49 protein-coding genes (2 of these 49 only partly in view) are annotated in these 57,671 nt (G+C 64.6%); 22 read left to right on the forward strand and 27 right to left on the reverse strand.

The features are described 5' to 3' along the window. The 7 genes from GDR53_RS01970 to GDR53_RS02000 all read right to left on the reverse strand — a co-directional run. On the reverse strand, positions 1-808 hold the 5' portion of the coding sequence (locus tag GDR53_RS01970; RefSeq protein ID WP_193336445.1) for a LysM peptidoglycan-binding domain-containing protein. The gene continues 737 nt to the left of window position 1, outside the view; only the first 808 of its 1,545 coding nucleotides appear in the window; the start codon lies at positions 806-808; its stop codon lies off the left edge, out of view. A 144-nt stretch (positions 809-952) separates the two neighbouring features. Beyond that, positions 953-2,554, reverse strand: a complete 1,602-nt coding sequence (gene cimA / locus GDR53_RS01975) for a citramalate synthase (RefSeq protein ID WP_193336446.1) — start codon at positions 2,552-2,554, stop codon at positions 953-955. Between the two features lie 27 nt (positions 2,555-2,581). Continuing rightward, positions 2,582-3,076, reverse strand: coding sequence for a GFA family protein (locus GDR53_RS01980; RefSeq protein WP_232846701.1), 495 nt, complete (start codon positions 3,074-3,076; stop codon positions 2,582-2,584). Further along, positions 3,073-3,552, reverse strand: a complete 480-nt coding sequence (locus tag GDR53_RS01985) for a GFA family protein (RefSeq protein ID WP_193336447.1) — start codon at positions 3,550-3,552, stop codon at positions 3,073-3,075. The genes GDR53_RS01980 and GDR53_RS01985 overlap by 4 nt, the downstream gene beginning before the upstream one ends. Next, entirely contained in the window at positions 3,549-5,009 is a 1,461-nt protein-coding gene (gene cysS / locus GDR53_RS01990) for a cysteine--tRNA ligase (protein ID WP_193336448.1), read from the reverse strand. Before cysS ends, GDR53_RS01985 begins: the two co-directional genes overlap by 4 nt. Positions 5,010-5,243: 234 nt before the next feature. Further along, a complete protein-coding gene (locus GDR53_RS01995; protein WP_232846702.1) occupies positions 5,244-5,696 on the reverse strand; it encodes a c-type cytochrome in 453 nt (150 codons plus the stop codon). Between the two features lie 79 nt (positions 5,697-5,775). Continuing rightward, on the reverse strand, positions 5,776-6,789 hold the full coding sequence (locus tag GDR53_RS02000; RefSeq protein WP_193336449.1) for a fumarylacetoacetate hydrolase family protein: 1,014 nt from the start codon (positions 6,787-6,789) through the stop codon (positions 5,776-5,778). Between the two features lie 131 nt (positions 6,790-6,920). On the opposite strand from GDR53_RS02000, the gene GDR53_RS02005 reads away from it, so the two are divergent. Beyond that, a complete protein-coding gene (locus tag GDR53_RS02005) occupies positions 6,921-8,093 on the forward strand; it encodes a DUF2865 domain-containing protein (protein WP_193336450.1) in 1,173 nt (390 codons plus the stop codon). Here GDR53_RS02005 and gltX read toward each other — a convergent pair. From gltX to GDR53_RS02020, 3 genes are all read right to left on the reverse strand, one after another. Beyond that, positions 8,038-9,363, reverse strand: coding sequence for a glutamate--tRNA ligase (gene gltX, locus GDR53_RS02010; protein WP_193336451.1), 1,326 nt, complete (start codon positions 9,361-9,363; stop codon positions 8,038-8,040). The two genes, GDR53_RS02005 and gltX, sit on opposite strands and share 56 nt — an antisense overlap. Beyond that, positions 9,360-11,027, reverse strand: coding sequence for an NAD+ synthase (locus tag GDR53_RS02015; protein ID WP_193336452.1), 1,668 nt, complete (start codon positions 11,025-11,027; stop codon positions 9,360-9,362). The genes gltX and GDR53_RS02015 overlap by 4 nt, the downstream gene beginning before the upstream one ends. A gap of 127 nt (positions 11,028-11,154) precedes the next feature. Next, entirely contained in the window at positions 11,155-12,111 is a 957-nt protein-coding gene (locus GDR53_RS02020; RefSeq protein WP_193336453.1) for a hypothetical protein, read from the reverse strand. Between the two features lie 207 nt (positions 12,112-12,318). Here GDR53_RS02020 and GDR53_RS02025 point away from each other — a divergent pair, with 207 nt between their 5' ends. Beyond that, positions 12,319-12,747 carry a response regulator gene (locus GDR53_RS02025; RefSeq protein ID WP_193336454.1) on the forward strand — a complete coding sequence of 143 codons (429 nt, stop codon included), beginning with the start codon at positions 12,319-12,321 and terminating at the stop codon, positions 12,745-12,747. Here GDR53_RS02025 and GDR53_RS02030 read toward each other — a convergent pair. The 5 genes from GDR53_RS02030 to rpiA form a co-directional block, all read right to left on the reverse strand. Further along, entirely contained in the window at positions 12,744-14,645 is a 1,902-nt protein-coding gene (locus tag GDR53_RS02030; protein WP_193336455.1) for a PAS domain-containing sensor histidine kinase, read from the reverse strand. The genes GDR53_RS02025 and GDR53_RS02030 overlap by 4 nt on opposite strands. 104 nt (positions 14,646-14,749) lie before the next feature. Beyond that, on the reverse strand, positions 14,750-16,126 hold the full coding sequence (locus GDR53_RS02035; RefSeq protein WP_193336456.1) for a class II 3-deoxy-7-phosphoheptulonate synthase: 1,377 nt from the start codon (positions 16,124-16,126) through the stop codon (positions 14,750-14,752). Between the two features lie 280 nt (positions 16,127-16,406). Then, positions 16,407-17,786: a glutathione-disulfide reductase gene (gorA, locus tag GDR53_RS02040; RefSeq protein ID WP_193336457.1), complete on the reverse strand. Its 1,380-nt coding sequence runs from the start codon at positions 17,784-17,786 to the stop codon at positions 16,407-16,409. A gap of 116 nt (positions 17,787-17,902) precedes the next feature. Continuing rightward, positions 17,903-18,415, reverse strand: coding sequence for a DUF2059 domain-containing protein (locus GDR53_RS02045; protein WP_193336458.1), 513 nt, complete (start codon positions 18,413-18,415; stop codon positions 17,903-17,905). Positions 18,416-18,446: 31 nt separating this feature from the next. Continuing rightward, positions 18,447-19,148, reverse strand: a complete 702-nt coding sequence (gene rpiA, locus GDR53_RS02050) for a ribose-5-phosphate isomerase RpiA (protein ID WP_193336459.1) — start codon at positions 19,146-19,148, stop codon at positions 18,447-18,449. A 278-nt stretch (positions 19,149-19,426) separates the two neighbouring features. On the opposite strand from rpiA, the gene GDR53_RS02055 reads away from it, so the two are divergent. From GDR53_RS02055 to GDR53_RS02070, 4 genes are all read left to right on the forward strand, one after another. Then, the gene (locus GDR53_RS02055) at positions 19,427-19,993 is read left to right on the forward strand and encodes a L,D-transpeptidase (protein ID WP_210321418.1); all 567 of its coding nucleotides are present in this window, start codon (positions 19,427-19,429) and stop codon (positions 19,991-19,993) included. Between the two features lie 105 nt (positions 19,994-20,098). Next, positions 20,099-21,112 carry a GTP 3',8-cyclase MoaA gene (gene moaA / locus GDR53_RS02060; protein ID WP_193336461.1) on the forward strand — a complete coding sequence of 338 codons (1,014 nt, stop codon included), beginning with the start codon at positions 20,099-20,101 and terminating at the stop codon, positions 21,110-21,112. Between the two features lie 45 nt (positions 21,113-21,157). Further along, complete coding sequence (locus GDR53_RS02065; protein ID WP_193336462.1) at positions 21,158-21,832, forward strand: dienelactone hydrolase family protein; 675 nt, start codon at positions 21,158-21,160, stop codon at positions 21,830-21,832. A gap of 2 nt (positions 21,833-21,834) precedes the next feature. Further along, positions 21,835-22,263, forward strand: a complete 429-nt coding sequence (locus tag GDR53_RS02070) for a hypothetical protein (protein ID WP_193336463.1) — start codon at positions 21,835-21,837, stop codon at positions 22,261-22,263. Here the strand turns inward: GDR53_RS02070 and GDR53_RS02075 are convergent. The 3 genes from GDR53_RS02075 to GDR53_RS02085 all read right to left on the reverse strand — a co-directional run bounded on the left by GDR53_RS02075 (position 22,260) and on the right by GDR53_RS02085 (position 23,811). Continuing rightward, positions 22,260-22,622: a VOC family protein gene (locus tag GDR53_RS02075; protein ID WP_193337923.1), complete on the reverse strand. Its 363-nt coding sequence runs from the start codon at positions 22,620-22,622 to the stop codon at positions 22,260-22,262. The genes GDR53_RS02070 and GDR53_RS02075 overlap by 4 nt on opposite strands. A gap of 29 nt (positions 22,623-22,651) precedes the next feature. After that, the gene (locus GDR53_RS02080; protein ID WP_193337924.1) at positions 22,652-23,131 is read right to left on the reverse strand and encodes an Lrp/AsnC family transcriptional regulator; all 480 of its coding nucleotides are present in this window, start codon (positions 23,129-23,131) and stop codon (positions 22,652-22,654) included. 143 nt (positions 23,132-23,274) lie between these two features. After that, positions 23,275-23,811 carry a thermonuclease family protein gene (locus GDR53_RS02085; protein WP_193336464.1) on the reverse strand — a complete coding sequence of 179 codons (537 nt, stop codon included), beginning with the start codon at positions 23,809-23,811 and terminating at the stop codon, positions 23,275-23,277. Positions 23,812-23,927: 116 nt separating this feature from the next. Between GDR53_RS02085 and GDR53_RS02090 the strand changes: the two genes are divergently transcribed. Continuing rightward, positions 23,928-25,454 (forward strand): MFS domain-containing histidine kinase, encoded by a 1,527-nt coding sequence (locus GDR53_RS02090; RefSeq protein WP_232846703.1) that lies wholly within the window; start codon positions 23,928-23,930, stop codon positions 25,452-25,454. Between the two features lie 93 nt (positions 25,455-25,547). Further along, positions 25,548-26,624 (forward strand): HD-GYP domain-containing protein, encoded by a 1,077-nt coding sequence (locus tag GDR53_RS02095; protein WP_193336465.1) that lies wholly within the window; start codon positions 25,548-25,550, stop codon positions 26,622-26,624. On the opposite strand, the gene cobT is transcribed toward GDR53_RS02095, so the two are convergent. Continuing rightward, positions 26,621-27,643, reverse strand: coding sequence for a nicotinate-nucleotide--dimethylbenzimidazole phosphoribosyltransferase (gene cobT, locus GDR53_RS02100; protein WP_193336466.1), 1,023 nt, complete (start codon positions 27,641-27,643; stop codon positions 26,621-26,623). The two genes, GDR53_RS02095 and cobT, sit on opposite strands and share 4 nt — an antisense overlap. Before the next feature lie 58 nt (positions 27,644-27,701). On the opposite strand from cobT, the gene GDR53_RS02105 reads away from it, so the two are divergent. Both GDR53_RS02105 and GDR53_RS02110 read left to right on the forward strand, forming a co-directional pair. Further along, complete coding sequence (locus tag GDR53_RS02105) at positions 27,702-28,550, forward strand: adenosylcobinamide-GDP ribazoletransferase (RefSeq protein ID WP_193336467.1); 849 nt, start codon at positions 27,702-27,704, stop codon at positions 28,548-28,550. Between the two features lie 78 nt (positions 28,551-28,628). Next, entirely contained in the window at positions 28,629-29,315 is a 687-nt protein-coding gene (locus GDR53_RS02110; protein WP_193336468.1) for a retropepsin-like aspartic protease family protein, read from the forward strand. A gap of 59 nt (positions 29,316-29,374) precedes the next feature. On the opposite strand, the gene GDR53_RS02115 is transcribed toward GDR53_RS02110, so the two are convergent. Both GDR53_RS02115 and dusA read right to left on the reverse strand, forming a co-directional pair. Then, positions 29,375-31,090 (reverse strand): alpha/beta hydrolase family protein, encoded by a 1,716-nt coding sequence (locus GDR53_RS02115; RefSeq protein ID WP_193336469.1) that lies wholly within the window; start codon positions 31,088-31,090, stop codon positions 29,375-29,377. 175 nt (positions 31,091-31,265) lie between these two features. Beyond that, positions 31,266-32,288: a tRNA dihydrouridine(20/20a) synthase DusA gene (gene dusA, locus GDR53_RS02120; RefSeq protein WP_193336470.1), complete on the reverse strand. Its 1,023-nt coding sequence runs from the start codon at positions 32,286-32,288 to the stop codon at positions 31,266-31,268. Positions 32,289-32,894: 606 nt separating this feature from the next. Between dusA and GDR53_RS02125 the strand changes: the two genes are divergently transcribed. The 6 genes from GDR53_RS02125 to mnhG are packed head-to-tail and all read left to right on the forward strand — an operon-like array spanning position 32,895 to position 38,918. After that, on the forward strand, positions 32,895-35,834 hold the full coding sequence (locus GDR53_RS02125) for a monovalent cation/H+ antiporter subunit A (RefSeq protein ID WP_232846704.1): 2,940 nt from the start codon (positions 32,895-32,897) through the stop codon (positions 35,832-35,834). Continuing rightward, positions 35,834-36,166, forward strand: coding sequence for a Na+/H+ antiporter subunit C (locus GDR53_RS02130; RefSeq protein ID WP_193336472.1), 333 nt, complete (start codon positions 35,834-35,836; stop codon positions 36,164-36,166). The genes GDR53_RS02125 and GDR53_RS02130 overlap by 1 nt, the downstream gene beginning before the upstream one ends. A 4-nt stretch (positions 36,167-36,170) precedes the next feature. Further along, entirely contained in the window at positions 36,171-37,799 is a 1,629-nt protein-coding gene (locus GDR53_RS02135; protein ID WP_193336473.1) for a monovalent cation/H+ antiporter subunit D, read from the forward strand. Beyond that, positions 37,796-38,284, forward strand: coding sequence for a Na+/H+ antiporter subunit E (locus GDR53_RS02140; RefSeq protein WP_193336474.1), 489 nt, complete (start codon positions 37,796-37,798; stop codon positions 38,282-38,284). The genes GDR53_RS02135 and GDR53_RS02140 overlap by 4 nt, the downstream gene beginning before the upstream one ends. Continuing rightward, entirely contained in the window at positions 38,281-38,562 is a 282-nt protein-coding gene (locus GDR53_RS02145) for a K+/H+ antiporter subunit F (RefSeq protein ID WP_193336475.1), read from the forward strand. Before GDR53_RS02140 ends, GDR53_RS02145 begins: the two co-directional genes overlap by 4 nt. Then, positions 38,559-38,918: a monovalent cation/H(+) antiporter subunit G gene (mnhG, locus tag GDR53_RS02150; protein ID WP_193336476.1), complete on the forward strand. Its 360-nt coding sequence runs from the start codon at positions 38,559-38,561 to the stop codon at positions 38,916-38,918. Before GDR53_RS02145 ends, mnhG begins: the two co-directional genes overlap by 4 nt. Position 38,919: 1 nt before the next feature. On the opposite strand, the gene GDR53_RS02155 is transcribed toward mnhG, so the two are convergent. Then, positions 38,920-39,378 (reverse strand): PTS sugar transporter subunit IIA, encoded by a 459-nt coding sequence (locus GDR53_RS02155; RefSeq protein WP_193336477.1) that lies wholly within the window; start codon positions 39,376-39,378, stop codon positions 38,920-38,922. Between the two features lie 203 nt (positions 39,379-39,581). Here GDR53_RS02155 and GDR53_RS02160 point away from each other — a divergent pair, with 203 nt between their 5' ends. Then, positions 39,582-40,943 carry an FGGY-family carbohydrate kinase gene (locus tag GDR53_RS02160; RefSeq protein WP_232846705.1) on the forward strand — a complete coding sequence of 454 codons (1,362 nt, stop codon included), beginning with the start codon at positions 39,582-39,584 and terminating at the stop codon, positions 40,941-40,943. Positions 40,944-41,020: 77 nt separating this feature from the next. Further along, on the forward strand, positions 41,021-42,313 hold the full coding sequence (locus GDR53_RS02165; protein ID WP_193336478.1) for an NAD(P)/FAD-dependent oxidoreductase: 1,293 nt from the start codon (positions 41,021-41,023) through the stop codon (positions 42,311-42,313). Here GDR53_RS02165 and GDR53_RS02170 read toward each other — a convergent pair. Beyond that, positions 42,310-43,227 (reverse strand): DMT family transporter, encoded by a 918-nt coding sequence (locus tag GDR53_RS02170; protein WP_193336479.1) that lies wholly within the window; start codon positions 43,225-43,227, stop codon positions 42,310-42,312. The two genes, GDR53_RS02165 and GDR53_RS02170, sit on opposite strands and share 4 nt — an antisense overlap. Then, entirely contained in the window at positions 43,227-44,141 is a 915-nt protein-coding gene (locus tag GDR53_RS02175) for a DMT family transporter (RefSeq protein WP_193336480.1), read from the reverse strand. The genes GDR53_RS02170 and GDR53_RS02175 overlap by 1 nt, the downstream gene beginning before the upstream one ends. A 407-nt stretch (positions 44,142-44,548) precedes the next feature. Between GDR53_RS02175 and GDR53_RS02180 the strand changes: the two genes are divergently transcribed. Continuing rightward, a complete protein-coding gene (locus GDR53_RS02180) occupies positions 44,549-45,490 on the forward strand; it encodes an IS110 family RNA-guided transposase (protein ID WP_193336481.1) in 942 nt (313 codons plus the stop codon). A gap of 48 nt (positions 45,491-45,538) precedes the next feature. Here GDR53_RS02180 and GDR53_RS02185 read toward each other — a convergent pair whose 3' ends face one another. Next, positions 45,539-48,058: a beta-mannosidase gene (locus GDR53_RS02185; protein WP_193336482.1), complete on the reverse strand. Its 2,520-nt coding sequence runs from the start codon at positions 48,056-48,058 to the stop codon at positions 45,539-45,541. A gap of 264 nt (positions 48,059-48,322) precedes the next feature. On the opposite strand from GDR53_RS02185, the gene GDR53_RS02190 reads away from it, so the two are divergent. After that, positions 48,323-50,302 (forward strand): putative bifunctional diguanylate cyclase/phosphodiesterase, encoded by a 1,980-nt coding sequence (locus GDR53_RS02190; RefSeq protein ID WP_193336483.1) that lies wholly within the window; start codon positions 48,323-48,325, stop codon positions 50,300-50,302. 18 nt (positions 50,303-50,320) lie between these two features. Here GDR53_RS02190 and GDR53_RS02195 read toward each other — a convergent pair whose 3' ends face one another. Next, entirely contained in the window at positions 50,321-52,174 is a 1,854-nt protein-coding gene (locus GDR53_RS02195) for an ABC transporter ATP-binding protein (protein ID WP_193336484.1), read from the reverse strand. Between the two features lie 224 nt (positions 52,175-52,398). Continuing rightward, positions 52,399-54,249 (reverse strand): ABC transporter ATP-binding protein, encoded by a 1,851-nt coding sequence (locus tag GDR53_RS02200; RefSeq protein WP_193336485.1) that lies wholly within the window; start codon positions 54,247-54,249, stop codon positions 52,399-52,401. Positions 54,250-54,569: 320 nt separating this feature from the next. Between GDR53_RS02200 and pepN the strand changes: the two genes are divergently transcribed. Both pepN and GDR53_RS02210 read left to right on the forward strand, forming a co-directional pair. After that, a complete protein-coding gene (gene pepN, locus GDR53_RS02205) occupies positions 54,570-57,212 on the forward strand; it encodes an aminopeptidase N (RefSeq protein ID WP_193336486.1) in 2,643 nt (880 codons plus the stop codon). A 180-nt stretch (positions 57,213-57,392) separates the two neighbouring features. Further along, positions 57,393-57,671, forward strand: the 5' portion of a protein-coding gene (locus GDR53_RS02210; protein ID WP_193336487.1) for a sensor histidine kinase. Its footprint extends 1,374 nt past the window's final position; the window shows 279 of its 1,653 coding nt (coding positions 1-279); the start codon lies at positions 57,393-57,395; its stop codon lies beyond the right edge, outside the window.

Genomic DNA, 57,671 nt, shown 5'->3' on the forward strand with positions numbered 1-57,671 from the left:
GGGCCGGTACAGCGGGTGCTGGTGCTGGTGCGGCTGCGGGCGCCGTCGGCGCCACTACAGCGGTGGTCACGGCAGGTTCAACAGGCTTTGCCGCCGTTGGCGCTGGCGCCACGGGGGCCGGCGCGGCTGGCGCTGGCTTGGTGACGGGGGTTGGTGTCGCTGCCGGCGCGGCCGTGGCCGCAGCCGTCTGCAGCGGTGCTGCGGGCGCGGCACTGGGCAGGCCCTGCAGCACCTGGCTGGCGGCCCCCGGCGTGCTGGCAACCACCAGCGGTTCGCTGGTCTTGTCCTCGTTGATGGCGACGACGAAGGATTCGGGGGCCAGACCCTGCTTGCCGGTTTCACCCAGGGTGATCTCGGCGCCGCCAGGGGCGATGCGGACGTCGGGGACGAAGACCCAGTCGCCGCTCGAGGCGACGGTGGTCTTGCCCAGCAGGATGCCATTGGCAAACACTTCGATCTCGCTGCCCGGCGTGCCGCTGCCGGCAATCACCACCGAGCCATCGGGCTCGGCGCGCAGCAGGCCAAAGCTGGCGGCGACCAGGCTGTCGGGCGCGGCCAGAGCAGCGGCGGCGGCAGCATCATTGGGGACGATGTCGAGCTCAGGCTCGACCAGTGCCACTTCGGCATCCGGCGCGGCAGGCGCCATGGGTTCGGCCGGCGTGGTCACCGCTTCGACCTGGGTCGGGGTGGCGCTGGCCGGCAGCAGGCCGGCATCACGCATCTTGCCCTGCAGGCACTGGCCCATGCCATCGGCGGCGCTGAAACAGCTGACCACGCTCGGCCCCGCCAGCACGCCCAGGATGACCACGATGGTGGCTGCGGCAGCGCCAAGGGCCAGCGCCAGCGGATTGCGCGTGGCTGGCTTGGGAGCGGGTAGCTTGGGAGCTGAATCGGCCAGTTTGTCCTCCCGGACCGTTGTGACGGCAACGCCGTCCGGTTTTACAAGCTGAGCTCAAGTGCCCGCAGGGCTTTGAGTCTTGAGCAACTTGTAGGTGATCGATTCATACAGAGCTTCAAAGGAAGCATCAATGATATTGGGCGAGACGCCGATGGTGTACCAGCGTTCCCCACTGCCATCGCGACTTTCCACCAGCACACGGGTGACCGCGCCCGTGCCGCCGTCCAGAATACGCACCTTGAAGTCGACCAGTTCGAGATCTTCGATTCGCGACGAATACTTGCCAAGATCCTTGCGCAGGGCCAGATCGAGGGCATTGACGGGGCCATTGCCCTCGGCGACGGACATCAGGACTTCACCCTCGACGCGGATCTTGACCACCGCCTCTGTGACGGTGATCTCGTCGCCCTGGGCATTGTGGCGGCGCTCGACGGAGGCCCGATAGGTGTCGACATCGAAGTAATTGGGCAGCGTGCCGAGCACGCGATGGGCCAGAATTGCAAAGGAAGCGTCGGCGCCGTCATAGGAATAGCCGCGCGATTCGCGGTCCTTGACGGTGGCGAGCAGCTTTTCGAGCCGGTCATCATCCTTGGCCAGGACAATGCCGTGCCGCGCCAGGGCGGTCAGCAGATTGGACTTGCCGGCCTGCTGGCTGACCATGATGGCGCGCTCATTGCCGACGCTTTCGGGCGGCACATGCTCGTAGCTGGAAAAATCCTTGAGCAGCGCCGAGGCATGGATGCCGGCCTTGGTGGCAAAGGCGGAGGCGCCGACATAGGGCGCCTGGCGCAGCGGCGCCCGGTTGAGCCGATCATCGAAGGCGCGCGAGATCTGGGTGAGCCGGCCCAGGCTCTCGGCGCTGATGGACGTCTCGAAGCGGGTGGCAAAGGCCGGCTTGAGCATCAGCGTGGGAATGATGGTGATCAGATTGGCATTGCCGCAGCGCTCGCCGATGCCATTGAGCGTGCCCTGGATCTGGCGCACGCCGGCCTCGACAGCGGCCAGGGTATTGGCGACGGCCTGGCCAGTATCATCATGGGCATGGATGCCCAGATGGGTGCCCGGCGCGACGGCCATCACGGCCGTGACGATGTCGCTGATCTCGCTGGGCATGGTGCCGCCATTGGTGTCGCACAGCACGACCCAGCGGGCACCGGCATCGAGCGCCGTGCGCACGGTGGCCAGGGCATAGTCGGGATTGGCCTTGAAGCCATCAAAGAAGTGCTCGCAATCGACCAGGGCTTCCTTGTCGGCGGCGACGGCTGCCGCGACGCTGTCACGCAGATTGTCGAGATTGTCCTCCAGTGGGATTTCCAGCGCCGTGGTGACCTGATGGTCCCAGGCCTTGGCGACAAAGCACACGGCACTGGCCGCCGAATTGAGCAGGCCCTGCACGCCCGGATCATTGGCGGCGGAGCGCCCTGCCCGCTTGGTCATGCCGAAGGCGGTGAAGATGGCGCGGCGGGTGCGGGGCGTATCAAAGAATTCGGTATCGACCGGGTTGGCGCCGGGATAGCCGCCCTCGATATAGTCGACGCCCAGTTCGTCGAGCAGGCGGCAGATGGAAATCTTGTCCTCGAGCGAGAACTCGATGCCGGCCGTCTGCGCGCCATCGCGCAGGGTGGTGTCGAAAAGATAGAGGCGCTCTTTGGTCATGAAATCTACTCGAACCTTAGTCGGAACTCACGCGGGCCAGTGATCGGTATCGTGGTCGGGATGCTGGTGGCTGGAGGCCTTGATGGCGGCGGCCCAGTCGGCGCTGTCGCCATCCTCGGTGCGGCCGTTATCGGGCGCGGCGACGAGCTCGGCGAACCAGGGCATGCGGCCCTCGATGCCCTCGTGGCCGCGCGGGCGGACCTGATCAGGGTGATCGAGCGAGCCGATGGTCAGGCTGGTATGGGCGGCGGTGACGTCGCGATAGTAGAGCGGGGTGCCGCATTTGCTGCAGAAGCCGCGTTCGACCGATTGCGAGCTCATGAAGCCGGTGGGGGCGCCGCGGGTCCAGACCAGGGTGGCATTGTCGGCGCCGACCAGAGCCTCAAAATAATTGCCCACGGCCTTCTGGCACATGCGGCAATGGCAGAGATGGGCGCTGTCGAGGCGCAATACGGCGTGATAGCGCACGGCGCCGCACTGGCAGCCGCCGCTCATGGTCAGGGTCTTTGGGGTTTCATTCATCGAGGGTTCTCCGCTGGTGGCCAGTCATCGGTGTCGTGATCGGGGTGCTGATTGGAATGGATGCCGGCCAGGAAGGCGCTCCATTCGTCGTTGGCCTCGGCCCGGACCGGCAGGCTGGTGAGACCATCGAAAAAGGGCAGCTTGTCGGCGAGGTTGACCTGGATCTGCGGCGCGACGACGGCTGGATCGTCAAAGGCGCCGATGGCCAGTTCGAGGCCGAATCGGGTTTCATAGGCCAGCGGCGTGCCGCAATCGCCGCAAAAGGCGCGGCGGGCGGCATTGGAGGACTGGAACCATTTGGGCGCGCCGCGGGTCCAGGTGGCGTTATGGGCGGTGGCCAGCGGGCCGAAGAAACCGCCAAAGGCCTTCTGGCACATGCGGCAATGGCATATCGACGGGCGGCCCAGCCGGGTCACCCGGAAGCGCACTGCGCCGCACTGGCAGCCGCCGGTATGGGCGTCGATTTTGGTGGTCATCGTTTGATCTCCCACTTGGTCTGGCGGGCGCCGGCTTCGTCCTTGTAGTCGAGCAGGGCAATGCCCTGGTCGGCCAGCTCGGTGCGGATGGCGTCAGCCTTGGCGAAGTCCTTGCCGTTGAGGGCGGCGAGGCGGGCGGCGATTGCGGCGGCCAGGTGCGGCGGCTCGTCGGCGTTCTGATCCGAGAGCAAGAGGGTGTCCTGGCCAAAGCCGAGGAAACGCAATGTTGCCGCCAGGCAATGCCGTGCCGGTGCACCATCGTCGCGATTGGCCTTTTTGGCGATCAGATCGAGGGCAACCCCGGCACGGTGAAAGCCTAGATCGTCTGCCAGTTCGCGGGTGACTGAGGGATCCGGGCCATCGCTATCGGCCAATGCGGCGCCTTGCGCGGCGCGCTGCCAGTCACGCAGTTTGGCTTCCGCCTCTTCCAGCCGCTTGATCGAAAAGTCGATGGGCTCGCGGTAATGCGTCATCAGCATGGCCAGGCGCAGGACTTCGCCGGGCCATTTGCGGCCGCCGAATTTTTCGGTTTCGAGCAGGTCGTTGATGGTGATGAAATTGCCCAGGCTCTTGGACATTTTCTGGCCTTCGACCTGCAGGAAGCCGTTGTGCATCCAGATATTGGCCATGGCGTGGGTGCCATGGGCGCAGCGGGATTGGGCGATTTCGTTTTCGTGGTGCGGAAAGATGAGATCGAGCCCGCCGCCATGGATGTCGAAGGCATGCGGGTGCTCGTGGGCGGCGGGGGAAAGCCGGTCCTGGATTTCGTCCCAGAGATAGCGCTCGCTCATGGCCGAGCATTCGATATGCCAGCCGGGGCGACCCCGGCCCCAGGGGCTGTCCCAGCCGGGTTCATGATCGGCCGACTGTTTCCACAGCACGAAATCGGCGGGGTTGCGCTTGTGCGCCTCGACGGCAATGCGGGCGCCGGCCAGGTTGTCATCGAGATTGCGGCCCGACAGGGCGCCGTAATCGGGCATGGACTTGACGTCGAACAGCACTTCGCCGTCTGCGACATAGGCATGGCCGCGCTGAACCAGGCTGGCGATCAGCGCCTGCATCTGGTCGATATTGTCGGTGGCGCGCGGCTGGACCGTGGGGTCGAGGCAGCCGAGGGCGCGGGCATCGGCGATGAACTGGGTTTCGGTCTTTTCGGTGACCTTGCGGATGGCCTCGTTGAGCGGCAGATCGGGGAAATCGCGCAGCGCGCGGGCGTTGATCTTGTCGTCGACGTCGGTGATGTTGCGGACATAGGTGACGTGCTCGGCGCCATAGAGGTGGCGCAGCAGGCGGAACAGCACGTCAAAGACGATGACCGGGCGGGCATTGCCGATATGGGCGAAGTCATAGACCGTGGGGCCGCAGACATAGACGCGCACGTTTGCCGGATCGATGGGGACAAAGTCCACCTTTTCCCGGGTCAAGGTATTATAGAGCTTGAGCTGCGGCGTGGTCATAGGGTCCGTCCTGGCCATGCGAAAATGCGCTGGCAGACGGCTCTTCAGGGATCAGGATATCAGGATGAAGAAGACCGCGCCGCCAACGAGTGGTTAGCAGGTAATAATGCAGCGGTTAATCAGAATGATCGAGGTCTTCATGCCTGCATGATTGGCTGCGGCAGCCGGGAAAATCAAGCAGAAAGAAAAAAGGCGGCCCCGCCGGGCCGCCAATCGCTTTGGAGGCGAAGGAAACTATTTCAGGCGGTACTGCTCATGGCAGGTGCCGCAGGTGGCGCCAATGGCCTTGAGTGCGGCGCCATAGGCGGTGGCATCGCCGGTTTCGGCTGCGGCCAGGCCAGCCGTTGCAGCGGCCTTGCCGGTATCGATGATAGCGGTGAAGCCAGCCCAGTCCTGCCAGATGGCGGGCGAAGCCTTGCTGTCGCCGGTGATCGAGCCTTCGGGGAAGACAGCGGCCATATTGGTGAAATTGTCGAGCAGGGTCTGCATGGCCGCGCTGGCTTCAGCGCCGGTCAGCGCCCCGGCGGCCTTGAGCGTGGCGCCGTTGCTCTTCATCAGGACCTCGCGTGCGGCGACCGCAGCCTCGGGCGTGGTGGGCGCGACGAACGCGTCCTGCGCGAAACTGGCGACAGCGCCAAGTGTCATGAACCCGGCAAGCGTCAGCGCAGTGATCTTCTTCAGCAACATAAACGGCCCCCATTGCGCCCTTGCAATTGGGGCAACAATTACATGGGGTTGTGACGGCCCCAATGCTCACACGGTAATGTTATCGGCCGGCCGGACTGGCGATGACCACGGTCTGGACGATGTCGCCAAAGACCGACTGGGCGTCGAGCATGGCGCCGATGCGCACCACGTCATCGGGCTTGAGGAAGGGCGTGCGGGCGCGGCCGAATTTGAGCTTTTCGACGGTGCGGGCCTCGGCAATGCAGGCAAAGCCGATGCCGTCGCGCTTGATGGGCAGGCTTTCGTCGTGCCGATTGGAGACGGTGCCGCCGCCGATGATAGTGCCGGCCCCCAGGCTGCGGGTGCGGGCGGCCTCGACGATGAGGTCAGCGAAATCGAAATGCATGTCGGTGCCGGCATTGGGCTGGCCGAACAGGGTGCCATTGACCTCGACGCGGACCGGCAGATGCAGGCGGTTGTCGCGCCAGGCCCCGCCCAGGCTGTCGGGGGTGCAGACCATGGGGGCAAAGGCGGTGGCGGGCTTGGCATGGAAGAAGCCGAAGCCGTTCTGCAGGTCATCAAGCACCAGGCGTCGCAGCGAGACATCGTTGCAGACGGTGACCAGGCGAATCGCCGCGGCGGCCTGCTCGCGGGTGGCGGACATGGGCACGGCGCCGATAATGACGGCCACCTCCGCCTCGAAATCGACGGCCAGATCGGGATCGGTGGCCAGGATGGGGGATATGGGGGCGGACAGCGAATCAGAGCCGCCTTGGTAAAGCAGCGGCCTTGTGGACTGCAATTGCTCGTCCTTGCTGCCCTTGAGGCTGCGAACACGCTCGAGATGGCTGAGATAGCCCGAGCCGTCGATCCACTGGTAGGCGCGCGGCAGTGGCGCCAAAGCCATTGAGGGATCAAAGACTTGGCCGGCAATGGCTCCGGCCTCGAGCTGATCGGCAAGGGCATTCAGCTGGGGCACCAGCGCGGCCCAGTCGTCGAGCGCCGCCTGCAGGCTGGGGGCGATGCGGCCGGCCGAGACGAAACGGGTCATGTCGGTCGAGACCACGACAAGTTGACCATCCGGGCGACCGTTTTTCAGCGTTGCAAGCTTCATGGAGACGCATTCCCTCGCTGGTGTGTCCGCGCAGCGCTACCACGACGCGGGGGCTGTCACTATACTGTTGCCATGGGTCCTAGCGTTGTCTTAAGGCCCAGTTGCGGCGCGCCGGGCGCCAGTGGATTTTGATGATTTTTTTCAGCAGCAACGGCGTCCGCGCCCTCGTCCTTCTGGCCTTGGCCGCCGTGTGCACCATGCTCGACGTCCAGATCGCCTATGCGCAGTCGGCGCAGTGTTCGCGGCTGGAAAGCGCCCTGCAGCAGTTCGACCGCAATGGCGACTTCCGCCAGATGGGCGGCAATTCACAGGCGGCGCGGCAGGCGCAGCGCGATGTCCAGAGCATGGAAAGCCGCTATGTGCGGGATGGTTGCAATGACGCCGCCAAGGCCGGCGTGCAGCTGACCGACCAGTGCCGGCAGATCGGCCGGGAAGTGTTGCGGCTGCGCGAGGTCGCTGCCGGCATCTCCCAGCAGGTCGACACCGCCAACGCGGTGGCCGGCCAGCGCGAGGCGATCCTGCAGGAAATGGCCCGCTTTGGCTGCGGCGACGACAACGGCTCGAGCGCCGGCTTCACCAATGACCGGCAGAACCTGTTCGACCGCATTTTCGGCACGACCTCGGAAGGCGACTTTTCCAACGGCCAGATGATCGATGGCGGCGATTACTGGGGCTATCAGGGCTACCAGACGGTGCGTACGGTCTGCGTGCGCCTGAGCGACGGCTATTTCTGGCCCATCAGCTACGCGACGCTGACCGACTACGTGGCCAATGATGCGGCGACCTGCCAGCAGAGCTGCCCGACCACGCCGGTTGAGCTCTATTTCTATGACAATCCGGGCCAGGAGCCCGAGCAGATGCGCAACCAGTATGGCGCGCCCTATACGGCGCTGCCGACGGCCTTTGCCTATCGCACCACGCTCGACACCAGCCCGAGCGCCAGCTGCAAGGTGGCGCCGCAGTCGGACGGCTCGATCAGCATGGCCGAACGCGAAGATGGCAGCACACGGGCGATGATCGAGGTGGCCGGGGTGAGCTTTCCCATGCCGCTGCGCGATCCGCGTGGCGCCGTACCGGTGCCCGCCGCCGTGGCGGTCGCCGTGGCACCGCTGCAGACCGCGACGCTGCTCGACATCCCCCTGCCCCGTCCGCGCCCTGCCGGCCCGGGCGAAACGCTCGTGACACGGCCCGCCGATCAGACGGCGGTCGAAAGCCAGTTGCGGCTGGTGCAGTTCGGCGACAAGGTGGTCAGGGTAGTCGGGCCAGACACGCCATACGCCCAACCAGTGGAAGCAGGGACTTAAGCTCTGGACCATCGTGGCGCCCGGTCAGGGCCAGGCGCAGCGGCAGAAACAGTGCCTTGCCCTTGCGGCCGGTGGCGCCTTTGAGCGCGCCGGTCCACTCGCCCCAGGTCTCCACGGTCCAGGGTTCGGCCGGCAGCAGCGCCTTGGCGAGCTTGAGGAAATCGCGGTCCTCGTCAGCAATGACCGGCTCGACCGGGCCGGTCACGAGACGGGCCAGGTCGGTCATGTCCGTGAATTTGGTGAGATTGTCGCGCAGTGACAGCCAAATGGCTTCGCCTTCAAGGCCCAGGCTGGTCAGCCGCGGCAGCGCCTGGGCATAGCTCATGGCGTGCAGCAGGCGGGCATTGAGGTTGTCGAGCTCGACCGGATCAAAACGCGCCGGGCCATGTGAAATCATGGAAAAATCGAGCCGCTCGGCAATCTCATCGAGCGAGGCATAAGCCTCGATGGGCAGGCTGGTGCCGGTGATCGCCGCCATGATGGCAATGGCCAGGGGCTCGTAGCCCTCGTCGCGGAAATCGGCGATGGACTGGCTGCCCAGGCGCTTGGAAAAGCCCTGCCCTTGGGAGTCGGTCAGCAGGTTGTGATGGGCAAAGGTGGGAATCGTGCCACCCAAAGCCTCGATGATCTCGATCTGCGTGCCGGTATTGGAGACATGGTCCTCGCCGCGGATGACGTGGCTGATGGCCAGGTCGATATCGTCAACCACCGAGGGCAAAGTGTAGAGATAGGAGCCGTCCTCGCGCACCAGCACGGGATCGGACATCGACGCCGTATTGACGGTCTGGGGGCCCTTGATCAGGTCGTCGAACTGCACCGGCCTGCCGTCGAGTTTGAAACGCCAATGCGGCTTGCGGCCCTCGGCCTCAAGCTTGGCGCGATCCTCGTCCGTCAGCTTGAGCGCAGCGCGGTCGTAGAGGGGCGGCTTGCCAAGAGCGCGGGCACGGGCGCGGCGCCGATCGAGCTCGTCGGCGGTTTCGTAGCAGGGGTAGAGGCGGCCATCTGCGATCAGCTGGTCACGCGCGGCGTCATAGAGGTCGGTGCGCTCGGACTGGCGGACCAGCAGGTCGGGGGTGACGCCCAGCCAGGCCAGATCGACTTCGATGCCGTCGGCAAAGTCGCGGGTGGACCGCGCCAGATCGGTGTCATCCATGCGCAGGATGTATTTGCCGCCGCTGCGTTTGGCGAAAAACCAGTTGAGCAGAGCCGGACGGGCATTGCCCAGGTGAATGCGGCCGGTGGGGGACGGCGCCCAGCGTACAATGGTCATCCGATGGTGTGATCCTTGTAGCCATTGGTGATGGGATATTTGCGGCCCATGCCGAAGGCTTTCGGCGTGAGCTTGGGGCCAGGCGCGGACTGGCGGCGCTTGTATTCGGCGATATTGATCAGGCGTTCGATGCGCTGCACCAAAGCGGCGTCATGACCCTGGGCGACGATCTCGGCCAGCGACAGCTCGTCCTCGACGACACCCTTGAGAATGGCGTCGAGCACCGGATAAGGCGGCAGGCTGTCCTGGTCTTTCTGATCGGGGCGCAGTTCGGCCGATGGCGCCTTGTCGATAATGGCCTGGGGAATGACCTCGCCGGAGGGACCGTGGCAATCGCCGGGGACGTGGCTGTTGCGCCAGGCGGCCAGGCGATAGACCTCCATCTTGAACATGTCCTTGAGCGGGTTGTAGCCGCCATTCATGTCGCCATAGATGGTGGCGTAGCCCACGCCCATTTCGCTCTTGTTGCCGGTGGTCAGCAGCATGGAGCCCAGCTTGTTGGAGACCGCCATGAGCATGACGCCGCGCATGCGCGACTGGATGTTTTCCTCGGCCAGGTCGGCGGGACGATTGTCGAAGATCGGGGCCAGTTCGACCAGCGCATCGTCCACAGGATTGCCGATGGAGACCACGTCGTAACGGATGCCGAGCTTTTGCGCACAGGCCTTGGCGTCGACGAGGCTGGCCTCGGACGTATAGCGATAGGGCAGCATGATGGCGTGGACATTGTCGGCGCCCAGGGCATCCACCGCCATGGCGGCCACGACGGCGCTGTCGATACCGCCCGAAAGGCCGAGCACGACCTGCTTGAAGCCGTTCTTGCGGACATAGTCGCGCAGGCCCAGCACGCAGGCCAACCACGGCGCTTCATCGGTGGTGGTCAGCTCGGTCACTGCGCCATCGGCACAGGTCCAGCCATTGTCGCCGCGCACCCAGTCCGAGACGATGAAATCCTCGGCAAAGGACTTGCCCTGGAAGACCAGGCGATTGCCCGGCTCGATGGCAAAGGAGGCGCCGTCAAAGACGATCTCGTCCTGGCCGCCGACCTGGTTGAGATAGAGCATGGGCACGTCGTCCTCGGCGACGCGGGCGCGCACCAGTTCCTTGCGGATATGCTGCTTGTTGGTCCAATAGGGCGAGCCATTGGGGCAGAGCATGATCTCGGCGCCGCGCATGGCCAGGTGCTCGCAGACCGAGGGGTGCCAGATATCCTCGCAGATGGGGATGCCGATGGGCACGCCCTTGATGGTCACCGGGGTGGCCAGCGGGCCGGCGGTGAAATAGCGCTTTTCGTAGAACACGTCGGAATTGGGCAGTTCGCGCTTGAAGCGGGTGGCGATTATGGCGCCCTGCTCGGCCACGATGACCGCATTGTGCAGCCCGACCTTATCCCACCACACGGTGGGCAGGACCAGCACCACATCGGTGCCGGCGGTGTCGGCAGCCAGGTCGCGCGCGGCCTGCATGGCGTCGCGGATGAACTGCGGCTTGAACAGCAGATCGTCGGGGAAATAGCCGGTGAGGAACAGCTCGGTGAACATCAGGATGTCCGCCTTGGCGGCCACAGCATCGGCCAGGGCGGCGCGGGCGAGCGCCAGATTGCCCGTCAGGTCGCCGACCTTGGGATTGAGCTGGGCGAGCGCAATGCGGAGGCGGTCTGTCACGATGAATCTGCCCGTTGGCTGAGAGGGTTCGGGCGCCGCGACAACCTGGTGCCGGAACGCGAGCAAGACTTATCCGCTCGCCCCATGCAGGGCAAGCGCACAAGGCCGGCCGGCGCAGCGACTTGGGCTAGAAGCGACCGGTTGCCTCGAACAGCGCGCCATAGCGGAAGATGCGCGCGAAATTGCTAGGCAGGCTGAGCGTGGACACATTGGTCCCGCCGGTGCGGGAGGAAAATTGAGCCTCAAGCTGGCCTTCGACATACCAGGCGCGACCGCCGACCCGCAGGGTCAGGTTCTTGGTGGGATGAAAGCCGACCAGGCCCTCGGCCATGACGCCATAGCCGCGACCGCTCAGCGTGGTGGGTGCGCGTTCCTGATAGGTGTTGCCACCGAAGTCGAAGCCGGTTGGCGAGCTGCCGCCCAGCGTGCCCGAGACATGGGCATAGGGAATGGCAGCGACTTCGCCCTGCAGGTCGAACATGTCGAAATCGGCCTGGCCCTTGACGCCCAGGCGTAGCGCATGGATGTCCAGATTATCCCTGGCGGCGGTGAACGAGGTAGGATTGCCGCCGTCGAAGGTGGCGCCAACCTGGCCCGAGCCAATGTCCGGAGCGTCCTTCCAGTACTGGTAGCCGATGAAGCCGCCAAAGGCAGCGCCGTCGCGCATGTCGCCGGCGGGCAGCCAGCCGAAATCGCTGCCGGCATAGCCAATGGTGGAATTGCGACCGATCGCGCCTGAGGCGGACGGCGTGATGGCATAGGTGCCGGTGGTGGACAGACCAATGCCGGCCTTGCCGCTCAGATAGGTCTGGGTCGAGAGATCCTCGATCTTGCCGTGCAGCTCGCCGATATGGGTCTGGTCGCGGGTGGAGACGCCGACATTGCCCAGCGGTCCGGTAAAGCTGGCATCCTGCTCACCCCAGGACAGCCAGTAACGGGTGCCGAATTCGAAGCGCAGGTCACTGTCTGGGTTCTGCCAGCCATGCGGATAGGCGGGGCGAATGTCCGGATAATCGGCTGCCAGGACCGGCGCCGCACTCAGCAGGGCCAGGCCTGCAAGGGCGCCTTGGAGGGAGCGCATCATGATTTTCTCCAGTCTAACAGTGACTTGCTACAGACAAAAGCTATGCAGGTTCAGGGTTAACACGCCGCTAAAACCGAATTGGCAATTTGGTAAGGCAATGGGCAGAAACTGGATCACGATTGCGGAAATGCGTATCCAGGCCGCAACCGGTGGGGCGCTGACGAGTTGCCCCTAGCCAGAAGATAAAAGTGACCAAGAGTTTTATCCATGACGTGCAGAATATTGGTGGTTGAGGACGAGATCTTCGTAGCCACGGAAATCGAACATGTGATCGAGGAAATGGGCTTCATCCCGGTAGGGATTGCGGCCGAGCAGCGCTCTGCCCTGGCCCTGGCCAGCCAAGCCGATGTTGCCCTCGTCGATCTCAACCTGCGCGATGGCGCCACCGGCATCAATATCGGCCGTATCCTGGCGCAGACGCATGGCGTTACCGTGATGTTCATGACCGCCAATCCGGCCCAGCTGGGTGACGGGGTCCCCGGTACGATCGGCGTGCTGCCCAAGCCGGTCACCGACCAGGACCTGCGCGACGCTGTGAACTATATCGTTGCCCGCCGCCGGGCCGCCGATGCCGCCCCGCCGCGCCGGCTGCGCCTGTTCGGCCAGTCCGACACGTTCGACATGGTGCAGGGCTAGCCCTGCAGCTTTGCTGACCGGGTGAGCGCATCACCCGGCAGGTCGATCTCGACGCGCAACCCATCCTCATCCCAGAACCGTTCCAGCTGCCCCCGCAGCTGACCCTGCACGCTCAGCTCGATGACGCGCGTGCCGAAGCCGCCAGTCTTGCCGCCGGTCACTGCCGGACCGCCCGCTTCCTTCCAGGCCAGGTGATAGCGCCCGTCCGCATGGCGCGTGCCGGTCAGGACGACACTCCCCGTCCCTACCGACAAAGCCCCATATTTGGCGGCATTGGTGGCCAGCTCGTGAAACAGCAGAGCCAGCGGCGTCGCCGCGCCGTCGTCGATCACCGCATCATCGCCGACGAACTGCACGCGGGCAAATTCGGCTGACTGGTAGGGCTGCATCAGCCGCGCGATCAGGGCCCGCAAGGAGGTCTGGCTGGTGGTGGGCAGGGAGTCGTTGCTGTGCGGGCGGACGAAATCGTGCGCCTCGCCCAAGGCATGGATGCGCTGGCGCAGTTCATCGGCAAAGGGCTTGAGCTCGGGCCGGCTGCGGGCCGATAGCCCTACAATGCCGGTCAGCACGGCAAAGATGTTCTTGATGCGGTGGCTGAGTTCCTGGGACACCAGTTCGCGCTCGGCGGCGGCCAGCTTGGCAGCGTGGATATCGGTGCAGGTGCCGATCCAGCGGACAATGGCGCCGGCGGCATCGCGCATGGGCAAAGCCAGGCCGAGCGTCCAGCGATAGGTGCCCGAATGGTGGCGCAGACGATACTCGATCTCGTAGGGCTCGCCGGTTTGCAGCGAATGCCGCCAGACCGTATGAGCGCGCTCCTGGTCATCGGGGTGGAACATGCCGTTCCAGCCTTCGCCATCGGTTGAGCCGACCGGCACGCCGGTGAACTCGTACCAGCGGGCATTGTAATAGTCGTGATTGCCGTCCGGCAGGGTCGACCACACCATTTGCGGCATGGCATCGGCCAGGGTGCGGAAGCGCAGTTCGCTCTCGGCCAGCGCCTCGGTGATGCGGCGCTGGTCGGTGATGTCGACCAGCACGCCGGGGAAGCGCTGGATCGCGCCCTCGCTGTTGAAGCGCGGCCGGCCCGAGGCTGCCACCCAGCGGACAATGCCTTCGCGGCTCATGACGCGATATTCCGAGCGGAAGGTGGCGCGGTCACGAATGGATGCGGCAATTTCCTCACCGACGCGGACGGCGTCATCGGGATAGATGGCGGCGAGAAAGTCCTTGATCGGCACGCCCAGGCCGGCCTTGAGCGGATCAAGGTTGAACAGATCGGCAAAGCGGTCGTCGGCCGTTACCGTATCTGCCGGAACGTCCCAATCCCAGGTGCCCACCAGGCCCGAGCCGCTCAGGGCCAGTGACAGGCGCTCCTCGCTGCGGGCCAAAGCGCGCTTGGCCAGGATCTGGTCGGTCGTTTCAATGACCACGCAAATGCCGGCTATGGGCAGGCCGTCCTCATCCAGCACGGGGCTGTAATGCAGATCGAGCCAGCTGGTCTCGGGCTGGCCGTGGCGATCGAGCACCAGTTCCTGGTCCTTGAGGGTGACGGTCTCGCCGCGCATGCAGCGGTCGACCTTGTCGGCATTGAACTCGGCAGCCTCGGGCCAGGCCTGAACAGCGGGCATGCCAAAAATGGCCGGGTGGCGGTTGCCCGAAAACCGCGCATAGCCGTGATTGTAGACCAGGATGCCCTGCCAGCCGATGAGCATGGCCATGGGCGTGGAGGCCGCCATCATGACCCGGACGGCGCCCTTGAGGCTTTCGGGCCAAGTGTTGATCGGGCCAAGCGGATTGGCGGCCCAGTCATAGTCATTGAGCAGCTTGAGGGTCGGGTCTTGGTGCAGGCGCGCCCGGGTCTCGGGGGTCGAAGCGGGAAACAGGGATCTGGGCATGCACGCTCTCTCGGCCTCAACGACAGCAGGTCACCTGGAAACCCGGGCCCGCACGTTCCTGCTCAAACGCCGCGCGGGCCGATCCGTTCAGCGGCGCCGGGGCTTTATTTGCTGGCGACAGCGCTCTGCGGCAGCGGCTTCTGGGCATGGACTTCCTCGGCGACGAGGAAGGCCAGCTCCAGCGCCTGGCTGGCATTGAGACGCGGGTCACAATAGGTGTGGTAACGATCCGACAGGGAGGCCTCGGTGACCGCTGAAACGCCGCCGACGCATTCGGTGACGTCGTCGCCGGTCATTTCGATATGCACGCCGCCGGCATAGGTGCCCATGTCGCGGTGCACCTCAAAGAAGCTCTTCACTTCCGACAGGACCTTGTCGAAAGGCCGCGTCTTGTAGCCGGTGGAGGCCTTGATGGTATTGCCGTGCATGGGATCGGAGCACCAGACCACGGTGCGCCCTGCCTTCTTCACCGTCTCGATATGCCGCGGCAGGTGGTCATTGACCTTGTCGGCGCCATAGCGGGAAATCAGGGTGATGCGGCCCGCCTCGTCGGTGGGGTTGAGCCGGTCGAGCAGGCGCAGCAGATCGTCGCTCGACAGCGAAGGACCGCACTTGATGCCGATGGGGTTCTTGATGCCGGCGAAATATTCGACATGGGCAGCGTCGGGCTGGCGGGTGCGATCGCCGATCCACAGCATGTGGCCTGAGGTGGCGTACCAGTCATTGGAGATGGAATCGCGCCGCGTCAGCGCCTGTTCATAGCCGAGCAGGAGCGCCTCGTGGCTGGTGTAGAAGCTGGTCTGCTTGAGGGCGGGGGTATTTTCCGGGGTCAGGCCCAGCGCACCCATGAAGGTGATGGCGTCGTCGATCTTGCGCGCCACTTCCTCATAGCGCGGATACCAGTTGGAGCCCTTCATGAAGCCCACGGTCCATTCGTGGATGCGGGTCAGCTCGGCATAGCCGCCCATGGAAAAGGCGCGCAGCAGGTTGAGCGTGGCGGCGGACTGGCGATAGGCCTGCAGCATGCGGTCGGGATCGGGAACGCGCGAGGCCGCGTTGAAGTCGATGGCGTTGATGATGTCGCCGCGATAGCTCGGCAGTTCGACGCCATCGATGATTTCGGTGTCGGAAGAGCGCGGCTTGGCGAACTGGCCGGCGACGCGACCGACCTTGACCACGGGCTTGGAGGCGCCATGGGTCAGCACCACCGCCATCTGCAGGAAGACGCGGAAGAAGTCACGGATATGGTCGGCGCCGTGCTCGGCAAAGCTCTCTGCGCAGTCGCCGCCCTGCAGCAGGAAGGCCTCGCCGCGCGACACGGCCGCGAGACGGGCCTTGAGATCGCGCGCCTCGCCGGCAAAGACCAGCGGCGGGAAGGTGGCGAGCTGCCGCTCGGCCTCGACCACGGCCGCCTGATCGGGATAGGCCGGCACCTGGGAAATCGGCTTTGCGCGCCAGCTATCGGGGGTCCAGGTGGTCATATCGGGTCTCGCTGACGCAGTTGGGAGTGCTGCGGGCGGAATACCAAGGCTGGCAGCGGGCGACAAGGATAATCGGGGCGGGACGCCGCTTCCTCTCCCGTTCACGGGAGAGGGGGACCACGCGCAGCGCGGTGGAGAGGGGAGCAAGGCGTTCGGGAAGGTGGTTAGGCGGATCGGCACCATGGTGCAAGCGGCTCCCCCCTCCACCGCCTATTGGCGGTCCCCCTCCCCCGCAGGCGGGGGAGGACTGCTGACTGCGGGGGCGGTGGCGGGCCCGGGGCTAGCCGCCGATCTTCTTGCCGTTGCGATAGGTGTAGCTTGGCGCCTTGAAGGTCACCAGTTCTTCGGCGGCCGAGGGGTGCAGGGCGATGGTACGGTCGAAATCGGCCTTGGTGGCGCCCATGCCGGTGGCGATGGCTACCAGCTGGATCATTTCGGCGGCGCCGGGCCCGAGGATATGCACGCCCAGGACCTTGCCACCGTCCTTGCGGGTGATGAGCTTGAGCACCATGCGGCCGGTGCGGCTGGAGAGCGTGTTCATCATCGGGCGGAAGCGGGAGACATAGACGTCGATGTCCTCCAGCATGGCCGCTTCGGGCTCGGTGAGGCCGACGACGCCGATTTCCGGCTCGGCAAAGACGGCAGTAGGGATCTCGGAATGGTCGACCGCCATGGGATTGTTGTTGAACACCGTCTCGGCGAAATACCAGCCCTCGCGAATGGCGACCGGGGTCAAAGCGGCGCGGCCGGTGACATCACCCACGGCATAGATCGAGGGCACCGAGGTCTGCGAAAAGGCGTCGACCGCCACCGTGCCATTGGCCTGCAGCCGGACGCCCGCCGCCTCGAGGCCCAGGCCGTCGACATTGGCCGAGCGGCCGGTGGCAAACATCACGGCACCATAGGGCGCGGTGACGCCGTCGCTGAAGGTGGCGTCGATATCGCTGCCGGAACGCGCCAGGGCAGCAATGGTCTTTTGATAGATGAGCTTGATGCCGCGCTCGATGAGGCCGGCTTCGAGACCCTTGCGCATGTCGTAGTCAAAACCGCGCAGCAGGGCGTCGCCGCGATAGACGATGGTGGTGTGCACGCCCAGGCCGGCAAAGATGGTGGCAAATTCCACCGCTATATAGCCGCCGCCCTCAATGAGGATGGAATGCGGCAGCGCCGGCAGATCGAAGGCCTCGTTGGAGGTAATGCCCAGCTCGGCGCCGGGGATGGCGGGAACGAACGGACGACCGCCGGTGGCGACGAGGATGTATTTCGCGCTCAGTTCGCGATCCTGGCCGAGCAGGCGGACAGTGTTGGGGCCGGCGACCACCGCACGGTCACGGATGATCTCGACGCCGGGCTTTTCCAGATTGGCCACATAGGCGGCCTCGAGCCGGGTGATCTCCTTTTCCTTGTTGGCCACCAGAGTGGGCCAATCAAAGCTTGCATCGACCTGCCAGCCGAAACTGGCGGCGACGTCAAACAGATCATTGAAGCGGCTGGCATAGACATAGAGCTTCTTGGGGACGCAACCGCGGATGACGCAGGTACCGCCGACTCGGAATTCCTCGACGATGGCAACTTTGGCGCCATAGGTCGCGGCCATGCGCGCCGCCCGCACGCCGCCCGAGCCCGCGCCGATGACGACCAGATCGTAAGAATTGCTCATGGGAGGCTCCAGGGGCCGAGGTTACATCGGCAACCACCGATGAATATAGGTCGCGCATCGCACAAAAAAAGACCCCGCACAAGGCGGGGTCACTGATGCCGGCAGGGGGCAGAAGCCTAGAGCTCGATGCCCTTGGCGCGCAGATTGGCCCGCACCTTGGCGAAAAATTCGGGGCGCACATTGTTGGTGAAAACCTGCATGACGGTCTGCAGTTCGGAATTCACCTCGGTATTGGCCTGAGCCAGCTTCTGGCCAGTGGGGGAGCTGTAGAAGGTGACGATCTCCTGCAGTTCCTCGATGGTGAAGCGGGCCGCATAGACGCGGGCAAACTGGTCGAGCAGCTCACTCTTGCGGCTGCGGAATTCCTCGAGCACTTCGCCGACCGTGGTGTTGGCCTGTTCGCTCAGTTCGGGGTTTTGCTGGACGATCTGGCGCATGGTGCCGATGCCGATCTCGACCATGGTGATCTCGAAGATCGAGGCCCGGTCGGTGAGATCGATATACTGGCGGGCCAGAGCCAGCTGCTCGGGCGGCAGTTCCTGGGCGGTGGCGGAACCAGACAGCGTCATCAGGGCGACGCTTGCCGTTACTGCCACCAGCGCCTTGAGGCGCATCATTACACCGGTCATTGTCGAACCACCCATCTTGTCGATACCCTTATCAATTGCCGCTCGTGAGCGTTCTTACGCCATCGGGAGCCGCCACATAAGCCGTCTTGCACATTTTCAGGAACAGCCCGTGCTGCACAACGCCGGCGATGTCGAGCAAGTCGGTCGATAGCGCTTCTGGCTGCGAAATGCGGCCAAAAAATGCATCCAGAATGAGATGGCCGCCATCGGTGACGAAGCTGTCGCCCGCTGCGGTCTGGCGCAGGCGCAGCTCACCGGCGCAGCCATGGGCAGTACACACTGCCGCGACGGCGCGGCGCGTGGCGCCCAGGCCAAAGCGGTTGACCTCGATGGGCAGCGGGAAACGCCCCAGCGTCTCGACCAGCTTGGTATGGTCAGCAATGACGATCATGGCGTCGGAGGCTGCGGCGACGATCTTTTCGCGCAGCAGCGCGCCACCGCCGCCCTTGATCAGGTTGAGGTGGGTATCGATCTCGTCGGCGCCATCAATGGTGATGTCGAGCCGGTCGAGCGTGTCGAGATCGGAGAGCGGAATATTGAGCGCCGCGGCCTGTCGGGCGGTCGCCTCGGATGTGGGCACACAGAGGCAGTCAAAACCGGCCGCGACCTGCTCGCCGAGCAGCTCGACGAAGTGCCGCGCCGTGGAGCCGGTGCCCAGGCCCAGGCGCATGCCGGGACGAACCTGGGTCAGGGCCATGGCGGCCGCCTGCCGCTTGAGTTGCTCGATGTCCATCACGCCTCTCCTGCCGAAGTGGTGCCATTGCAGGGCATAAAGCGGGAGTCAATGGGCACCGCACCGCACGATCACGACTTGGTGAACGAAAACTGTAACCACCTGGCAACACAATTTTGCCATGCTTGGGCAAGTGCGGCGAAATTGCGGGGCAAACCTCTTTTCGCTGAAGTTCAAAGCGCGTAAGCAACGTCAATTGTTGACGCGCGAATCGACCGTTCGTCATTACTTGCAGAGGCCAAGTCTAGAAGATGATCAAGTTCAAGTCTGCGATAGTGATGGTGCTGTCGCTCGTTCTGTCGGCCGCCAGCGTGGCACCCAGCATGGCTGCGATTGCCTATGATCCGGACACAGCCACCTGGGTGGAAGCGTCCACACTGCAAAAGCCCGCCCGCAGCGGCAGCGTGATCCGCAAGGAGATCGTCGACTACACCTCCAGCTACAAGCCCGGCACGATTGTCATCGAGACCGACGAGCGCCGCCTCTATCTGGTGATGGAAGACGGCAAGGCGATGAAGTATGGCGTCGGCGTCGGCCGCGACGGCTTCACCTGGTCGGGCACGCACCGCATCACCCGCAAGGCCGAGTGGCCAGGCTGGACCCCACCACCGCAGATGCGCAAGCGGGTCCCCGACCTGCCCGCCTACATGCCCGGTGGCCCGGACAATCCGCTGGGCGCACGCGCCCTCTATATCGGCTCGACCCTCTACCGCGTACATGGCACGTCCGAGCCCCGCTCGATCGGCCTGGCCGTCTCGTCGGGCTGCATCCGCCTCACCAATGAAGACGTGGCCGACCTCTATGAGCGCGTCAGTGTCGGCGCCCAGATCGTGGTCAATCACTGATCGGGACTGCCAGCAGGCCATCAAATGCCAAAGGGTCGCCGCGAGGCGGCCCTTTTTGTTGCGGCGTGGCTTTGAAAATCATGCCCGGGCGACTAGTCTGGTGCCATGACCAGTTCTTTGCCCCCTGCCCGTCCCCTCATCGACCGCTATGGTCGGCACATTTCCTATCTGCGCATTTCGGTGACGGACCGCTGCGATTTCCGCTGCGTCTATTGCATGGCCGAGGACATGACCTTCCTGCCCAAGCGGGAAGTGCTCAGCTTTGAGGAAATCGAGAGCATTGCCGGCGCCTTCATCGATCGCGGCGCGACCCGCATCCGGCTGACCGGCGGCGAACCGCTGGTGCGGCGCGATATCATGGACCTGGTGCGCACGCTGGGCAGCCGGATCGGCCAGGGGCTGGACGAGCTGACCCTGACCACCAATGGCAGCCAGCTGGCCAAGCATGCGGCGGGGCTGGCCGAAGCCGGTGTCAAGCGGATCAATGTGTCGCTCGACACGCTGGACGAGGCCCGTTTTGCCGCCATTACCCGGCGCGGGCGGCTGGGCGATGTGCTGGCCGGGATCGCGGCGGCGCAGGCAGAGGGCCTGGCCATCAAGATCAATATGGTGGCGATGGCGGGGGTCAATGACGACGAAATCGAACCGATGATGGCCTGGGCACATGGCCGCGACATGGGCCTGACGCTGATCGAGGGCATGCCGCTGGGCGAGGTCGGCATCGACCGGGTCGACAGCTACCTGCCGCTGCGGCAGCTGCATGACCAGCTGGCGCGCCGCTACACGCTGGAAAAGCTCGACAAGAAGACCGGCGGGCCGGCGCGCTATGTGCATGTGGCCGAAACCGGGGGCGTCCTGGGCTTCATCACGCCGATGAGCCACAATTTCTGCGAGAGCTGCAACCGCGTGCGCCTGACGGCGACGGGCCAGCTGTTCATGTGCCTGGGGCAGGACGATCAGGTCAATCTGCGCGATGCCTTGCGCGATGGTGGGGGCCCTGCCCTCGATGCGGCGCTGGACCAGGCCATGCTGCTCAAGCCCAAGGGGCACGACTTCGTGCTCGACCGCAGCATGACTACCCCAGCCGTTACCCGACACATGAGTGTTACGGGCGGCTAATAGCTACCGATATAGACCACTCATTCACGACGACTGGAGACAAGCATGGGCGATCGCACGACACTCACCGCCAGCGACGGATTTACGCTGAACGCCTATCGCGCCGTCCCCGAGGGAACGCCGCGCGGCGGCGTGGTGGTGATCCAGGAGGTCTGGGGTCTGAACCACTGGGTGCGCAGCGTGGTCGATCGCTTTGCCGAGCATGGCTTTCTGGCGGTGGCGCCGGCGATGTTCGACCGCATCGAGTTTGGCTATGAGAGCGACAATTACGGCCCCGAGCAGTTTGTCGTCATCGGCGAGTTGATGAAGAAGTTCGATCCGGCCGCTGCCCTGCTGGACGTCGAAGCGGCCGTCAAGGCGGCGTCGGAAGCCGGCAAGGTCGGCATTACCGGCTATTGCTTTGGCGGCACCACGAGCTGGCGGGCGGCCCATGCCGGGCTGGGGCTGAGCGCGGCCTCGGGCTATTATGGCGGCGGGATCCCCAACTATATCGAGCTCGACCCCACGATCCCGCTGGAAATGCATTACGGCGACCAGGATAGCGGTATTCCGCTCGAGCAGATCGAGGCGCTCAAGGCGCGGCATCCGGATGTCCCGATCCACGTCTATGCGGCCGGGCACGGCTTCTGCAACAGCGACCGGCCAGCCAATTTCAACATCGAGGCCTGCACCAAGGCCTCGGCGCGGACGCTGGACTTCTTCCGCAAGCACCTTGGCTGATCTTGACTGACCTGGGCCATCATCGGGCCTACCTGGCCGATGCAGTGGCGGCGGCGCAAGGTGCGCCGCTGTCACGCCGCAAGGCGCTGCTGGCGGCCCTGCTGATCGACGCCCAGGTCGATCGGCTCTTTGCGGCCGGTGGGCTGGGCGATGATATTTTGGAGTTTCGGGCCGCGCTGGCAGCAGCGTCGCCCGCGCTCAAGCTGGTGTTGGACCTCTGTGCCCAGCGAGCGTACGGGCCGCAGCTGGTGCTCGAAGCGCTGACGGTGCCGGTCGCGGACTATGGCCGGCTCAGCGTCGAGGATTTCATGGTCAGTCTCTACAACGACCACAGCGTGCAGCGGCTGCTGCTGCTGGACGGCGACGGCGTGCGGCACGACGTGATGGCAACGTTGGGTGACGCCTTGGCGGCGCTGGACGAGCTAGCCTAACGAGTATCGGCGCGTTCGATCAGTTCGACGATGATGCCGTCCGGATCGCTTACGAAGGCGACGCGTTTGATCATTTCGGTATTGTGGGCATTGCGGGGCCGCTCGACGATCGGCACGCCAGCGGCCTCGAGCTGGGCGAAGATGGCGTCAACATCGGCGAAGGCCAGCGTGAGGTGGCGCATGCCGGCCTCGCCTGGCGGCACGTCACGGGCCGTGGCCGCGCCTTCGGCGGGACCGAAGACTTCCAGCATGCCGCCACCGGCATCGAGAAAGGCCAGGCCGGGCTTGCGCAGGGCCAGGCGCAGGCCGAGCAGGTCACAATAGAAGGCGATGGTGCGATCGAGATCGCCCGAGGTCATGCCGATATGTTCAAAGCCGACCAGGCCGCTCACTTGTCGTCGTCCACCACAAGGGCAAAGTCGAGCGGCAGCGCCGTGGTGTATTTGATCTGGCCCATGGCAAAGGCCGAGCTGACGTCGGTCAGGTTGATCTTGCCAATCAGCCGCTTGTAGAAATTGTCATAGGCGCCGATGTCGGGGACGACGACGCGCATCAGATAGTCGACATCGCCGCTCATGCGATAGAATTCGACGACTTCGGGAAATTCCTCGATGACGCCGGCAAATTTGCGCATCCAGATGTCATTGTGCTCATTGGTCTTGACCGAGACAAAGACGGTGACGCCGACATTGACCTTGACTGGATCGAGCACGGCGACGCGGCGCTGAATGACGCCGTCTTCTTCCATCTTCTGGATCCGGCGCCAGCATGGCGTGGTCGACAGGCCGACCTTGCGGCCGATCTCGGCGACCGGCATGGTCGCGTCCTTTTGCAGCAGGGTGAGGATTTTTCTGTCGATCTTGTCCAAAGCCATATCGCCCCCAGCGAAATCAGTTTTCCAAGAATGGTTGATTTTGCTCAAAATATCGTCGAATAGGTGCCACGTTTGCCCTGTATTAGCAATAATCTTGCGTAGTTCAAGTTGAACGCCGTTTTTAACCCAGTTTTAGCCTAGAGTCCGAACCAACCCAGCAGGCCGCTGCCGCGCGGGTGGTCGATGCGCCAGTCGGCGGGCATGTCGAAGCCGCCGGCCCAGATGCCGCGGCCGGCGCTGGGGGCAGCGTTCTGCTCGTTCCAGTAGTCGCCGGCGGAAACGGCCAGTCCCTCAGCTACCATGGTCGCGCCCAGATCAATGTCATCGACCGTGCAGCGGGCCAGCAGGCGATCATAGCGGTCACGTTCTTCGGGCCGGCAATCGATGGACCCGCTGGCCAGCAGGCGCGCCAAGCGGTCGCGCGCCACGCGACCACAGGGCCAGCGGGCCCCATCGGCGCCGGCGCAATCCTGGGCCAGTTCGGGGGCATCAAGGCCCAGCAGGCGCACCCGATCATCGCCCAGATGGAAGCTGTCGCCATCGCTGACGCGCCCCGAACCGGCGACGGGCGGGAGCGGCGTATCGAGCCAGTTGGCGAGCAGGGCCACGCCAGCCAGCACGACAATGGCCAGGATTGTGCCACGCCGGCCAAAAAAGACGGTGGATCGATACATCTGTCCCCATGCGGTTTCACCAGACGTTAACTACGCGCTGCCTAGAGTTTCGCCAAGAGTAGTGCGGGCATTGTCAGTAGCCCGTTTTAGTAACGCGTAACGAGTGACGAGTACCCATGTCGCCCCAGTCGGCTGTCATCGATGATGTCCGTTCGCAAATGGGCCGAGACAGCAAGCGTGCGGCGCAGCGCACCGTGCTTGATGCCCGCCAGCGCCTGACCTCGAGCTCGGGCACGCGCTCCTCCTTCGATTTCGAACTGATGCATGACTATGCCGAGTCGCGGCGTGGCGCGGCGCTGCCCATGGCGGCGCTCGTGGGCATCCTGGCCTTTGTCGCCAGCTTCTGGGTGCCGACACTGTTCACCGCGCTGTGGGCCGGGCTGGTGCTGCTGAGCATGCTGATCGTGGTGCTGATGGCGCAGCGCTTCAAGACGGCCGATGCGGCCAAGTTCAATGCCGCCGAATGGACCACCACTTTTGTCGCCGGGGAGACCCTGCTGGGCCTGGCCTGGTCGCTGCTGGCGCTGTTCACCCTGGTGGCCGACCCCAATACGCTGACCCCGGTCATGTTCGCCATGGTGCTGGTCGCCATTGCCGCCAATGCCATCGCCACCCGCACCCTGCCCCCGGCCACGCTGATGAGCACGCTGCCGGTGACCATCACGGTGTCGGCCAACCTGATCATGCTGGGCGGGACGCTGAACTATACCCTGGCCGCCGTGGCTTTGTGTGGCGAGGTGTTCTTCGTCTATCTGGCGCGCCAGCTGCACGCTTCGGAACTGCACACCATTACCCACCAGGCGGAAAAGGACGCGCTGATCAGCGAGCTGGAAGAAGCGCGCCAGATGTCGGACGAGGCGCGCCGCCACGCCGAACAGGCCAATATCGCCAAGTCGCAGTTCCTCGCCACCATGAGCCACGAGCTGCGCACCCCGCTCAATGCCATTATCGGCTTTTCCGAAGTGCTGCATTCCGAACTGCTGGGACCGCACCAGGTGCCGCAATACAAGGAATATGCCGGGGACATCCATGGCAGCGGCCAGCACCTGCTCAACCTGATCAACGAACTGCTCGACCTCAGCCGCATCGAGGCGGGCAAGTACGAGCTCAATGAAGAGGTGGTGTCGCTGGTCGATATTGCCGCCGATTGCCGACGGATGATGGAGCTGCGCGCCAAGTCCAAGGGCATCGAGCTGGTGTTCAGTGTTGGCGACAACATGCCCAGGCTGTGGGGCGATGAGCGCGCCATCCGCCAGGTGGTGCTCAACCTGCTCAGCAATGCCATCAAGTTCACGCCCCAGCATGGCAAGGTGATCCTGCAGGTGGCCCGGAGCGGGGATGGCGGCCAGCTGGTTTCGGTCAAGGACAATGGCCCGGGCATTCCCGAGGACGAGATCGAGACCGTGCTGAGTTCGTTCGGCCAGGGCTCGCTGGCCCAGAAGACCGCCGAACAGGGTGCCGGCCTGGGCCTACCGATCGTGCAGAAGATCATGGAACTGCACCAGGGCCGGTTCGACCTGTTCAGCAAGCTACGCTTCGGCACCGAAGTGATCGCCACCTTCCCGCGCGCCCGGGTGATGGACGCGCTGGCGCCGGTGGTGGAGAAGCGCAACCGGCTCGAGATCTATTCGGCGGCCAGCTGACACAAAGCGTTGAGTTATAAATACTTCTGCGGATGATATTAGCCGCCCATCAACCTTCTGCTGCCAGGATAGCGGCACAGAATGGAGAGCGGCGTGCCCAATACAGCCAGACGCGCAGTGCTGCTGATCACCGACAAGCCGACAGCAGAAACCCGCCGCACGGCCAAGGGGCTGGGTGCCGATCCGATCCTGCTGGGTGACTTCGTAGCCAGCCATCTGGACACCGATCCCTGCCTGGTTGTCGATGTCGACCTGCGCAAGCTCGACAATGTGCACCGGCTCAAATCCGCCCTGGTCAAGCGCGGCAACGGCTGCCGCATCTTCCTGATCGATAGCGACAATCGCGTGGCCAGCGTGCACGCCAATGTGCTGGGGGCCAATCAGCTGATGCCCCGGCAGTCGAGCGTGGCCGACATGCGGGCGGCGCTGCAACACCATTTCGGCAAGAGCCGGCCCGCGGGCGGCGACCGCGCGACATCAGCCCAGCTGCAAGCGATCGGCGGCGGCGTGGTCGCACTGGGCGACAGCTTCAAGGCCATGAGCAGCAATGGCAAGCTGGACAAGGCAGGCGTCATCAAGGCCTGCGAGCAGATCGCCGACTCGGTCTGCGTGACCAGCGTAACCGACTGGATGGCGGCTGTGCGCGACCACCATGACGGCACCTACCAGCACTGCATGCTGGTGACCGGTGTGGCTTCAGCCTTTGCCACCAAGACGGGCATGTCGCGGGCCGACATCCTGCGGGTCACCATAGCCGGCCTGCTGCACGATATCGGCAAGTCCACCATTCCCATTGCGCTGCTCGACAAGCCCAGCGCCCTGACCCTGCGCGAAACCGACATCATTCGCGGCCATCCGGCGGCGGGCTTTGACTATCTGGCGGCGCAGGGCGGCATCGAGCGCGATATCCTCAATGCGGTGCGGCATCACCACGAATACCTCGATGGCAGCGGCTATCCGGACAGGATCAACGCTGCCGACATCGATGAGATGACGCGCATCATCACGGTCAGCGACGTCTATGCGGCGCTGATCGAACGGCGCAGCTACAAGGAACCCAAGAGCCATGCCCAGGCCATTGCCGTGCTCCAGGCCATGGCGAGCGCCGGCAAGGTGGAAGCCCGACTGGTCCGCGAAATGGACCGGGTGATGGCCCCCAATCCCGGCTAGATTTCGCTGCCGCTGACGCCGGCAGCGGCGAAGGTGGCCATATTGGTGTGCAGATGCAGCGCCGTCTTGGCCAGCACGGCAGCCAAAGCGGCCCCGCTGCCCTCACCCAGACGCATGCCCAGATCGAGCAGCCCCTTCTGCCCCATGGCGGTCAAGGCCCTGGCATGGCCGGATTCAGCCGAGACATGGGCGAAGAGACAATGATCGATCGCCGCCGGATTGACGGCGTGGGCAAGGGCGGCAGCCGAGGTGGCGACGAAGCCATCGATGATGACGGGCACCTTCTGGTGGCGGGCGGCCAGCAGGGCGCCGAGCATGGCGGCGATCTCGCGGCCACCGACGCGGGCGAGGATGGCCAGCGGGTGGTCGAGTTCGCCGGCGTGTCGGGCCAGAGCGCGATCAACGGCGTCGGCCTTGCGCGTGAGGCCGGCATCATCGACGCCGGTGCCGCGGCCGACCCAGTCAGCGCCGGTGCCGCCATAGAGCGCAGCATAGATGGCGGCGGCCACCGTGGTATTGCCGATGCCCATTTCGCCAATGCAGATCAGGTCCGGCTTGCCGGCAATGGCTTCCATGCCATAGGCGATGGTGGCGGCGCACATCTTGTCGTCCAGCGCCGGCACCAGGGTGATGTCGCCGGTGGGCAGTTCGAGCGCCAGCTCAAAGACGCGCAGATTGATTTCATGCAGGGCGCAAATCTGGGAAATGGCGGCGCCGCCATTGGTGAAATTGGCCACCATCTGGGCGGTGACTTCGCGCGGGAAGGCCGAGACGCCCTGGTCGGTCACACCGTGATTGCCGGCAAAGATGGTGACCATGGGATTGTCGAGCCGCGGCTGGGCCCGGCCCTGCCAGCGCGCCAGAAACTCCACCAGGCCCTCGAGCGCGCCGAGCGAACCGGGCGGCTTGGTCAGCTGCGAGTCGCGGGCCCGGACTGCTGCGACGGCCGACTCATCGCCATCGGGAACGATGGTCAGAAGTTCGAGAACGTCGGCATAGGCGGGATTGAGCGAGGGCATGGCGAGTCCGGGATGCTGTGGTAGGAAGGAGGCATGTTGTTGCCTAGAACAGGGCCGAATGCAATTGACCCAAACGCCACAAAAGGATGCGATTGCGCCTGAGGCGATCGAGCCCAGCCGCCCGGCCGCCCCACCCGGCGGGATGGGGCTGATCGACGACCTGGTCATGGCGCTGCGGTTCTTTTCCCGGCTGCCGACCGGGGACAGCCCGCACCAGAAGCCGGACCTCAACCGCATTGCCATGGCGCTGCCACTGGCCAGCCTGGTGATCGGGATTGGCCCGGCGGCTCTGCTGGTCGGGGGCACCCTGCTCGGCCTGCCGGCCTATTTCGTGGCGGCGCTGGCGGTGGGCGCCATGGTGCTGGTGAGCGGGGCCATGGCCGAGGATGCACTGGCCGATGCGGCGGACGGGCTGTTCGGCGGCCATAGCCCGGCGCGCCGACTCGAAATCATGAAGGACAGTCGGCACGGCACCTATGGGGTGGCCGCCTTGTGCCTGTTCATCCTGCTGCGGGTGACCGGGCTGGGCGCGGTCGCGGCGATCAGCCCCCTAGCCGCCGGGGCTATCTGGCTGGCGGCCAGCATTGTCGGGCGCTCAGGCGCGCTGTGGCTGGCGGTCGCCCTGCCGGCGGCGCGGCCCGATGGCATCTCGGCGGCAGCAGGCGTCGTCAGCGGCCGTAGCTTTGCCGTAGGCGCGGTATTTGCCGTGTTGCTGGCCTTTGTGCTGGGCGGACCGGCAACCAATATGCTGGCGCTGGGTTTTGTCCTGGTGGCCACCCTTGCGGTGATTGCCGGCTGGACGGCGCTGTGCAAGCGCCTGGTGGGCGGGCAGAGCGGCGACCTGATTGGCGCACTGGGCGGCCTGGTTGAAATCGCCGCGCTGGCGGCACTGATGGCGTTCGTGTGATGGCGCAAGGGTTGAAAGTTTCGCTCGGAATGTCTTTATCGGAGAGATGAGTTTGCCCGAAACCGAAAGCGCGCCAGCATGATCTTCATCGGAATTGCGCTGCTGATCTCGGTCGGGCTGGCTTTGCTGATCAGCGCAGATGCGGGCGCCATGGTCGGGCTGTCACAGGGGCAGACCGCCCAATTGCTGCCGCTTCTGGTGCTTCTCATCGTCTTTGCCGGGGGCCTGTTCACTCGCCGCCGTCCCGCCCGCGAACTGCTCACTAGCGTGGTGCTGTGGATCGGCATATTTGCCCTTGCCGGCCTCACCTATGCCTATCGCGACGAGATTACCGGCATTGCCGGCCGCGTGGCGGGGGAATTGCAGCCGGGCGTGGCGGTAGTCAATGCGCAGCAGGGCACGGCGACGTTCCGACGCGGCATGGGCGGGCATTTCGAAATCAATGCCACGGTCAATGGCCATACGACCCCGATGATCTTTGATACCGGGGCCAGCGCCATGGTGCTGACCATTGCCGATGCCGAGGCCGCCGGCATCGACACCGCCAACCTGCGCTATTCCATCGTCGTGTCGACGGCCAATGGCACCGGACGCGCGGCACGGGTGCGGCTCGAGCAGGTGGTGGTGGGCGGGATCGAGCGGCAGGGCATTGTCGCCTTTGTTGCCGAGGCCGGCGCGCTTGAAACGAGCCTTTTGGGCATGACCTTCCTTGAAACGCTCAGCCGCTACAGCGTGACGCAGAACGCGCTGGAACTGGAAGACTAGGCAAAAAAAAAACGGCCGGTGCGCACACCGGCCGTTCTGCTGTCAGGGTGTCGCTCCGATCAGCTGACCGGGAACTGGGTGGCCTGGCCGGCCACAATGTACCAAGTGACAAACAACGCATTGATGAAGGCCCCCGGCAGATAGCTGCCGGTGCGCCGCCAGGCAAAAGTCGACAGGAAGGCCACGATGGCCAGCAGCGGCAGGAACTGCATGGCGATGACCGTGTTGAGCGGCTCGTTCATCGAGAACAGGTGGCCGCTGAACAGCAGCGTGCCGTACTGGAAGGCCAGGAACACCACAAAACCCAGCGCCAATGCGCCGATATTGCTGGCATATTGTACCAGTCGGCTGTCGCCAGCCACCGACAGACCCGCGTGCAGGCCACGCAGAGCCAGCACGAAGAAGACGGTGAAGGGTAGCAGATAGACCAGGGCAATCTTGAACTGGACCAGGCTCATCGGCTTGACGGCCACGACCCAGAAGCGGAAATCGACCTTGAACAGGAAATCGGCGGCCAGCACGAAGAGATAGCCGATGCCGACGGTGGCCAGGGCGATCAGCAGTGACCGCCAGATATCGCCGCGTCCCTCGACCTTGTCGCCCTTGAGCACGAAGCCGAGGGCAAAGACGATGACGCCGTTGAGCACCGCCCAGAAGGCGATCTGACTGGTGATGGTCTGCGGCAGGATGGCCGAGGCCGGCAGTAACAGGCCGCCCCAGTAGAGGAAGGCATAGTAGCTCAGCACCGGCACGAAGGCGCTGAGGGCAAACACCAGCCACCACTTGGGCGTGCGCTTGACATAGGCGGTATCGCTCGGATTTTCGAGCGACACGGTGCGCAGGCCGGCAAAGGCCGGGGCGGCGAGCAGCATGTCGAAGGTGCCAGCGAGCAGGACGACGAAGCCAACCAGGGCGATCAGCGTACCGAGTTCCTTCCAGTGCCAGATCTGGTCGCTGGCCGGGAGGGGCTGGGCGCCGTCCAGGGTCTGGGCGAACCAGTCGATGGCGTAGCCAATGGCCTCGGGGGAGAGGTGGTCACCGGGATGGGTGGTATTGGGAGTCTGCAGCTGGCGGGCGGTGCCGGCGGCAATATCGCCATAGACCTGGCCGGGGACGATGGCCTCTGTGGCGCCGAAGACGGCCTGCAGCTTGGGGCTGGAAGGCGCATCCTGGGCGCGGTCGACGCCCCACATCAGCTGGGAAAATTCGTCATATTTGGAGAAGACCACCGCCAGGTTGCGTGGCCAGCTGGTGGTGCCGTCGGCGGCAAAAGGGGCACCGGTGCTGGAGCCCTCGAGCACCATGGCCTTGTAGCCATCGGGCATGACGCTGGCGGCGGCGAGGACGGTCCAGCCGCCCATGGAGTGGCCTTCCAGGCCGATATTGTCGACATCGACAATGTCGAGGCTGCGCAGATAGGCCAGCGCGCCGGGGCCGCCAAAGCCATTGGCGAAAGCGGGTGCGTCCGAATAGCCGTGTCCGGACTGGTCGAGTGCCAGCACGACATAGCCGCGGCGGGCAAATTCGATGGCAAAGCCGGACTGGGTTTCGCGGCTGTTGATATAGCCATGCACAGCCAAAATAGCCGGTGCCTTGTTGTCGGCGCTGACGCCAGGGGGCACGTAAAGCAGGCCGCTCAGGGTCTGGCCATTGGTGCCGGTGAAGCGCAGATCCTTGATGGTGACGTCGCCGGCGGTCTGGATGAAGTGGGCGAGCAGCGCGCCCAGCAGGATGACGACCCATCCGATGTGAAACAGGCGAAATTTCTTAAACATGCATGCATCTCCTCACATCCAGCCGTGGCGTCAGGACAATGCCTCCTGAAGATGCGCGGTGCTGAAATGTTAGGCGCAGGTCTAATACGAAACCATAATCGTCACAAACGAAATGCAGCCGAGTTAAAGCGAATGCGTGACGAAATGTTGGTCGCGGTGCAACGCCTGTCCGGGCTCAGCCGGCCTGAGCGAGCGGCGGACGCTGGACAGCGTCGAGGGCGCGCAGCAGGACCGAAGTGTCGGCGCCCGGCTTGCAGGCATCCACGCTCATGATCTGGCGGAACTGGCGGGCGCCCGGCAGGCCGGCGGCGAGGCCGAGCATGTGGCGGGTGATATTGTTGATGCGGGCACCGGCGGCGATCTCGCGGTCGGCATAGGCGACCATGGCATGCATCACCGATTCCAGCGTCACGTCAGGTGTCGTGGCGCCAAAAAAGCGGCGGTCGACCTGGGCCAGCAGCATGGGATTGTGATAGGCGGCGCGGCCGAGCATGACGCCATCGGTATGCGCCAGCTGGGCTTCCGCCAGCTCCAGTGTGTCGATACCGCCATTGATGAAGACCGGCAGCGGCGCGAGGCGGGCGCGCAGGCGATAGACCCGGTCATAGTCGAGCGGGGGCACGGTTCGGTTTTCCTTGGGGCTCAGGCCCTGCAGCCAGGCCTTGCGGGCATGGACATAGAGGGCATCAATGCCGGCTTCGACCATGGCATCGGCAAAGCGGTCGAGCCCGGTTTCGACATCCTGGTCGTCAATGCCGATACGGCATTTGACGGTGACCGGGCGGTCGGTGGCGCCGCGCATGGCGCGCACGCATTCGGCCACCAGAGCCGGCTCGGCCATCAGGCAGGCGCCAAAGCGGCCCGACTGTACGCGATCGGAGGGGCAGCCGACATTGAGGTTGATCTCGGCATAGCCATAGTCATGGGCAATGGCAGTGGCAGCAGCCAGTTCGGCCGGATCGGAGCCGCCCATCTGCAGCGCCACGGGTTGTTCGACGGGATCAAAGCGCAGGTGCCGGACGACATCGCCATGCATGATGGCGGCGCTGGTGACCATTTCGGTGAACAGCAGGCTCTCGCGCGTCAGCAGGCGATGGAGGAACCGGCAATGGCGGTCCGTCCAGTCCATCATCGGGGCAACGGAAAAGCGGCGGGAGCGGGCCAGGGCCGAAAATCCGCGTTGATCAGGGGCGTTCATCAATCCGCGGCTGCCTGTTGGTATCGCATTTCTCAGGTTCACCCGCGTCTGACTATCGGCTTGCACCATGGGTTGCAAGATGTTGGCCGCGTGTTGCAGGTGCTGCGGGCGTATGGCTGCATGGCCCGACTGGCGCAAATTTGCATGTGCCGGGGCCGGAAAAAACCGGCACAGGCGCCAGTTTGCCCCCGTTGACGCGCCGATGGTCGTTCCTGGCGCTCTGTCAGAGATTTGAACGCAACAAGATGCCCGAACGGGGCGGTTTAGGTTTGGCCTTGGCGGCTCGGTCGCGTATGGCTTGGGCCTGCACCATGCACATGATCAGGGCATCCCGCGACAACCGCTTTGCCAAACAAGGAGATCGGGCCGAATGAACGCCGCAAAGCCAGCCGTCGGATCGGCACGCGTTTTGACTGGCATCATTGCCCTGGCCTCCTGTTCGACCGACAGCCATGGCACTACGCAGCCCACCTGCCGCGGCCAGGTTTTTGATCGCCGGGATGCGGCCCCTCTTCAACGCCTGCCGCGTCAGCGCGCATGTCAACCGGCAAGGGGAACCCAACGCCACCGCCGCTCACGTCTCTGCCACGGGTCTTTCAAACGATAATGCCATTGTCTCTCTTGCTCATCGCCATTGTCGCTGCCCCCTTCGTGACGGCTCTTATCGCTGCAAGTCTTCCGGCCAATGCCCGCAATGCCGAGGCCTGGCTTTCGGGCGTTCTGTCGCTGGGCCTGCTGGCCATCACCCTGTCGTTTTACCCCCATGTCGCCGATGGCGGCGTGGTTCGCTACGAGATCGAGTGGCTGCCGTCACTGGGGCTGAACCTGATCCTGCGCCTGGACGGCTTTGCCTGGATGTTCTGCGTGCTGATCACCGGCATCGGCTTTCTGGTGGTGCTCTATACTCGCTACTACATGTCACCCAAGGATCCGGTGCCGCGCTTTTTTGCCTTCCTGCTGGCCTTCATGGGCGCCATGCTCGGGCTGGTGACGGCCGGCAATATCATCCAGCTGGCGATCTTCTGGGAGCTGACCAGCGTCATCTCCTTCCTGCTGATCGGCTACTGGCACCACCGCAGCGACGCTCGCGACGGCGCCCGCATGGCGCTGATCATCACGGCCTCGGGCGGGCTGGCGCTGTTTGCCGGCCTGCTGGTCATCGGCCATATCGTGGGCAGCTACGATCTCGACGTGGTTCTGGCCTCAGGCGACAGTATCCGCAATCACGGCCTCTACAATGTGGCGCTGATCCTGATGCTGCTGGGCGCCATGACCAAGAGCGCCCAGTTCCCGTTCCAGTTCTGGTTGCCCCATGCCATGGCGGCCCCTACCCCCGTCTCGGCCTATCTGCATTCGGCCACCATGGTGAAGGCTGGCGTCTTCCTGCTGGTGCGCTTCTGGCCGGTGATGTCGGGCACCGAGGGCTGGTTCTGGATCGTCACCTTTGCCGGCCTCATCACCCTGATGATCGGCGCCTATGCCGCCCTGTTCCAGCGTGACCTCAAGGGATTGCTGGCCTATTCCACGATCAGCCATCTTGGCCTCATTACCACGCTGATCGGCATGAGCACGCCGCTGGCGCTGGTCGCGGCCATCTTCCACATCGCCAATCACGCCACCTTCAAGGCGTCGCTGTTCATGGCCGCCGGCATCATCGACCATGAGACCGGCACACGCGACATCAGGCGGCTGAGCGGGCTCTACCACTTCATGCCCTTCACCGCGACGCTGGCCATGATCGCCAGCGCCGCCATGGCCGGCGTTCCGCTGCTGAACGGCTTTCTGTCCAAGGAAATGTTCTTCACCGAGACCGCCGAATTCGACCCCAATATGTTCGTCAACCTGGCGCTGCCCATTGGCGCCACGATTGCCGGTATGTTCAGCGTGGCCTATTCGCTGCGCTTCGTGCATGGGGTCTTCTTCGGCCCGCCGCCGGAAAAGCTCGATCGCGTGCCGCATGAACCGCCTGCCCTGATGCGCCGGCCGATCGAATTTCTGGTGCTGATCTGCCTGGCTGTCGGCATCATCCCGGGCATTACCGTGGGACCCTATCTGGCCGCAGCCGTCACGGCCGTGCTGGGCGAGGATACGCCCTATTATAGCCTCTCGATCTGGCATGGCTTCAATCTGCCGCTGCTGATGAGCGTTATCGCGCTGATCGGTGGCGTGCTGCTCTACATTGCCCTGTTCCGCTATCTGGTATCGGACCGCGATGGTACGCCGCTGCTGCATCGCTTCCGCGGCCAGCGCATGTTCGAGAAGGTGCTGGTCACCGTGACCTGGCGCTGGGCCCGGGTGCTGAGCGCCTGGTCGGGCACGCGGCGGCTGCAGCCGCAATTGCTGATCATCGTGACGCTGGCCGTGGCCGTGGGCGCCCTGCCCCTGTGGAACCGGGGCGGCCCGCTGGTAGCGCCCACCACCGCCTTTGATCCGGTCTTTGCGCTGATGTGGCTGGTCGGCGGCACCTGTGCCCTGGCGGCGGCCTACCAGGCCAAGTTTCACCGCTTTGCCGCGATGATCCTGCTGGGAGGCGCGGGGCTTGTCACCTGCATGACCTTTGTCTGGTTCTCGGCGCCCGACCTGGCGCTGACCCAGCTGGTGGTGGAAATCGCCACGACGGTGCTGATCCTGCTCGGGCTGCGCTGGCTGCCGCAGCGGCTGCCCACCGTCTCCATGGATGCGCGCATTCGCGACGCGATGCGGCGGTACCGGGACATGATCGTGGCCGCGGCGGCGGGGCTGGGCCTGGGCCTGGCCTCCTATCTCATCATGACCCGCCCGGCGGTCGAGGGCATTTCGTCGTTCTTCCTCGAAAACGCCTATAGCGAAGGTGGCGGCACCAATGTCGTCAATGTCATGCTGGTCGACTTCCGCGCCTTCGACACGCTGGGCGAAATGGCCGTGCTGGGCGTGGTGGCGCTGACCGTGTTTGCGCTGCTGCGCCGTTTCCGCCCGGCCTCGGAAAGCGTCGGCAAGCCGCAGCAGCAGCTGGCGCAGAATGCCTTCGACCGGGATCGGCCGGAACGCAGCCCGGGCGACACCATTGCGGCCTATCTGCTGGTCCCCTCGCAGATCATGCAGTGGCTGTTTCCGGTGATCATGGTGGTGGCCGTCTATCTCTTCATGCGCGGCCATGACCTGCCGGGCGGCGGCTTTGTCGGCGGGCTGACCATGTCGATCGCCTTCATCCTGCAATATATGGCCGGGGGCACGCGCTGGGTCGAAGACCGGCTGCGCATCCTGCCTGTCATCTGGATCGGATCGGGCTTGGCCATCGCCCTGCTGACGGGCCTGGGCGCCTGGATTTTCGGCTATCCCTTCCTCACCACCTATTTCCAGTATGTCGACATCCCCTGGATCGGCCGCGTGCCGCTGGCATCGGCGCTGCTGTTCGATCTGGGTGTCTTCCTGCTGGTGGTCGGCTCCACCGTGCTGATCCTGATCGCGCTGGCGCACCAATCGGTTCGCTCGCCCCGCCAGTCGCGGACAGCGCGGCGCAGTGCTGCCGTGCCCGTGGCCGAAGCAGGCAGCGAGGAGGTCCGCTGATGGAACTGGTTCTCTCGCTTGCCATCGCCGTGCTGACCGCCTCGGGGGTTTACCTCGTGCTGCGGCCGCGCACCTTCCAGGTGATCATCGGGCTGTCGCTGATATCCTATGCGGTGAACCTGTTCATCTTCAGCATGGGCCGGCTGCGTATCGACGCCGCCCCGCTGCTTGATGCGGCCAATCCGGACATATCGGCCTATGCCGACCCGGTGCCGCAGGCGCTGGTGCTGACGGCCATCGTCATCGGCTTTGCCATGACCGCGCTGTTTCTGGTGGTGATCCTGGCCGCGAGGGGCTTTACCGGCACCGACCATGTCGATGGCAGGGAATGACGCCATGAACTTTCTCGACCACCTGGTCATCTTCCCTATCCTGCTGCCGCTGGCCACCGCCATCCTCGTCACCCTGATCGACGAGCGTTTTGCCACGCTCAAGATCGTCATCAGCCTCACCGCCACCGCCCTGCTGGTGTGTAGCGCGCTGCTGCTGGTCATCCCCACCGTGCATCTGGGACCCTCCGATTCCGAGCTGATCAAGACCTATGCGCTGGGCGACTGGCCAATGCCGTTCGGCATCGTGCTGGTGGCCGACAGGCTCTCGGTGCTCATGGTGCTGGTCACCAGCATTCTGGGCATGGCGACGCTGACCTTTTCGCTGGCCCGCTGGTACAGCGCCGGCGCGAACTTCCCGGCCATCCTGCAACTGCTGCTGATGGGTCTGAACGGCGCCTTTCTCACCGGCGACCTGTTCAACCTCTTCGTGTTTTTCGAAGTGATGCTGGCCGCCTCCTATGGCCTGTTGCTGCATGGCAGCGGCACGGCCCGGGTCAAGGCCGCTCTGCACTATATCGCGGTCAATCTCGTCGCCTCCTTCCTGTTCCTGATCAGCGCGGCGCTGATCTATGGCATTACCGGCACGCTCAACATGGCCGACCTGATCGTCCGCATTCCCCAGATCGCCGCGGCCGACCGGCCGCTGCTCGATGCGGGCCTGGGCCTGTTGGGCCTGACCTTCCTGATCAAGGCGGGCATGTGGCCGATCAGCTTCTGGCTGCCGGGGGCCTATTCGGTGGCGACGGCGCCGGTGGCGGCGATGTTTGCCATTATGACCAAGGTGGGGGTCTATGCCCTGCTGCGCCTGTCCTACCTGCTGTTCGCCGCCGAGGCGGATGGCGTGCTGGGCTTCAGCCACAATGTGCTGTTCATCGGCGGTGTCGCCACCCTGGCCTTCGGCACCGTGGGCGTGCTGGCCGCCCAGACCAGCATGCGCCTGGCCAGCTATCTGGTGCTGGTCTCGTCGGGCACGCTGCTGGCCGGCATCGGCTTTGGCGGCGTGGCCGTGATGAGCGGCGCCCTGTTCTATCTGGTGGTCTCGACCTTTGCGATCGGGGCGCTGTTCCTGCTGATCGAAATCATCGAGCGCTCGCGCATTGTCGGCGCCGACGTGCTGGCCGTTACCATGGAAGCATTCGGCGACCGGGAAGAGGAGGCGGAGCCCGAGCCACAGGAGCCCGGTCTCATCATTCCCGCCAGCACGGCCTTTCTGGGCATCAGCTTCGGCATCTGCTGCCTGCTGCTGGCCGGCCTGCCGCCGCTATCGGGGTTCCTGGCCAAGTTCGCCATGCTCAGCACGGCGCTGGACGGGCCTGACGGGCCGACGGCGCGGTCGTGGTGGCTGATGGGGACGCTGATCGTGTCGGGCCTCGCCGTGCTGATCGCCATGGCGCGCAGCGGCATCAACATCTTCTGGGCGACGCTGGAGCCCGGCGCGGCGCAGGCGCGCATCAGCGAGATCCTGCCCATCGTCGTGCTGCTGACGCTGTGCATTGCACTCAGCATCGTGCCGGCGCCGGTGCTGGCCTATATGGAGAGCTCGGCGGCACTGGTCAGCGTGCCCGAACTCTATGTGCTCGAGGTGATGCGACCCCTGGCGGACGCCAGCGTGATCGAGGAAACCCTTCCATGAGAAGAGTATTTCCCCATCCCCTGCTGATGATCAGCCTGACGCTGATGTGGCTGCTGCTGCAGCAATCGGCTGGCCTGGGCCATGTGCTGCTGGGCCTTGTCGTGGCCTGGGCGGCGTCGCATGCCATGGCGCGCCTGCTGCCGCACAAGCCGCGGATCCGCCGACCCGACCTGATGGTGCGGCTCATCATCGCGGCGGTCGCCGACATCTTCCGCTCCAATATCGCGGTGAGCCGCATCATTCTGGCCGGTTCGACGCGCCAGACCACGGCCGGGTTCATCACCATGCCGCTCGAGCTCAAGGATCCCGCGGCCCTTGCCGTATTGTCGTGCATCCTGACCGCCACGCCGGGCAGCGCCTGGCTGGAATACAATCCCGTCGACAGCAGCGTGCTTATCCACGTGCTCGACCTGATCGACGAACAGGCCTGGATCGACACGGTCAAGCGCCGCTACGAAACCCTGCTGCTGGAGATCTTCCAATGAGCGCCACCATCCTGTTCTGGAGCATCGCCGTGGCCCAGGTGCTACTGGCAGCAGCCATGGTGGTGACGCTTTATCGGCTGGTCATCGGCCCACGTGCGCAGGATCGCGTGCTGAGCCTCGACGCCATGTATGTCATCGCCATGCTGCTGCTGGTCACCTTCGGCATGCGCGTGGGCAGTGTTATCTATTTCGAGGTGGCGCTGCTGATTGGTCTTTTGGGCTTTGTGGGCACGGTGGCACTCGCCAAATTCCTCATGCGCGGCGAGGTGATCGAATGAGCTTTGACGACGTGCCGCTCTGGGCGGCGATCCTGGTCTCGGCCCTGGTGCTGATGGGGGCCGTGTTGACGCTCATCGGGGCCATCGGCCTTACCCGCATGCCATCCTTCTACCAGCGCATTCACATGCCCACTTTGGGCACCAGCTTTGGCGCCATCGGCGTGCTGGCCGCCTCGGCCATTCTTTCCACCATCGGGGAAGAGCGGCTCATCGCGCATGAATTCCTGATCTTCATCTTTGTCAGCGTGACGACGCCGGTGACGCTGATGCTGCTGGCGCGGGCGGCGCTGCATCGTGATCGCGTCGAGGGATCAATAGAGGTGCCGGCGGTCGTCGTGCGGCCGGTCGATCAATAGCTCAGACGTCCGCGTCGACCCGGCGCAGGACCTCGATCACGCCGTCGGCGGAATCGGCCTGGCGCAGCGCGTTCATGACCTGGTCCTGCCGGGCGAACTTGGCAATGCCCGAGAGCACCTTGAGCTGGTCGCCACCCGACTGCTCGGGCATCAGCAGCATCAGCACGATATCGACCTTTTCCTGGTCGACGGCTTCGAAATCGATCGGCCGGGACAAGGTCGCCAGCAGGCCAAGGGTCTTGTCGAGGTGTTCGATGCGGGCATGCGGGATGGCAATGCCATTGCCCAGGCCGGTCGAACCCAGTTCCTCGCGGGCGGCAACGGCCCGGCTGCACAGCTGCCGATTGACCAGACCCAGTTCGGCCGCGCGCTCGGAGAGAAAGCCCAGCAGCTCTTTTCGGCTGGAAACATCCACGTTTACGAAGATGCGCTCACTCGGAAACAAGTCGATTAGCTTCATGCGTGATGATGGTCCAGTTCACAGCGTCACCATGGGTAGACCACAGGGTGCCGCGCGAGTCCATTGACCGGGCTTGCCGAACCGGGCGTGACAAACGGTTCCCCACCGGTGCGCTGTCTCGCCCTCCGACGCTAACATGTTAGCAATGGCCTTTACCGGCGAATTCCCGTATGGCGACAGCAGCTGCGTCCCGAGTGCCCGCCATGCCCCTGCCCCGCTTCATCGCCGTCATCGATATCGGCAAGACCAATGCCAAGGTGGTGTTGATCGATGCCCATACCAAGCAGCAGCTGGCGGCGCGCAGCACGCCCAATAGTGTCCGGCAGGACGGGCCCTATCCGCATGCCGATGTGGAGCGGCTCTGGGCCTTCATCCTCGAGAGCCTGAGTGCCCTGCAGGTCGAGCATGGGGTGGACGGGATTTCCATCACCACCCATGGCGCCACCGCGGCGCTACTGGCCGCCGATCAGTTGGCGCTGCCCGTGCTGGACTATGAATTTGCCGGGCCAGCGTCCAGTGCAGCGGCATATGGCGCCGTGCGGCCGGACTTTGCCGAGACGCTGTCGCCGTCTTTGCCCAATGGGCTCAATATCGGGGCGCAGCTGTTCTGGCAGCGCCAGGCTTTTGCCGCAGAATTTGCCACCGTCACCGCTATCCTGACCTATCCACAATACTGGGCCTGGCGGCTGACCGGCGTGATGGCCAGCGAAGTGACCTCGCTGGGCTGCCATAGCGATCTGTGGGCGCCCGAACAGGGCGATTTCTCCAGCCTCGTCACCAGCCAGGGCTGGCGCGCGCTGTTCCCGGCGGTGCGGCCGGCGGCCTCGGTGCTGGGCCCGATCAAGGGCGAGATTGCCAGCACGACCGGCTTGCGCGCCGAAACGCCGGTGACCTGCGGCATTCACGATTCCAACGCCTCGCTGCTGCCCCATCTGGGCGCCCATGCCGAGCCCTTCACCATCCTCTCCACCGGCACTTGGGCCATCGCCATGACCGTGGGCGGCGACACCAGCCAGCTCGATCCGGCGCGCGACAGCCTCGCCAATGTCGATGCGCATGGACGGCCCGTGCCGACGGCGCGCTTCATGGGCGGGCGCGAATTCGACATGCTGGCGCCCGGCGCCGTGACGCCGAGCGACGCCGATGTGGATGCGGTGATTACCGGCGACATCCAGGCTTTGCCCAGCTTCATGCCGGGCGTCGGCCCCTTCCCTAGCCATGTCGGCTGCTGGACCGGCGATGCCGATGCGCTCAGCCCGGGCCAGCGCACAGCGGCCGTGTCACTCTATCTGGCGCTGGTCACCCAGGCGTGCCTCGGCCTCTGCGGCCTGGGCCAGCAGATCATCATTGAGGGCCCGCTGGCGCGCAACGGCCTGTTCGCGGCAACTCTGGCCGCGCTGACCGGCGTGCCGGTGCTGGCCTCGGGTGATGCCACCGGCACCAGCCTGGGCGCCAGCATGCTGTTTGGCGGCACCGCCGGCAAACCCTCGGGCGTGCCGGTAGCGCCGCTAGACCACAAAGGCCTGCCTGCCTATGCTGCGCGCTGGGCCAGCCGGCTGGGCTGATCGGGGGAGCCATAAGGCGCCCGGGGGCGTTGCCTCCAGAGCCTGCTCACCCCGGAGCGGCGCAGACGGAGGATGGCATGGACAGGCAACAGCATCGCGTGGTGATCGTGGGCGGCGGCTTTGGCGGGCTGGCGGCGGCCAAGGCCCTCAACCATGCCGATGTCGAGCTCGTGGTCATCGACCGGCGCAATCATCACCTGTTCCAGCCTCTGCTCTATCAGGTGGCCACCGCCGCCTTGAGCCCCTCGGAAATTGCCTGGCCGATCCGCCACCTGCTGCGCCGGCAGAAGAATGCAAGGGTGCTGATGGCGACGGTAACGGGGGTGGACACTGAGGCGCGCGCGGTGCTGCTGGAGGATGGCAGCCGCGAGCGGTTTGACACGCTGATCCTGGCGACCGGCGCCCACCATGCCTATTTCGGCAATGATCAGTGGGAGGCGTTCGCGCCCGGGCTCAAGACCGTGGAAGACGCCACCGCCATAAGACGCAAGCTGCTGCTGGCGCTCGAAGCCGCCGAGCGCGAAACCGATCCGCAAAAGCGCCGGGCGCTGCTGACCTTTGCCATTATCGGGGCCGGGCCGACCGGGGTCGAGATGGCCGGCGCGATCATCGAGCTGGGCCGCGCCAGCATCAAGGGCGAGTTCAACTCGATCACCGCCGCCGACCTGCGCGTGGTGATCATCGAGGGGATCGACCGGGTGCTGAGCAATTTCCATCCCGAGCTGTCGGACTATACCCTCAAGGCGCTGCGCGACATGGGCGTCGAGGTCGAGCTGGGCCAGATGGTGTCGGCCATCGATGCCGACGGCGTCAGCTATGGCGACAAGCGGCTCGACACCAAGACCATCATCTGGGCTGCCGGCGTGGCCGCCTCGCCAGTCGCCAAATGGCTGGGCATCGAAGGCGACAAGGCCGGCCGGGTCAAGGTCGCGCCAGACCTGTCGGTGCCGGGCCTGCCGGGCATCTATGTGATTGGCGACGTTGCCAGCCTGAAGCGCGACAATGGCAAGCCGGTGCCCGGGATCGCGCCGGCGGCCAAGCAGGCAGGCGAGCATGTGGCGCGGATCATCCGCCAGCGCCTCGGCGGCGACACGGCACCCCTGCCCTTTGCCTACAAGCATGCCGGCGATCTGGCGACAATCGGCAAGAGTTCGGCGGTGATCGACTTTGGCTGGATCAAGCTCAAGGGCTGGCTGGCCTGGTGGGTCTGGGGCTTTGCCCATATCTATTTTCTGGTCGAGACCCGCACGCGCATCATCATCACCATGAGCTGGCTGTGGATCTATCTCAGCGGGCATCGCAGCGCCCGGCTGATCACCCATGGCCATGCCGACGAAAGGGCGCCGCTCAAGGAAGTCGACGAGGGCTAATCGACGATGGTGGTGACCGAGACAGCCCGTTTGTTGAGCGCGCGCTCGCGCAGCCAGATATAGAGGCCGCTGGCGATGATGATGGATGCCCCCAGGAAGAACCAGTTGTCGGGTGGCTGGCTGAACACCACCCAGCTGGCCAAGGCGAGGTAGATCAGCTGCAGATAGTTGAACGGGGCCAGCGTTGCCGGCGTGGCAAAGCGATGCGCGACCGAGATCAGCATGTGGCCGAGCACGCCTGCCGTGCCCAGGGTGAAAAAGGCGACCCAGGAAATGGGCTGGCTGGGCCAGGTCCAGTCGGTAAAGGCGAAGGGTGTCACAACGAGCAGGGCGATGCCGCCGGCATAGATCTGCTGGGTCATGGCGCCGTCGACCCCGGCCAGCTTGCGGGTGACGATCGAGAACAAAGCGGCAAAGAAAGCGGCCATGAGGCTGAGCAGCGCCGCGGGATGGAAGGCCTCGGTGCCGGGGCGGATGATGACCAGGATACCGATAAAGCCGGCGCCGATCGCCAGCCAGCGGCGCCAGCCCACATGCTCGCCCAGCAGCGGCCCCGACAGGGCGCAGACCATCAGCGGCGAGGTGAAAAGTAACGCGCCGGTGACGGTCAGCGGCAGGTAGCGCATGGAGAGGAAATTGCCCGCGGTGGAACCGAGCAGGCAGAGGCCACGCGCGACTTCGAGCCGCCAGTTGCCCGTGGCAAAGAGATTCCAGCCGCGCAGGGGCAGCACGAAGAGCAGCAGCAGGGCGACATGCATGCCATAGCGCGCGAACATGATCTCACCGGTGGGCAGGCCCGCGACGGAAAGCCATTTGGCGGAAACGTCGAGGAAGATCAGGACGCTCTGGGCCAGCAGCAGAATGAGGATGGCCCGGTTGGGGTTTTCCTCGATGGCGGCAACGTGGCGCGCCATCAGCGTTGCTCGGCAACGAGCGAGACGGGCCGGGCGAGCTTGCGCTCACGCAGCCAGATATAGAGCCCGCTGCCGATGACGATGGGCGCGCCCAGATAGAGCGATGTATCGGGGAACTGGGCAAAGATCAGCCAGCCCGCCAAAGCCATGAAGATGATCTGCAGGTAGGAAAAGGGCGCGATCACCGCGGCCGGGGCAAAGCCATAGGCCACGGTGATCAGCTGGTGGCCGACAAAGCCGAAGACGCCGATGGCGAAAAAGGCGACCCAGCCATCGATCGATGATGGCCACACCCAGTTGGCCAGCGCAAAGGGCAGCAAAGCCACGGTGGCGAAGATGCCCAGATAGAACTGGCTGGTGGCCGGGCTGTCGACGCCCGAGGCCTTGCGGGTGAAGATGAAATAGAAGGCCGAGCTGAAGGCGGCGAAGAGGCAGAGCAGCGAGGCCGGATGGAAGGCGTCACTGCCCGGCCGCACGATGATCAGCACGCCGACAAAGCCCACACCAATCGCCGTCCAGCGGCGCCAGCCCACCTTTTCGCCCAGCAGCGGCACCGAGAGAGCGCAGAGGATCAGCGGCATGGTGAAGGCAATGGCGCCGGTCACGGTCAGCGGCAGATATTGCACGGCGATGAAATTGCCGATCGAGGCGCCCAAGAGGGTAATCGAGCGCAGGATCTGCAGCCGCATATTGCCGGTGCGCAACAGGCCCAGGCCCTGCTGCGGCAGGTTGATGACGCTGACCAGGCCGAGATGGACGACATAGCGCAGGAAGACGATCTGCATGAAGGGAATGCCGACCAGGCCCAGCCATTTGGCGGAGCTGTCGATGCCGGTGAACATGAAATAGGCGACCAGCGCCAGACCGATGCCCATCAGACGGCGTTCGGGGGGCGGAGCAAAAGCAGTAGACATGAGCGTTCCGACGGCCGCGGGGAGGCGCAGCGCTGGGTGCTAGGCTTAAGGATCGTGCCACCCATGTCAATGACAGGGCGGCACAATCTTGTATGGAAGCTACCAAAGCCGCTTTGATCGGGCCCCGGCACCCCCCCCCTTCCTCCCCCTGAAGGGGGAGGAGTACGATCGGGGTTGGGGCACGATTTCAGCAAACCACCGGGCAGTCCCTCCCCCTTGTATGTTTGCTTGGAGGCCGTGATTGGCGATGATCGGCCTGGGAGCTTTGGGTTTACCGGGCTCCCGGGCTGGATAGCGTGTGTCCCCCAAGAGCCAGCAAGCTCGCCCCTGAGCAGACGCGTCCGGCCCATCTTGACTGTCTCGAACGGTTGGTTGGGCGACATGCCCGCATACAAGGCAGAGCGATCATGATTTTTTCCCCAGACTATGTTGGTGTCGACGTCTCCAAGAAGCACCTGGATCTGGCCATCACCGGCTCGAGCAGGTTGCGCGTGTCCAATAATCCGGCTGGCATGGCTCGGTTGGTGCAAAAGATCTCCAGCCTGACCCGGCCCCATCTGGTCTGTGAGGCCACCGGCAGCTATACGCGGCTGATGGCCCGCTCGCTCAGCCAGCATGGCATCGCGCTGAGCACGATTAACCCGCGCCGGGTGCGCGATCTGGCTCGGGCCGACGGGCTGCTGGCCAAGACCGATGCGATTGACGCCGCGGCGATCCTGCGCTTCGCTCACCTGATGCACCCAGATCCCGACCCCCTCTACGATCCAAATGCCGTGGAAATGGCCGATCTGGTGCGCCGGCGCCGCCAGATGGTGGATATGCTGGCCATGGAAAAGCAGCGTCGCGAGCACCCTGAAGCTGCGCTGGCGCAAGCCAGCATCGATGCTCATATAGGCTTCTTGAGCAGCCAGATCGGCGAGATGGATCGGGCCATTACCCGCCAGATCGATAGCGATGCGACGCTACGGCGCCGGGCCGAACTACTCACCACCATCCCCGGCATCGGCCAGACTACGGCCGCCGTGCTGCTGGCCGAAATGCCCGAGCTGGGCGGCATCGGCAACAAGCAGGCGGCCGCCTTGGCCGGAGTCGCCCCCTTCAACCGCGATAGTGGTGAGATGCGCGGCCAGGCCCATATCGCCGGCGGACGCCTCTCGGTGCGCTGCGCTCTCTATATGGCCACCCTGTCGGCCATCCGTGCTAACCCGCCCATCCGCGACTTCTACAAAAGGCTGCGCGCCCAGGGCAAACCGGGAAAGCTCGCCATCGTCGCCGCCATGCGCAAACTCATCACGACAGCCAATGCCGTCCTTGCCAACAACACCCCCTGGCACACCAACACAGCTTGACCGCAAACACGGTTGCTCAGGGGGAGGTCAGGTGGGGGTTAGACTTCGTCAGAACGTCTCGCTGAGGTTGCGCACCTTGAGCGACTGCACCAGTTCGGAGGCCGTGGGCGTGGCGCCGTGGCGGGGGGTGAAGGTGAGGTCGGTGGTGCGGCCCGGCAGGAGCGTGACGGCATTGTCGGAGAAATAGCCGGGCGCGTCGACACTGGCGGTGACGAAGAGCGCGGGCTGGTCGCTGGTGAGGCTGAGCACCAGCTGGCCGTCGAGCTCTGACCAGCCGGCGCGGATCTTGGGCTGGACCAGTTCATAGGTCTTATAGGGCTTGGGAAAATAGTCGTTTTCGCCCAGCAGCGTGCCGTTCGCGTCCTTCCAGGAGAAGAACAGGAACTCGTCAGCGGCCAGATCAGCGGCGGCAATGGCCGTGACCTCTATGGCCGCATCGGCCGAGATGGCGCAATTGCCCGAGAACAGCTGACGCTCGCCGCCGGACACCTTGACGGCCCGGACTTCGAGGCTGATGGCGAGTGGCGCGCCGGTATCGTTGATACCCTTGAGCACAATACGGCTGGGCGGCGCGTTCTCGACCGGCTTGCCACGCGAATTGGTCGGCACGGCGTCATGCACCGGCACGGCCACGACATTGACGGGCAGGAAGAAGCGCTTGGCCATATATTGCAGCAGCTTCCACTGCCCGCCGTAATCCAGGCTTGACCAGCTGGCGACCGGCCAGATGTCATTGATCTGCCAGAACAGGGTGCCCATGCAGCGCGGCTTGGTGGAGCGCCAGTATTCGATGGCGGTCTTGATGGCGAGGCCCTGCTGAATCTGGCTGAGGAACACCATCTGGTCGAAATCGCGCGGGAAGCGGAAATAGCGCGTCATGGTTTCAAGGATGCGCGCATTGCCGCCGTCATTGCGCTGGTGGTTTTCCATCACCGGAGAAGACGGGTTGCGGTCCCCAGGCGCCGAGAAGGTCTCGATGACATTCATCGAGGTGAAGGACTGAAAACCGAACTCCGAGGCAAAGCGCGGGTTGACGGTGCGATAGGCCTCAAAGCTCTTGGCCGAGTGCCAGACGTCCCAATAATGGGTGTCGCCGCGGGTATCAGCGTGCCAGCCATCGGAAAAGTCGAGATAGCCCATGGAGGGCGAGGACGGCCAGAAGCGGCGGGCCGGATCCTCGTCCTCGACGATATTGCCGAGCATGGAGTTGAGCCGGTCGTAATTGGCGACATAGCGCTCGGGGGCCGCCTTGGTCTCGGGATACCAGCCGAGCGAGCCGATGACCTCGTTGTCGCCGCACCACAAGGCAATGCAGGCATGGTGGCTGAGCCGGCGCACCTGCTGGGTGATTTCGTTGCGGACATTGTCGAGGAAGGGGCGGTCGGACGGATAGCTCATGCAGGCAAACATGAAATCGTGCCAGATCAGGATGCCCAGTTCGTCGCACATTTCGTAGAAGTAGTCAGGCTCGTACTGGCCGCCGCCCCAGATGCGCAGCATGTTCATATTGGCGGCCTTGGCGCTTTCCAGCAGGTCGCGGATGACGGCTGGCGTAATGCGCGACGGGATGGCGTCGGCCGGAATCCAGTTGGCGCCGAGCATGGAAATGTCGCGGCCATTGATGCGGCACTTGAAGGAGTGGTCGATCTCGTCCTTTTCGACGATCCATTCGAGCTTGCGCAAGCCGATCTGGCGGGTGGTCTTTTCCCCTTCCAGATTGGTCACCAGTTCGTAGAGCGGCTGTTCGCCCTGCCCGGCCGGCCACCACAGTTTTGGGTTCTGGATAGTGACGTTATGGGTGAAGATGTTCTCGCCGGGATTGACCACCAGCTTGTCGGTGATCGTCTGGCCGGCAATGGTGTGTTCAAGTTCCACCTCACCATGAGCAAAGGCAAAAAGCCGAGTCTTCAGAGTCAATTCGACCGAATGGCTGCAATGGACCTGGTCGACCTGGACGCTGTCCTGGCGGGCGAGGCGCGCCTTGCGCAGCGTCATGGTGCCATAGACGCCGATGGGCATGATGCAGATGCCCCAGTCCCAGCCGGCGTGGCACGCCGCCTTGCGGATGAAGTTCATCGGAATGCCGGCCAGGCCATTGGTCTGGTAGTTCTTGGTGAAGGGAATGGGGAACGGGTGGGCGTCCGAGCGGGCGCGGGCGACGTCAAGGGCAATGGCGAAATCGATGCGCAGGGTATTGTCCCCTGCCCGCACCTTGCCGGTGACGTCGATGTCGTGGCGGACGAAGCTGTTATCGGTCTGGGCAATCACCGCGCCATTGAGGGAAATGGTGGCGATGCAGTCGACCTCAGCCAGGGTCAGCGTCAGATAGCCGTCAAGGTCGGCGGCGCTGGCGGTAAAGCTGCGCTCGACCGACCAGGCGGTCTCATTGACCCAGAGCACCTGCTTTTCGTTTTCGCCATAATAGGGGTCGGGAATCTTGTCGGCCGCCAGCAGCGCGCCATGCACGTCGCCCGGCAGGTCCAGCGGCACTGCAATGTCGCTGCTGGGCGAGGTCAGGGCAAAGCGACCGGCCAGGTCGATGGCCGAAAAGGTGGCGGGAACAGGCATGAACGACTCCTCCGAAGGCAGCGCTTTCTGGCTGCCGAGCTGTTTGGACGCTAGCGGCGGGCGGCAAGATAGGCCCGTGCAATCGATTGCACGCGGTTCTATCCCGTCTTGCGGCGGCTTCCAATGGCCTCGAACGACGAAATTTTGGCCATTGCAACGTCCTAAATGGTACCAAAACCCCGCAAAGCCGGCACTTTGGTCGATCCGCTTACACTTCTATTAGCTTTTGCCCGGATAGTTTGGCGTATTCTGGGGGCGCAGAACATGTCGGCACTCGAGTCAATCAGGCGGTTATTTGCCGTTCCGGACGATCCGGACCTCGTGCTGGCGCAGGCCCGGGCGCTGTCGCGCCAGGTGCCGCTGATGTATGTCACGGTGGTGGTGAATACGCTTATCCTGGGCGCTACCCATATCGGCACGGCGCCGGATGCGCTCACCCTCTACGTGCCGGCAATCCTGACGGTATCGAGCGTGCTGCGCATCCTGCACTGGTGGCAGGCGCGGGGCGCACTGCAGGATCTGGCTCGGGCGCGCCAAAGCCTGCGGCAGATGATGCGGGTCATGCCCGTGCTATCGCTAGGTTTCACGCTCTGGACGATCGGCCTGCTGCCCTATGGCGACCCCTACCAGCAGTCCCAGGTGGTGTTCTTTTGCGGCATCACCACGATCGCCTGCATGTTCTGCCTGATGCATGTGCGGGCCGCCGCGCTGACCATGGGTGGCCTCACCCTGTTTCCCTTCATCATCGTCATGCTGACCATGGGCAATGTGGTGCTGACCGCCATTGCCCTCAACCTGGTGGCCGTGGTGGCGGCCATGCTGATCATCCTGCTGGGCAATTACCGGGACTTTTCCGCCCTGGTCTCGTCGCGCTCGGCCATGGCGCACAAGCAGGCCGAGACGCAGCGCCTGTCGGACGAGAACGACCGGCTGGCCAATGTCGATCCGCTGACCGGGCTGCCCAACCGGCGCTGGTTCTACCGGCGGCTGAACGCCATGCTCGACGAGGCCAGCCGCAACGACGTCCGGCTTGCCGTGGCGCGCGTCGACCTCGACGGTTTCAAGTCGATCAACGAGATCTTCGGGCAGATCACCGGCGACCACGTGCTGGCCGAGGTCGGGCGCCGGATCGTGACGCTGTGCCCCCCAGGCGCCCTGGTGGCCCGGCTGGAGGCGGACAATTTTGCCCTGATCCTGAGCGGCCCCCTCCCCACGGAGGCGCTGGAGAGCCTGGGCAGGGTGATGTGCCACGCCCTCAGCCAGTCATTCGAGCTGCCCGGCGCCACCATCCATCTGTCGGCCTCGATGGGTCTGGCGGCGGCGCGACCCGGCGATACGGCCGAGACCGCCTATGACCGCGCCGACTATGCCACCTCGGTCGCCAAGCGGGAGCACCGCGGCAGCGCCGTGGTGTTTGCCGAGCGGCATGAACGCGAGATCAGCCAGGTGCGCCGCATCGAGCACGAATTGCGCACGGCCGATCTCGACAGCGAGATTGCCATCCTGTTCCAGCCGCAGTTCGACATTGCCCTGGGCTGCACCACCGGTTTTGAGGTGCTGGCGCGCTGGCGCAGCCCGGTGCTGGGCGACGTGTCGCCGGTCGAATTCATTCCGCTGGCGGAACGCACGGGCCTGATCTGCAAGGTGACGCAGACCGTGCTGCGCCAGGCGCTGGCGGCGTCCGCCCGGCTGCCGCGTCATATGCGCCTGTCGGTGAACCTGTCTGCCCACGATATCGGCTCCACTGCCGCGATCCAGGCCATCGTCGCCATGGTGGAGGCGGCCGGCACGCCCTGCCGCATCGATTTCGAAATCACCGAAACCGCAGTCATGCGCGACATGGGCCAGGCCAATGCCTCGCTGCTGGCGCTGCTGGCTTTGGGCTCGCGCATTGCGCTCGACGATTTCGGCACCGGGCATTCGAGCCTGACCCACGTGCAGCAGCTGCCGCTCGACCGGATCAAGGTCGACCGCAGCTTTGTCGCCGAAATCTGCAATGACACGACCAGCCAGGCGATCATCAAGACCACGGCGGACCTGTGCCGGAATCTGGGGATTTCCTGCGTGTTTGAAGGGGTGGAAACCCGCGCGCAGCTCGACGCGCTGGCAGCGCTGGGCGGTACGGTGATGCAGGGCTACCTGTTCGGCCGGCCGATAGACGAGGCCAGCATGCAGGCGCAGCTGGCCCTGGAGCAGGCGCACTGGCACGCCCAGCCCCATCCGGCCTATGGCGCCGCGCGCTGAGCGCGCGACGCCGCTTGGCTATTTGGCGTCAAGATCGAGAAAACCACCGGACTGGCGTTGCCAGAGCTGGGCATAGTGTCCGCCGCTCGAGAGCAGCTGGGCATGGGTGCCCTGCTCGACGATCCTGCCCTGCTCCAGCACCACCAGGCGATCCATGGCGGCGATGGTGGAGAGGCGATGGGCAATGGCGATTACCGTCTTGCCCTGCATCAGCGTGGTCAGCTGCTCCTGGATGGCGGCCTCGACCTCGGAATCGAGCGCCGAGGTCGCCTCGTCGAGCACCAGGATCGGGGCGTTCTTGAGCAGCACCCGGGCAATGGCAACACGCTGGCGCTGGCCACCCGAGAGCTTGACGCCGCGCTCGCCGACATGGGCATCGTAGCCGGTGAAGCCCTTGGGATCGACCAGGTCCATGATGACATCGTGGATCCGGGCCTGCTCGGCTGCCCGCATCATCTCCTCGTCGGTCGCCGACTGGCGGCCATATTTGAGGTTTTCGCGGATCGAGCGGTGCAGCAGCGAAGTGTCCTGGCTGACCAGGCCAATGGCGGCCCGGACGCTTTCCTGGGTGACCGCCCGCACGTCCTGGCCATCGATGCGGATCGCCCCGTCCTGCACGTCGAACATGCGCAGCGCCAGGTTGACCAGCGTCGACTTGCCCGAGCCGGAACGTCCGACCAGGCCGATCTTTTCGCCCGGCGCCACCGTCAGGTGGAAGGCGTCGATGACGCTGCCCTGCTGGCCGCGCCAGTAGTTGAAGCTGACATTGTCATAGACCAGCTCGCCCTTGGTGACGACCAAGGGCCTGGCCTGCGGCGCATCCAGCATGGTCAGCGGCTGGGCGATGGTGATCATGGAGTCGCGGATATTGCCGATCTGGCGGAAGATGTTGGAGCCGATTTCAAGGATCCAGCCGCTCATGTTCATGATCTGCAGGGCGAAGGGGATGGCGGTGGCCACGGCGGCCGCCGACAGGCTCCCCTCGTTCCAGCCGATCAGAGCCAGCCAGGTCACCGAGACCACGAGGCCCGCATTGAGCAGGAACAGGGTGGACCACATATAGGTGAAGACCCGCATCAGCTTGCGGAAGCTGACGGCGTGTTCATCAATGGAGTCAGCGACGTAGCGGTCTTCGTGCTCGCCTGTCGAGAAGGTCTTGAGCGTCTGGATATTGGTATAGCTGTCGACGATCCGGCCGGTCATCACCGATTTGCTCTCCGAGAGTTCCTCGGAATAGCGGGCGATCAGCGGCATGGTGATGGTGAAGAGCACGGCATAGAGCAGCAGCCAGACCCCGATGGGCACCAGCAGGACCGGATCGAGCTGGGCCAGCACGACAATGGCCACGATCACGAAGACCAGGGCATACCAGGCGGCGTCGATGGTCAGGTTGACGCCGATCTCGATGGCCTCGCCGGCCTGGATGATCTTGTTGGCGATGCGGCCGGCAAAGTCGTTCTGGAAGAAGGTCCAGCTTTGCCGGATGACGTGCCAGTGGCTTTGCCAGCGCACCAGATCGACCAGGTTGGGGACGATGCCGTGGTTGCGGATCAATGTATCGAGCAGGAAGGTCAGCGGCCGCACCAGCACGACGACGACGATCATCCAGAGGAAGGTCTGGCCGTGACTGGTGAAGATGTCGCCGGGATTGGTGGTGGCCAGCATGCCGACCACGAGGCCGACAAAGACGGGCATCAGGGCATCGGCGACCGACCCGATGGCCACCAGCACGATGCGGATGACGAAGGCAGCGCGGAACTGGCCGATGAAATAGCTGACGAAAGGCGTGAGGCCCATGGGCGGCTGCCGGTTTTCGGCGAGCGCGGTGGGGGCATAGAGGTGGTCGAAATAGCTGATGACGCGGTTGAACATTGTGAGCTCATTTGGTGAGCCGCGCCTGACGGAGGTTCTTGCTCAGGTCAGGTTCGGTGACGGTCCAAGGGTTTGCGGAGGGCAAAGCGGGGCGCGCTATGGCTGGGGTTGCGCGCGGGATTGGCCGTTTCGATATTGTCACCCATCTGGGTTCTCCTTGGTTGGTCAGGTTTGCGACTCTCCCCCTCTCCCGGTGGGAAAGGGGGAAATCAGTTGGCGCCCTATTACTGCGCCGCTTCTTCGGGCGCGTCGAGATCGAGGAAACCACCGGACTGGCGGTTCCACAGGCTGGCATAGATGCCGCCGGTCTGCAGCAGCTCCGCATGGGTGCCGGTCTCGACGACGCGGCCCTTGTCGAGCACCACAAGGCGATCCATCATGGCGATGGTCGAGAGGCGATGGGCGATGGCGATCACCGTCTTGCCCTTCATCAGCAGCTGCAGCTGGCCCTGGATGGCGGCCTCGACCTCGGAATCGAGCGCCGAGGTGGCTTCGTCCAGCACCAGGATGGGCGCGTTCTTGAGCAGCACCCTGGCAATGGCGATGCGCTGGCGCTGGCCGCCCGAAAGCTTGACGCCGCGTTCGCCGACATGGGCGTCAAAACCCTTGCGGCCCTTGGCATCGCTGAGCCCGACGATGAAGTCGGACGCCTCGGCCAGGTCGGCCGCCTCGCGCATCATTGTCTCGGTCGCGTCGGGGCGGCCATAAAGGATGTTGTCGCGCACCGAACGGTGCAGCAGCGAGGTATCCTGGGTGACCACGCCGATATTGGCGCGCAGGCTATCCTGGGTCACCTTGGCGATGTCGTGCCCGTCGATCAGGATATGGCCGTCGGCGCGGTCGTAGAAGCGCAGCAGCAGGTTGACGATGGTGGACTTGCCGGCACCCGAACGGCCAACCAGGCCGATCTTCTCGCCGGCAGCGATGTGCAGGTCGAGATCCTCGATCACCCCACCGGTCTTGCCATAGTGGAACGACACATTGTCGAACTTGATGTCACCCTTGACCGGCGGCAGCGGCTTGGCGTCGGGCTCGTCGGAAACGATGCGCGACACCGAGAGCGAAGAAATGCCGTCGCGCACCGTGCCGATATTCTCGAACAGCGAGGACATTTCCCACATCACCCACTGGCTCATGCCCTGAAAGCGCATGACGAGGCCGAGCGACACGGCCAGAGCCCCGGGGGACATCAGCCCGTTGAGCCAGAGCCAGACGCCGGTGGCGGCTACGGCAAAGAGCAGCAGCGAATTGGACCACAGCACCGCCAGGTTGAGCACGGTAAAGAGGCGCATCTGCCGATAGGCGGTGTCGAGGAACTGGTCCATCGCCTCCTTGGCATAGGTCTCTTCGCGGTTGGAATGGCTGAACAGCTTGACCGTGGCGATATTGGTGTAGCTGTCGACGATGCGGCCGGTCATCAGCGAGCGGGCATCAGCCTGCTCCTGGGAGATCTTGCCCATGCGCGGGATGAAATAGACCATCATCGAGACATAGGCAGCCAGCCAGACCAGGAAAGGCACGGCCAGGCGCCAGTCAGCGGCAGCGGCCAGGATCACGGCGCCGGTGAAGTAGACGACGACATAGACCAGCATGTCGAGCAGCTTCATCACCACTTCGCGCACGGCCAGCGAGGTCTGCATCAGCTTGGCGCCGATGCGGCCGGCAAACTCGTCCTGGAAATAGCTCATCGACTGACGGATGAGGTAGCGATGGCTCATCCAGCGGATACGCTGGGGGAAATTGCCCAGCAGCGTCTGGTGCATGGTCAGCGTCGAGATCAGCGCGAAGGCCGGCAGCACGAAAACCACCATACCGCCCATCAGGGCCAGCTTCCAGCCATCGGTCTGGATGAAGGTTTCGCGGTCGGCCTCGGCCAGCCAGTTCACCACATCGCCGATAAAGCCGAAGATGATGATTTCGCCAATGGCCACGGCCGCAGCGGCGCAGGCCATCAGCGCCAGCCACTTCTTGGCGCCCTCGCTGTAATGCAGGCAGAAGGCGAGCAGGCCCTTGGGGGGCTCTACCGGATCGCCGGGCGGATAGGGATCAAGACGTCGTTCAAACCAACGCAACATTGCCATTCACCATTGTCAGGTCCGGTCACTGATGCCGGCCCGGGCGCGCGACCACCGCTGACGAGGCAGCGGGAGGGGCGGATTGGACAGCCAGGCAGCGGTGCCGTTCGGAAAATTCAGAATCGTGCTCGATACGCCCGCAATTGGCGCAGAGGAGCCACGTGATGAAGCCAAACCATGCCCCCTCCCCAATGCCGTCCCAATTGGCATACAAGAGTGGACCTGATCGGCCGCCGGCGGCAGACTACACGAAAGTGCCGAGTCTGCTGTTGCGGCGCGGCCACACTTCAAATTCAGACCGACTCAAGACGGATCCGTTCATGCGCACCGAGACCGAGCACACCATCTTCCTCAAGGATTATACGCCGAGCCCCTATCGGATCGTGTCGGTTGATCTGGACTTCAAGATTGGCGAAAGCGAGACGCGGGTCCGTGCCCTGCTGACGATCGAACCGCAGGCCGATACGGCGCCCGGTACACCGCTGGTGCTGGACGGCGACGGGCTGGTGCTGGATTCGATCGCCATCGATGGCGCGCCACTGGTGCTGTCGGCCTATGCCGCCGACGAGACCGGCCTCACCCTGATCGAGCCGCCGCTGCGCCGCTTCGTGCTGGAAACTGAAGTCACCCTGCAGCCGGCGAGCAATACGCGGCTGATGGGGCTCTATCGCTCGGGCGGCACCTGGTGCACGCAATGCGAGGCCGAAGGCTTCCGCCGCATCACCTATTATCTCGACCGGCCGGACAACCTGGCGGTGTTCAAGGTGCGCATCACCGCGCCACTGGCCGTCGCGCCCGTACTGCTGTCGAACGGCAACCTGATCGAGCAGGGCAGTGCCGGCGACGGCCTGCATTTTGCCGTGTGGGAGGACCCCTTCCCCAAGCCGAGCTACCTGTTCGCTTTGGTGGCCGGCGATCTGGGTTCCATCACAGACAGCTTCACCACCGCTTCGGGCCGCAAGGTGGACCTCGCCATCTATTGCAGCCATGGCAAGGAAGAGCAGTGCCTCTGGGCCATGGACAGCCTCAAGCGCTCGATGGCCTGGGACGAGCGGCGCTTCGGCCGCGAATATGACCTCGACATCTTCAACATCGTCGCCGTCAGCGATTTCAACTTCGGCGCGATGGAGAACAAGGGCCTTAATATCTTCAACGACAAGCTGGTCTTCGCCCAGCCCGACAGCGCCACCGATGCCGATTATGACGGCATCGAGCGAGTGATCGCGCATGAATATTTCCACAATTGGACTGGCAACAGAATCACTTGCCGCGACTGGTTCCAGCTGTGCCTCAAGGAAGGGCTGACGGTCTATCGCGACCAGGAATTCACCAGCGACGAGCGCAGCCGCCCGGTCAAGCGCATCTCGGACGTGGTGACGCTGCGGTCGGCGCAGTTCCCCGAGGATGGCGGTCCGCTGGCCCATCCGGCCCGGCCGAGCCAGTATAGCGAGATCAACAATTTCTATACGCCCACGGTCTACGAAAAGGGCGCCGAGATTGTGCGCATGCTGGCGACGCTGCTGGGCGAAGCCGGGTTCCGCAAGGGCATGGACCTCTATTTCGAGCGCCATGACGGCGAGGCCACGACCATCGAAGCCTTCCTTGCCGTGTTCGCGGAAGCCAATGGCGTGGACCTCGAACAGTTCCAGACCTGGTATCTGCAGGCCGGCACGCCGCGGCTGAGCGTCAGCGACAGCTATGATGCGGCAGCGCAGACCTATACGCTCAAGCTGCGCCAGGAGACGCTGCCGACGCCGGGCCAGCCGACCAAGGCGGCGCTGGTGCTGCCGATCAAGTTCGGCCTGCTCGGTCCCAATGGCAGCGAGATGGCTTGGACCGGGGTCAGCGGCGGCACGGTGCGCGACGGGATGATCGTGCTTGATGGCGCGCAAGCCGAGATCGTCTTTACCGGCATTCCCAGCAAGCCCGTACCCTCGCTGCTGCGCGGTTTCTCGGCCCCCGTCACCATGGACACCACGCTCAGCCAGGCTGACCAGCTGTTCCTGGCCCAGCACGACAGCGACCCGTTCAACCGCTGGCAGGCGCTGCAGGATGTGGGCACGGCGCTGGCCGTTGCCGCCATCACTGGCACGCCATGGAGCGATGATGCAGTCAATGCGCTGAGCCAGGCCATGGGCGAGACGCTGGCCAGTGAGAGCCTCGACGATGCGTTCAAGGCGCTGGCGCTTAGCCTGCCGGCCGAAGCGCAGATCAGCCGGGCCATAGGCAAGGATATCGATCCAGACCGCGTGCACGCCGTGCGCAGCGAGCTGCTCAAGGCGGTGTTCGCGCCGCTGGCGCTGCCCATGCTCAATGCCTATCTCAAGCTCTCCAGCGACGCGCCCTATGCCCCCGATGCCGCCAGCACCGGTCGCCGCGCGCTGCGCAATCGCCTGCTCGGCCTGCTGGTGGGCAGTGAAGCTGCCGGCGCGACCGGGCTCGCCGCCCAGCAATATGCCGGCGCCCGCAACATGACCGACCGCCTGGCGGCGCTCAGCGCCAGCGCCATGGCCTGGACCGGCGATGCCGAGGCCATGCTGGCCGATTTCCACGCCAACTATGCCGCGGCCAATCCGCTGGTGCTCGACAAGTGGCTGGCGGTGACAGCCAGCGTGCCGCGCGACGGGGTGATCGAGCGCATCCGCGCCGTGCTCGACGACCCGGCCTTCCCCAAGACCAATCCGAACCGGCTGCGCTCGCTGGTGGGCAGCTTCGTCATGGGCAATCCGACGCAGTTTGCGCGGGCCGATGGCGCGGGTTTCCGCTTCGTGACCGGGATTGTGGCCGAACTCGACCGGATCAATCCGCAGGTGGCGGCACGGCTGCTGACCGGCTTCCGCATCTGGCCGATGCTCGAACAGGGGCGTCGCGATGCGGCAAAGGCCGCGCTGACCGGGCTGGAGGCGAGCGGTTCACTCAGCCGCAATACGGCCGATATCCTTTCGCGCATGTTGGCAAGCTAAATCGCGGAGAATGTTGGAAGAATTTTTCTTCGGCGGCTAAGTGATTCTGCCGACTCGTAATTTGCCGGATCAGTACGCTTGCGTACTTTTCGGGGGTCTGGACACCGGAGTCCGGCTGATTCATTGTTCGTTAAGGGCAAATCGGATCGGGCATGCCCCCCGGGCAAAACGGAGAATTTCATGCGGTCGGCGGAGACATCCGGCGTCGGCGCCCCTCACCCGGGCGCGGACACGGGACGGACAAACACACGCCAGGCCAATGACAGAAGCAAGGCTTCGGGACGACAGGACCGCAGCCTTGTTCTGGCACCGGTCACCGCCGCCGTGGCCCTGACGGCTTTGGTCGCCGCCACCCTGTTTGTCGCCTATGACACGGTCCGCACCTTTGACGATGCCCAGCAGGACCTGGCGATGATCGGCACGGCCTTTGCCGCCGATATCGCCGGACTGGCCCCCGAA

Origin of the sequence: Devosia beringensis (assembly GCF_014926585.1) — a bacterium.
GTDB classification, from domain to species: domain Bacteria; phylum Pseudomonadota; class Alphaproteobacteria; order Rhizobiales; family Devosiaceae; genus Devosia; species Devosia beringensis.

Excerpts from the sequence above, each read along its gene's own strand:
- GDR53_RS02115 (WP_193336469.1), bottom strand. The coding sequence starts at position 31,090 with ATGTTTAAGAAATTTCGCCTGTTTCACATCGGATGGGTCGTCATCCTG.
- cimA (WP_193336446.1), bottom strand. The coding sequence starts at position 2,554 with ATGACCAAAGAGCGCCTCTATCTTTTCGACACCACCCTGCGCGATGGC.
- GDR53_RS02110 (WP_193336468.1), top strand. The coding sequence starts at position 28,629 with ATGATCTTCATCGGAATTGCGCTGCTGATCTCGGTCGGGCTGGCTTTG.
- moaA (WP_193336461.1), top strand. The coding sequence starts at position 20,099 with ATGACCAGTTCTTTGCCCCCTGCCCGTCCCCTCATCGACCGCTATGGT.
- GDR53_RS01995 (WP_232846702.1), bottom strand. The coding sequence starts at position 5,696 with ATGTTGCTGAAGAAGATCACTGCGCTGACGCTTGCCGGGTTCATGACA.
- GDR53_RS02105 (WP_193336467.1), top strand. The coding sequence starts at position 27,702 with ATGCAATTGACCCAAACGCCACAAAAGGATGCGATTGCGCCTGAGGCG.
- pepN (WP_193336486.1), top strand. The coding sequence starts at position 54,570 with ATGCGCACCGAGACCGAGCACACCATCTTCCTCAAGGATTATACGCCG.
- GDR53_RS02030 (WP_193336455.1), bottom strand. The coding sequence starts at position 14,645 with ATGCCCAGATCCCTGTTTCCCGCTTCGACCCCCGAGACCCGGGCGCGC.
- GDR53_RS02055 (WP_210321418.1), top strand. The coding sequence starts at position 19,427 with ATGGTGCTGTCGCTCGTTCTGTCGGCCGCCAGCGTGGCACCCAGCATG.
- GDR53_RS02200 (WP_193336485.1), bottom strand. The coding sequence starts at position 54,249 with ATGTTGCGTTGGTTTGAACGACGTCTTGATCCCTATCCGCCCGGCGAT.
- gltX (WP_193336451.1), bottom strand. The coding sequence starts at position 9,363 with ATGACCATTGTACGCTGGGCGCCGTCCCCCACCGGCCGCATTCACCTG.
- rpiA (WP_193336459.1), bottom strand. The coding sequence starts at position 19,148 with ATGGACATCGAGCAACTCAAGCGGCAGGCGGCCGCCATGGCCCTGACC.
- GDR53_RS02175 (WP_193336480.1), bottom strand. The coding sequence starts at position 44,141 with ATGTCTACTGCTTTTGCTCCGCCCCCCGAACGCCGTCTGATGGGCATC.
- GDR53_RS02075 (WP_193337923.1), bottom strand. The coding sequence starts at position 22,622 with ATGACCTCGGGCGATCTCGATCGCACCATCGCCTTCTATTGTGACCTG.
- GDR53_RS02195 (WP_193336484.1), bottom strand. The coding sequence starts at position 52,174 with ATGTTCAACCGCGTCATCAGCTATTTCGACCACCTCTATGCCCCCACC.
- GDR53_RS02190 (WP_193336483.1), top strand. The coding sequence starts at position 48,323 with ATGTCGGCACTCGAGTCAATCAGGCGGTTATTTGCCGTTCCGGACGAT.
- GDR53_RS02005 (WP_193336450.1), top strand. The coding sequence starts at position 6,921 with ATGATTTTTTTCAGCAGCAACGGCGTCCGCGCCCTCGTCCTTCTGGCC.
- cobT (WP_193336466.1), bottom strand. The coding sequence starts at position 27,643 with ATGCCCTCGCTCAATCCCGCCTATGCCGACGTTCTCGAACTTCTGACC.
- GDR53_RS02035 (WP_193336456.1), bottom strand. The coding sequence starts at position 16,126 with ATGACCACCTGGACCCCCGATAGCTGGCGCGCAAAGCCGATTTCCCAG.
- GDR53_RS02185 (WP_193336482.1), bottom strand. The coding sequence starts at position 48,058 with ATGCCTGTTCCCGCCACCTTTTCGGCCATCGACCTGGCCGGTCGCTTT.
- GDR53_RS02180 (WP_193336481.1), top strand. The coding sequence starts at position 44,549 with ATGATTTTTTCCCCAGACTATGTTGGTGTCGACGTCTCCAAGAAGCAC.
- GDR53_RS02000 (WP_193336449.1), bottom strand. The coding sequence starts at position 6,789 with ATGAAGCTTGCAACGCTGAAAAACGGTCGCCCGGATGGTCAACTTGTC.
- GDR53_RS02125 (WP_232846704.1), top strand. The coding sequence starts at position 32,895 with ATGCCATTGTCTCTCTTGCTCATCGCCATTGTCGCTGCCCCCTTCGTG.
- GDR53_RS01985 (WP_193336447.1), bottom strand. The coding sequence starts at position 3,552 with ATGACCACCAAAATCGACGCCCATACCGGCGGCTGCCAGTGCGGCGCA.
- cysS (WP_193336448.1), bottom strand. The coding sequence starts at position 5,009 with ATGACCACGCCGCAGCTCAAGCTCTATAATACCTTGACCCGGGAAAAG.
- GDR53_RS01980 (WP_232846701.1), bottom strand. The coding sequence starts at position 3,076 with ATGAATGAAACCCCAAAGACCCTGACCATGAGCGGCGGCTGCCAGTGC.
- GDR53_RS02160 (WP_232846705.1), top strand. The coding sequence starts at position 39,582 with ATGCCCCTGCCCCGCTTCATCGCCGTCATCGATATCGGCAAGACCAAT.
- GDR53_RS02140 (WP_193336474.1), top strand. The coding sequence starts at position 37,796 with ATGAGAAGAGTATTTCCCCATCCCCTGCTGATGATCAGCCTGACGCTG.
- mnhG (WP_193336476.1), top strand. The coding sequence starts at position 38,559 with ATGAGCTTTGACGACGTGCCGCTCTGGGCGGCGATCCTGGTCTCGGCC.
- GDR53_RS02145 (WP_193336475.1), top strand. The coding sequence starts at position 38,281 with ATGAGCGCCACCATCCTGTTCTGGAGCATCGCCGTGGCCCAGGTGCTA.
- GDR53_RS02020 (WP_193336453.1), bottom strand. The coding sequence starts at position 12,111 with ATGATGCGCTCCCTCCAAGGCGCCCTTGCAGGCCTGGCCCTGCTGAGT.
- GDR53_RS02085 (WP_193336464.1), bottom strand. The coding sequence starts at position 23,811 with ATGTATCGATCCACCGTCTTTTTTGGCCGGCGTGGCACAATCCTGGCC.
- GDR53_RS02130 (WP_193336472.1), top strand. The coding sequence starts at position 35,834 with ATGGAACTGGTTCTCTCGCTTGCCATCGCCGTGCTGACCGCCTCGGGG.
- GDR53_RS02025 (WP_193336454.1), top strand. The coding sequence starts at position 12,319 with ATGACGTGCAGAATATTGGTGGTTGAGGACGAGATCTTCGTAGCCACG.
- GDR53_RS02170 (WP_193336479.1), bottom strand. The coding sequence starts at position 43,227 with ATGGCGCGCCACGTTGCCGCCATCGAGGAAAACCCCAACCGGGCCATC.
- dusA (WP_193336470.1), bottom strand. The coding sequence starts at position 32,288 with ATGAACGCCCCTGATCAACGCGGATTTTCGGCCCTGGCCCGCTCCCGC.
- GDR53_RS02045 (WP_193336458.1), bottom strand. The coding sequence starts at position 18,415 with ATGACCGGTGTAATGATGCGCCTCAAGGCGCTGGTGGCAGTAACGGCA.
- gorA (WP_193336457.1), bottom strand. The coding sequence starts at position 17,786 with ATGAGCAATTCTTACGATCTGGTCGTCATCGGCGCGGGCTCGGGCGGC.
- GDR53_RS02165 (WP_193336478.1), top strand. The coding sequence starts at position 41,021 with ATGGACAGGCAACAGCATCGCGTGGTGATCGTGGGCGGCGGCTTTGGC.
- GDR53_RS02135 (WP_193336473.1), top strand. The coding sequence starts at position 36,171 with ATGAACTTTCTCGACCACCTGGTCATCTTCCCTATCCTGCTGCCGCTG.
- GDR53_RS02155 (WP_193336477.1), bottom strand. The coding sequence starts at position 39,378 with ATGAAGCTAATCGACTTGTTTCCGAGTGAGCGCATCTTCGTAAACGTG.
- GDR53_RS02090 (WP_232846703.1), top strand. The coding sequence starts at position 23,928 with ATGTCGCCCCAGTCGGCTGTCATCGATGATGTCCGTTCGCAAATGGGC.
- GDR53_RS02065 (WP_193336462.1), top strand. The coding sequence starts at position 21,158 with ATGGGCGATCGCACGACACTCACCGCCAGCGACGGATTTACGCTGAAC.